Raw genomic sequence first — 57,671 nt, 5'->3', positions numbered from 1 at the left:
AAATCATCCTCAGCTCACGCCAATCTTCTTAAAATACAGCTGATAATGCGTGTTTTTCTGATAGCTAAGGGATTCGTATAAACGTTGCGCCGAGAGGTGCTCCACAGACGTTTCCAGTGCAATGTCTTTTACTTGTGTGGCGGTGGCATGCGCTTCCACAGAGAGCTGGCGGTCAGCGTGAAATAATGTCTGCAATGCGACGACATCCGACAATGTAGCGGCTCTGATTTCCATGAGATGTCTTGCTTCCTGGTTGGGATGTATTCGGAGGTGTCAGTTTTCATCCAGTGGCTCCCTGCTTCATGCAAGGAACCACCGGAATACTGTACTCAGAATAAGTCCACAATATTTTTGATATTCTGGAAAGTATTTTCAGTTGTCGATAAGGTTTCGTAGAATTTCCGGTTGTCATTCAGTTTGACCAGCCGCTCATTCAGCATGGAACGCTGTGCGCTGCTGACATGCTCTGACGCCAGTTGCTGGTTGATCTGGCCAATTTCACGGTCAATTTTATGGACCGCCAGTTCATACTCATAGCGGTTCACTTCAAACTCGGCCCGCTCAAAGTTCGATTTAGCCGATTTCAGTTCTGCGCTGAACATTTTCCGGTCATCGCTCGAGAGCTTGTCATCTTTCAGCTTTTCTTTATAACTGTGGATCGTGCCTTCAATACCACTGGCATGGGACTTGGCTTTCGCAAGGTTGTAATAAGGCCGGTATCCGGTCAAAAATTCCTGAGACAAGTCTGCCGGGCAAACATTCTCATACGCCTTCATGGCCTCACCAACCAGGGTGCCATTTTCATAGGTACAGTAGGATTCCAGCCCGGTACGACGACCGTCCTGATAAGTTTTCAGATCCACTTTGACGCCATATTCCGCGCACTCTTCGCTGTAAATAGCGGCATAGCTCTTTTTCCCGTTCTGACCGTCAGCCAGGCCGATCTGATACCAATCTCCCAGCCTGCAATCTTCCTCACTGATTGAAGAACACCCCGTCAGGGTCAGCAGAATTGCCATTGTGGCAGGCTTCAGATAACGATGGTTCATGAATCTGTACTTCCTCATTAATGATTCTTCTATCCGGCACTTAAATTTGATTGATGATGGGTGTGGCAGCATGGCGTTCCGTGCACCCTGTATGGCACCACTCATCACTGAGTGCGGCGTTTCTCCTTGAATTGTTAATCCTTCACGCTTCAAGTTGTCCGTTTCATGCAATAAAACGCGGCCAAAGATATACTACAACCTGTCTCATATCCATGGTTTTGGTCATCATTCAGAAGATTGATAAGAAAGTATTCTTTCAGGGAATTGACAGAGGTTCTGCAGGAGAGAATGAGAAGCCGTCTAAGCTGGCCCGTTGCACTTTCGCAATCAGGCCAGATTCATCGGTTAGGCAGAGTGCAGATAACGCTGGATCGAGAGACCATCGGTATCGATGTCGGTGTCGCGGCCACTGACGATATCCGCCAAAAGCCGGCCAGAACCGCAGGCCATGGTCCATCCCAATGTGCCGTGACCTGTATTGGTGTACAGATTCTCAAACGGTGTTTTACCAATCACCGGCGTCCCGTCTGGCGTCATCGGGCGCAGACCGGTCCAGTATTCCGCCTGATTGAGGTCCCCCCCTTCGGGAAACAGATCACCGACCACCATGGCAATGGTTTCTTTCCGCTGCTCCGACAGATGCAGGTTAAAACCCGCCAGTTCAGCCGTGCCCGCAACCCGGATACGATTGTCGAAACGCGTCATCGCGACCTTATACGTTTCATCAATCACGGTCGAGACCGGCGCACCGTCGCTGTTTTTCAGCGGCATTGTCAGCGAATAGCCCTTCACCGGATACACAGGTAACTGCATCCCCAAAGTCGCCAGCATGGCTGTCGAGTAACTACCCATGGCAACCACGTAGGCATCGGCTTTGAATTCCCCCCTGTCTGTTTCAACGGCGACAATCCGCTGATTGTCCTGACGTAAGGACTTCACTTGGGTATTGAACTCGAATGTGACACCCGCCTGCTCCGCCAGTGCCGTCAATTGCTGACAGAACTTATAACAATCTCCGGTTTCATCATTCGGTAAACGCAGGCCACCCGCGATTTTTTCCCGCACTTTCGCCAGTGCTGGTTCAGCCTGAATACAACCATTGACGTCCAGTAATTCAAACTGAATTCCGCTTTCTTTCAGAACCTGTATATCTTTCCCGACGGCGTCCAACTGAGCCTGTGTCCGCAGCAGCTGCAATGTGCCTTGCTGACGACCTTCATAGTGCAGGTCGTGTTGCTGACGCAATTCAATCAGAGATGCCCGGCTGTAGTTGGCAACCCGCAGCATCCGGGACTTATTGCGCTGATAGCTTTCATGATTACAGTTGGCCAGCATTTTGCCCATCCAGCTGTACAAATCAGGTGACAGAGATGGTTTGATTTTCAGCGGCGCATGCTTCTGAACCAGCCATTTCATCGCTTTGACCGGGATCCCCGGTGCCGCCCAGGGTGAAGAATAGCCATAGGAAATCTGACCGGCATTGGCGAAGCTGGTTTCTTCAGCACTGCGGGACTGACGATCAATCACGGTCACCTGATGTCCCTGTTGTGCCAGATACCAGGCCGACGTCAGTCCGACCACACCGCTTCCCAAAACAATCACTTCCATCTCACACACTCTCTTTGTCTGAATTGAACAGGTACAGATACGAAATTGCAGATTGAGGCATTTACATCGGGTTAACAATCGATAAATATTACTGGCAGCCTATAGCTGTGCTATAAGCTCGATCTGAACTCATTGAGCAAGAAGACGCCAGATCCGCGCAGCGGTGTCTGCGATCCGTGCTCAGAAAACCGATCTTTGCAACAAGCCTAGCTGACAGGCGCTGCCAGCGCGATGGACTGAGAGAAGAAATGTCTGCTTTGAAAGGAAATATTCTGGCGGCACTGGCTACTTTTGATGTCGCCGCCAAAACACAGAGTTTTACTCAGGCTGCAAGTACCCTGCATGTCACGACGGGGGCTGTCAGCCAGCAAATCCGCTTGCTGGAACAACAGCTCGGATTCGAACTGTTTCAGCGTCATGCCCGCGGTATCACACTGACAGAATCAGGTCGCCGCCTGCATCAGGTCGTCGGGCGCAGCCTGTCTGAAATTGCCGAAGTGATCCGTGCGCTGCAACTGGGACGGCAAGCTGAAGGGGAGATCCGGCTGAAGCTGACGCCTTCCTTCGCCTTTAAATGGCTGGTGCCCAGACTGCACCATTTTTATGCCCAATATCCGGACATCAATGTACAAACCTTTGCGGATGGCGCGCTGGTCGACAGCGAGAATACAGATTGTGATCTGGTGATCGATTACCGCCGGGATGACGATATCCAGCGCAATCGTCAGACCCGTTTACTCATGGCGGAATCCTTACTGCCGGTCATGAGCCCGGATTATCAGGCACGATTCAACTGGCAGGATCCCAAAAGCTGGCAACAAGCCACGCTGCTGCATGATGCGATGCCCTGGCGCAATGCAGAACGTGATACGGAATGGCGCTATTGGTTTGATGCCATGGGGATTGCTGCCGACAGCCGCCGCGGACATTTCTTTAACCGGACCGACATGGCCATGGCTGCGGCTGAAGCCGGACTGGGGGTAGCGATGGCCCGCCAGGCGCTGATTGGTGAAGATGTTCACAACGGCAAACTGATCTCGCCTTTTGCGCCTTTACCGGCCAATGCCGGATACTATCTGATCTGTCACCGGCATTCAGCCGCAATTGACTGCTTTATCCGTTGGCTGGAAGAGCAGCTGGCACAAGTCAGAGTTTGAGTCAAATGCAAAGCCCGGACAGGCAATGCCGGGCTTTCCCTACGGATTCCGCGTCCATCAAGCCGTCTGCGGTGAATCTCAGCATTGTTGCGGCCTGTAAACTCACATCCAGATAACTTTCAGGATGAGACTCCATCCCGGATCGCAGCGATACTATCTGTAGTTGCATTGCTTGCTGTGTCATTTGTTATGCCATTCATTTTGCATTCATCAAATGGGTGCATCATTATTATCAAATTCTGATAAAATATTACGGTTCATTCTGTCACAAAAATATCTCTCACACAGAACACACCATGAGAGCCTGACGGATAATCTTTTGCCTTCGTACGGTTATTCCTATCTGTTACACAAGCAACACCTGTATACATGGAATCAATAATTTATGTTCAAATTTTTTGAAAAACTCACGGCGCCATTCCCGCAAGAAACGCCACAGCAGCCGCCGGACAGCCTGCTGGCGTTTTGCCGCTTTTATACACGAGGTTTCGGTTGGCCATTACTGGCGATGTCTGTTCTGAGCGCCTGTATTGCGATCGTGGAAGTCACCCTTTTAGGCTTTATGGGTCAGTTAGTTGATTTACTGGCCCAGCATTCACCAGACACCTTTCTTGCCGAAGAAAGTGGCAAGCTCTGGATGATGGGTCTGCTGATTGTAGTTGTTATCCCTTTTCTGGCATTCACGCATTCAATGATTATGCACCAGACTCTGCTTGGGAATTATCCCATGTCGATTCGCTGGCTGGCGCACCGCTACCTGCTGCGCCAGAGCGTGTCTTTCTATCAGGATGACTTTGCGGGTCGTTTAGCCACCAAAGTGATGCAGACGTCACTGGCTGTGCGTGAAACCGTGATGAAACTGGTCGATGTATTGGTTTATATCAGTGTTTATTTCACCGCCATGATTGTCATGATGGGAAGTGCCGACTTAATTCTGATGCTGCCGATTCTGGTCTGGCTGATGGCCTATGTCGGCATCCAGTTCTATTTCGTTCCGAAAATGAAAGCCATCGCGACCGAGCAGGCAGATGCACGCTCAATGATGACGGGCCGCATTGTCGACAGCTACACCAACATCACCACGGTGAAGCTCTTTGCACACACCAACCGTGAAACTGAGTACGCTGAAGAGAGCATGCAAGGCTTTCTGGATACGGTGTACCGCCAGATGCGTCTGGCCACGAAATTTATTCTGAGCGTTGATGCAATCAACTACCTGCTGCTGTTTGTGATCGCAACGGTCTCGATTGGTTTGTGGATGAACAGCGCTGTCACGGTCGGTGTTATTGCCGTTGCAATCAGTATCGCGCTGCGCGTTCAGGGCATGTCGAAATGGATCATGTGGGAAATTGGTGCGCTGTTTGAAAATCTGGGGACGGTTGTTGACGGGATGAAGACCCTGTCAAAGCCAGTCTCGATTGAAGATAAAACCAACGCGGCGCCTCTGAATGTCCTTCAGGGTGGCATTGAGTTTGACAACATCAGCTTCCACTACGGCGAAAAAGACAAAGGCGTTATCGAGCAGCTCAATCTGCACATCAAACCGGGTGAAAAGGTCGGTGTTGTCGGTCGTTCCGGTGCGGGTAAATCCACGCTGGTGAACCTGCTGCTGCGTTTCCATGATCTTGAATCCGGTGCCATTCGCATTGACGGCCAGAACATTGCTGATGTCACGCAGGACTCTCTGCGCAGCAATATCGGTATGATCACGCAGGATACCTCACTGCTGCACCGTTCGATCCGTGAAAACATCCTGTACGGAAAACCGGATGCTTCAGAGGAACAACTGCTGGCAGCAACGCGTCAGGCCCATGCACATGAGTTTATCGCAACGCTGACCGACCCGCATGGCAACTCAGGTTACGACGCTCAGGTGGGTGAACGCGGAGTGAAACTTTCCGGAGGTCAGCGTCAGCGCATCGCTATTTCCCGTGTCCTGCTGAAAGACGCGCCGATTCTGGTCATGGACGAAGCCACTTCAGCACTGGATTCTGAAGTTGAAGCCGCGATTCAGGAAAGCCTGTATCAGCTGATGGAAGGCAAAACCGTCATCGCGATTGCGCACCGCCTGTCCACGATTGCCGCAATGGACCGCCTGATCGTGATCGACAACGGTCAGATCGTCGAACAAGGCAGCCATCAGGAACTGCTCGGCCAGAATGGCATTTACGCCCACCTGTGGGCGCATCAGACCGGTGGCTTCATTGGCTGCGATCTGGAAGAGACTCCGCAAGAAGAAGTCATGGCAAAATAATCAGCCAGGACCAAACATCACAGCCAGCCTCCGGGCTGGCTGTTTTATTTCTGAATGATAAATTGTCCGCAACATCACCTTTTCACTTCTGCCATGATGCATGACGAATCCAAATTCGTATCGAAACCATGGAATCTGTGTGATGGAGACTGAATGTTATGTTCATGCGCCTCTTCAACAAGTTATTCAAACCTGCACCTTTCAGGACTGAGACATCATGCTCGCCGCTAACACTGGATTTTGCTTGCAGTTATCCGAAAGTGACATTATCTGAGTCGTTCAACAAGCAGGCTTACAATCTGCTATTTCTGATGGACTGGGCGCAGTTTCCCCATTTCCAAGCAATCCTTCGGACGCATTATCCTCAGATCTCTGTCTGCATCACCGGAGAAGTCCAGAAAGGCCCCAAACATACAATTTTCAGGATGTGTTTACGGGATGACTTCGGGGGATGCTTTGTTCATCTGATCTCTGACGATCATGCTTTCATCGATACCGTCCTGGCCACTGGTTTCACACCGCCAAAACCGATGACTTCATTTCCTGATATCAACCCGGAAGCGTTCGGCAGTTTACAGGGCGACCTTGATTATTGGTTCAGTTGGCTGTGGATGCCTTACTGGACATCACTGACATCAGATGAAAAAGCCAGCCTGAACTTACCCCCTGACTGGCAGGAATTTATTGAATTCAGATCTTGAATCAGCGCGTACACATCGTCAAAACGGCTTACACAAAAAATGACGCTTTTTTTACGCCCTTCCTGCCCGATTTTTCGGTAAAGTGACCCCAGATGATTGATATTAACCTGTATTCTTATGCGTCTTTATCGAAACCAAGATTGTTCCTTTCCTGTCAGACAAACACTGTTGCCGCTTGTCGTCATGGCGGTTGCCGTCAGCACCGCCTACGGCCTGAGCGCCCTTGACATCACACAAGCCGGTATCTTGCTGATCCTGCAACTCGGTGTCGTCATTGTCGCCCTGAGCTCAACCCGGTTCGCATCCCTGCTGGCAGGACTAATTGGTGCTTTGTGCTTTAACTATTTTTTTACGGCGCCCAGATTTTCCCTGCAAATGTTTAACGCTGCCGACATCTTCAACCTGATGGTTTTCCTGATGATCGCCGTACTGACCAGCCATCTGGCCATTCAGTATCGCCAGCAAAAGCAAGCCTTGGCACAGGCGGAAATGCGTAGCCGGATTTTGTTGTCTGTATCACATGATCTGCGCACGCCGCTGGCTGGCATCATCGGCAATCTGAGCACCCTGCAGGAATATCAGTCCCGTCTTCCTGCTGAAGACCAGGATGAGTTACTGCAATCGGCCATGACAGAAAGCCATCGGTTACATCGTTATATTGAAAATCTGCTGCAGGCCACCAAACTCCAGCAAGGCAAGCTTCAACTCAACACCCAATTTCAATCGATCCTGCCTGTGCTGAGATCCCTGATTGATCGCGTGAACCCAGAGCGAATTCAGCTCCGGGCGACAACACCGCTGCCTGAGGTCAGTATTCAGCACGCGCTGATGGAGCAAGCCATTCATAATATTCTCGACAATGCCATGAAATATGCTTGGCCAGATACGCCAATTACCGTCACAGTTAGTCATGACCAGCAAGCTTTACGCATCGAAATTCACAATCAGGGGCCCGTTATATCCAATCAGGATCGCGAACGAGCCTTTGAACTGTTCTTTTCTTCCCGCAAAGGCGATCAGGGCGACGGCGGCACAGGGTTAGGACTGACAGTCAGTCAGGGGATTGTTCAGGCGCATCAGGGGGACATTCAGATGCAGCCCACCGACGCGGGCTGCACCGTGTGTATTTCTCTTCCCGTTTTGCAAGGAAACCCATCATGAGTACACGCATTTTAGTGATTGATGACGAGCCAGAAATTCAGCGCTTTATCCGGATTTCCCTGAATGCTGAAGGGTTTGATTATGCTGGCGCAGGAAACGCGGCAGACGGGCTCAACGCCATTGAAACATTCCAGCCGGCACTCGTCATTCTGGATCTGGGACTCCCGGATCAGGACGGATATACCCTGCTGAAAAAACTGAGAATGTTCAGCAATCTCCCGGTTTTGGTCCTGACGGCCCGTGACGAAGAGGACGAGATGATCAAGCTGCTGGAGGCCGGGGCCAATGATTATCTGAGCAAGCCGTTCAGTATCCGGGCCCTGATGGTTCGAATCAAAGTGCTATTACGAGATTTCAGCACTTTGCAGCCCGCAGCTGTCGGCAGACAGTACAGGTTTCAGGATCTGTGTATTGATACCCAGAGTCATCAGGTCTTGCTGCATGATCAACCTGTCGCGCTGTCCAAAAAAGAGTTTAAGCTGCTCGCTTTACTCGCACAGCAACCGGGACATTTGGTCACTCAAAAAACATTGCTGATCGAAATCTGGGGAAAAACCCATGCAGAAGACACGCATTATTTAAGAAACTTCGTCAGTCATTTACGAAAGAAACTCAATGACAATGCAGACAATCCTCAATATATCCGAACAGAACCCGGCATTGGTTATCGGTTTTTATTACCGCCAGAATAATACCAATCGCAGTAAATCATCTTTTTAATCCACAACCACAATCTGTAAAGAGAAAAACTATGGCACATTTTACCGTGATCGGTCTCGGTCGCTTCGGCGTGGCCGCAAGTTTAGAATTGATTCATTTAGGTCATACCGTCACCGGTATTGATCGCAATGAGAAAATTGCTGAAAAATATGTTTCAGACCTCACGCAAACCGTCATTTGTGACGCCACAGATGAAAATGCGTTAAGAGAGCTGAATTTAGGCAATAGCGACGCTGTTCTCGTCGCGATTGGTCAGGATATGGAAGCCAGCCTGCTCTGCACACTCTGCCTCAAAAAGCTGGGCGTGAATGAGCTCTGGGTGAAAGCCAATACGGCAGCACACCATGCGATTGTGTCCAAACTGGGCGTTTCCCGAATTATTCATCCTGAAGAAGAAATGGGGATTCGGGTTGCACAGGCTTTGCATTATCCGATGATCAACAATTATCTGTCTTTAGGCCACGATCAATATATCGTTGAAGTCCATATTCATCAGAAACACCAGGTCTTCACACTGGGTGAATTAATGCATGGATTCGACCAGAAAATAAGTCCGCTCCTCATTAAGCGAGGAAAAGAAAATATCACCGCCTTTCATGACAATATGACCTTAGTGGAAAAAGATATTCTTTTACTCAGCGGTCACCGGCAAGCATTAGCAGCATTGGCACCCAGACTCTACCCACATCATCTGTAATCTGAATCTGTCGATTCAAATGAAGGCGCTTCTTTAACGCAGTTTCATGTCAAGCCTGTTCTGCAGGCTTCTGTTCAAGGATTAACATTATGATTCAATGGCATCCTGCTGTTTCGCCACTGGAACGAAAACCCAAGGCAGCCCGCAAGATTCAGGCAGCCCCGCCTTTCATTCTTTCAGGCTGTTTTTTATTTCTGATTCTGGCGGGCACACTCCTTTTAAAACTTCCCATCGCCACCACAGCACCAATTGGCTGGCTTCAGAGTTTATTTACCGCAACATCAGCGGTCACCGTCACCGGGCTGATTGTCGTGGACACCGGCAGTGCCTTTACCCTGTTCGGCCAGATCGTGATCGCACTGCTCATTCAGCTCGGCGGATTGGGTATCATGACGTTCGCCGTCGTCACCCTCATGACTCTCGGCGGCAAAATCGGGTTCCTTCAGCAAAACATTGCCAAAGAAGCGTTTAACCAGACGGATACCTCGATGCTGGTGGCAACGGCAAAATCTGTGCTGATGTTTGCGTTCACGGTTGAAGCGATGGGCATGGTGATCCTGGCGTTCCACTGGCAGCCTGAACTGGGCTGGCCGACGGCGCTGTTCCATGGTTTTTTCTACACCATTTCCGCATTCAACAACGCCGGATTTGCGCTGCATCCGGACAGCCTGATGCCTTATGTGGGGGATCGGGTGGTGAATCTGACCATCACCGGGCTTTTTATCACCGGCGGCCTTGGTTTTGCAGTCTGGATGGATCTCTGGCGACAGCGGCGCTGGCACCGTTTGTCGCTGTACAGCCGCTTAATGATCAGCGGGACTGTGATCATCAACTTACTGGCACTGCTGGCAATCTACCTGATCGAGCGGGACAATCCGGCTACCCTGGCGCCCCTTTCTGATTCTGCGCAATGGCTGGCAGCCTGGTTTCAGGCCGTGACGCCAAGAACCGCCGGATTTAATACGCTGCCGATTGATCAGCTCGAAGATGCAACCACAGTGCTGATGCTGCTGCTGATGTTCATTGGCGGCGGCTCGCTGAGCACAGCCAGCGGCATTAAAGTCGTCACTTTTATCGTCCTGCTGGTTGCCACGGTTCAGTTTCTGAAGCGACAGGATGTGATGAGCCTTGGCCAACGCCAGATTCAGCCGAAAACCGTTCAGAAAGCACTGGCGCTGACCCTGATTTCCTGTGCTGCCGTCTGGTTCTCCATCTTTCTGCTGATGCTGACCGAAGACGCGCCTTTTCTGGATGTCGTTTTTGAAGCCGTATCCGCGCTGGGCACCGTCGGGTTATCCAGAGGACTGACCGGGGCACTGTCACCGGCAGGCGAATGCATCATTATTTTCATGATGTTCGCAGGAAGGCTTGGCCCGTTAACCCTCGCCTATCTGCTCGCCAGCCCCAAAAGCAACCACATCCGCTACCCCTCGACCACGCTGGCAATTGGATAATCCATCAGAACAGTCCCCCCTGATTTTCGGAGGACTGTTTTTTACAGCGCAACACCGTTCTTTGTTAAGGCGCTGCTTCCCCAGCTTCAGATTCATCTGGACCGGGCGTCCGTCTCAAAGATCCTGGTTGAGATCTGTGTGGTTATTGAACTCACTGTTATAAAATTCAATCACAGACATCAGGTACGGCAGCACTGACGCTGCTGTGCCTGATCGGCTTCGGTGTATTCCGGTAAAGAGATGGTCGTACTCATGCTGTGGTACTTTTACAATTAATCATCCGAAACTCAATCATCTGTGACATCAACATACTGACGTATCATCTTGTCCAATTCAAAAAACTGTTCTTCCATGCAACTAAATGCAACCTCATAAGCCCCAAAAGCGGATGTCCTCCAAAAGTCCGATACACCGTAGCCATGAGTACTGACTGTATGCTGATATAAAGACTCACATCCCATATATTGGTATGTTTTCTCTCGAAGAAATGGAATGACTTCAATTTCAGTTTTTTTATGAAACCCAGTCATTTTAAATGACAGCAATGCAAAAGCACCTGCGCCCACAAAAGCAAGGGGGCCCATCATCAGCCCGGCAATCAGACAAACAACAATACCGAAATAGGCCATAACCCGAGTGATTTTGTAGAAAATCTCCGGCACTCGCTCAGTTTTCTGAATGATGACCCCTTTCGGCGTAATTTGGCCTTTGTAGTCATAGTCGACATCAAACAGAAAGTAACTCACTGGAGAAAAAATTACGACAGATATTGCCCACATATAAAAAAGAATGACATCAGAACTTAAATAATAGGAAATGCCATAAATCAAGCTGAATATTCCTGCCATAATAAACGGCATCAAATGCTTATCCTTTGAGCGAAGTACACACTCCCACTCATAAATCACTTCCGCATCCAGCACTTGTTGGCGCCGCTGTGCCTGATCGGCTTCGGTGTATTCCGGTAAAGAGATGGTCGTACTCATGCTGTGGTACTTTTACAATCCTTTGCCTAAAGCACAATCGTTTCTAACATGGATACACTGACGCATAAATTTATCTAGTTCAGAAAATTGTTCTTCATAGCAATAAATTTTCACCCAATAATCCAAATTATAATTGCTTTGATCCGAACCAAGCACATCATAATAAAAAGCGAATACAGAATATTGGTAAATTGGGTTTTCTTCTTTCCCTTCATACTCATATTGATGTTCAGGAATAAAAGGTATCACCCAACTTTCGACCTGCTTATGAAACCCAGTCATTTTAAATGACAGCAATGCAAAAGCACCCGCACCCACAAAAGCAATGGGCCCCATCATCAGCCCGGCAATCAGACAAACAACAATACCGAAATAGGCCATAACCCGAGTGATTTTGTAGAAAATATCCGGGACTCGCTCAGTTTTCTGAATGATGATCCCTTTCGGCGTTATTTGGCCTTTGTAGTGATAGTCGACATCAAACAGAAAATAACTCACTGGAGAAAAAATTACGACAGATATTGCCCACATATAAAAAAGAATGACATCAGAACTTAAATAATAGGAAATGCCATAAATCAAGCTGAATATTCCTGCCATAATAAACGGCATCAAATGCTTATCCTTTGAGCGAAGTACACACTCCCACTCATAAATCACTTCCGCATCCAGCACTTGCTGGCGCTGCTGTGCCTGATCGGCTTCGGTGTATTCCGGTAAAGAGATGGTCGTACTCATGATTCCTCAATTTTCACTGAAAACAGTTGATGCCCGATCATATCGCTTGCCTTGCCATCTTTCATCACCTCAATGTCTCTTTTTATTTGAGAATTCAACTGGTACTTATAGTACTGGGCTGTCTTCTCTGTTTCAGAAAAGGGATTATGGTTACTCACCATTGCGAAAATCTGAATCGTGTCGACCGCCTCAATCCAGATAGGGACATCCAGAACCAGAGTCGGGACCTTCTGCACGTCATATTCCCAGTATCCTCTGGCAATATCCAATGCCGTCAACTGATAAGTAAATGCTTCGACTTTAGTTGTTTTACGATAACCCAGATAACCTTCCTGCTCACGCAGCCCCGACACAGTCACTCCCACAGAGACCGACTGTCCGGGGCGTTGCTGCGGAAAGGTTATTTTCAGTTGTTTCAGGGTTGTAAAGGGTGACGGCTCATACGGAGAGGCAAACTTACCCGGTAGTTGTTTGCAACTTTTGACTATTTCCTGAATTTGCGGCTGATTCAGGATTTGCAATAGCGCCTGATATTCCGCTTTTGCCGTCCAGTCTCCTTTTGGTTCTTTCCCCCAAATGCTTTTACGTAGCCAGTTTTCCAGCGGTGACTTTTGCAGCATATTGATGATGATCGAAATTACCAGATAAGCAATCCCTAACCAGAACCAGGCAGCCACCATCCAGCCTTGCAATACAAATCCAATAACAGCTCTATTCGCCAATCCCCTTGCCCCATTTAATGCCAGCACACCCCAGACACCACTTTGAGTGAATAGAACTGCGCTCTTTAAATACAGCAATCCCTTTTCTAATCTAAAGTCAGCTTTGCCTGCATCCAACAAGGTCCGGTACGCTTCCCAACCCGCAGCAATCACACCCAGCATTCCTGACAACATTGAACGCTGTAGATAACCCTTAGCCAATAATCGAATATCTAAGTTGCGGCTTTTTAGAGCCAAATCATTCAGTTTCTTTTCCAACATAACGGGTTTTTGCTTCACACGCTCAAACGCCAGGCCGCGGAAAATCTCACTGGTGGCATGCATCAGCCAGGCCGTACTGAAACCCACCACATGCAGTTGAGTATTGAGATCTACATTCGGATTCGATGAAAGCGCTTCTTCGACAGTATACTGCTGGACAACCACATTCATGCTATTGAGAAATGCAACCACAAAGTCCATTCGGCCAATACGGTTCAATGACTGATTTACACGGTCAAAAAACTGATTGACCGGTTGCAACTTCTCACCATTGAAGCTTTCGAATAACACAGGTGCTTGCCTGACCATCTGGCCAGCCCGAGCCTCCATCTTCTCTTGCTTCATTTTTAACTCTGCACGATTGGGGGAATCTGCAGGCATCCGTTTTAATTGATTCTCCAGCGACTGCCACTCCAATGCGGCTCCCGTTAAACGTTGACGGTACGCGCGGCTGGTACCTTCAAAAGCCGGATTCATGCCGATCTTCCCCTGAGAAATCTGCTCTATACACCAGATCATCGCTGCAACATTGAATCCGGCTCTAAAGCCGCCTTGATTCATCATCATTCCAAAATAAGTGAAATACCCCTTTTGATAACCCATGCCAATGATATTTTTCATCGCTTCAGTAGCACTATCGATTAACCCGCTAATGGGTACCATCATCGACAATGTCTTTTGATAAAGCCCTCCAGCCTCAGCTTGCCCATAGCCGAGCACACTATTCAGACCAGCGACGACCCCCGTAACAGGCACAGACTCCCTTTGCAAATCAATAACATCACTTTCTTTCACAAGCTCATCGGCCTTGGCATAAAACTCTGCTGAAAAAAATGACGTGGCCAGTGCCATTAGATTATCCGGCTTTTCCTGAATCAAAGCATCTGCAAGCTTCTGCTGCATCGCTTCATCGTTCGCACTACAGTTCAGTGCAGGCAAAATTTCCCCGAAGAGCTCCATCAGGTAGCCCATGTGGTCACTGTAAAGAATATCCAGCCCCAAATGCATTGGCTCCGTGCCTAGCTTTGGTATCGCAGTTAATAATCTGTCAAACGCGCCGGGAATTGCAGCATAGGCGTGCGACTGTGAAGCAAGATAATCCTTATAGAAGGCGTCCAGATCGTCCCAGTTCACTTGCGAATGGGCTTTGCGCCTGTCGGTATAATCCTGAACATATTCCTCAACCCCGAAAAAGCCCATCCCTTCCAGGGTTGCCTGAGCCTTGAGGCTGGCCTGCCGGCAAGCTTCAAGATCCTTCAGGCGCTGAGGCATCATGTTATCTGAGCCTAATTGCGGCAGATGGACTTTCTGGTACTCATATTCCAGACAGACATCCAACGCGCTTTCAAACTCAACCCATTGTTCCGGCTGGATTTCCGGCATTTTATCTTTCGGGATTGGTACCCGAACCATCGAGCGAATGGCTTCTGCTACCACCACTTTACGGTGCGTAGACTCATCCGGCGTCGTGATGAGAACTGGCTCTAACAGCGCAAGAAACAAATCACTCAAATCAGCCAGCGGGTCATCAAGTGCTACGATTTGCTGTACATACGCTGAGGGCGCCTGATAGGTGTAACTGGCTAGCGTCTTCTTCGGGGGGATATGAATAAAATCGTTCGGTCGATCAACGTCACCAGACAGCGGCGCACAGGTGCCGGCAAACCGCTCTTGCGCTTGCGCATTCACATCTGCGACATAACATTCCACGTCGGCAACATCAGTCCGGTGAGTTGCTGCGCCCGAAGTGTTCAAATTCACTTGCCGCAGCCAGCCATCGCGGGCTTCGGCATTGCCAAGATAATAATCACAAATTCGATCCGTCCACCGCTTCACGGCATACGCCAGATAGTACGGGCGATCCGACACACAAAGAATATGGGTTTTGGGCCGACCGGGCTCAGCTTTCTGACGTGCTTCAGCCGTTTGACCGATGACCCGGCGGAACTCACCCTGTTCAATTTTGTATTCTTCCAGCGTCCAGCTTTCTGAATCCGGTACCGGCGAAAGCGCATACAGCCAGCCATCCCGCAGCTGTCGCAAGGTATAAGGGGTATCATCCGCCTGAAAAATACCGCCGGAGAAGGTTTCCGTATCCGGAATGGGGTGTAAACCCTGCCCTTGCGCATTACACGCATCCAGGGCATAACGCACCGGAGAAAGCGCGGTAAGCCGGGCACCATCCGACTCGGCCACTTGCACCACCGGGAAATCAGCCCGCTTCTTTGACGGCTCAATCGCGAAAACACCGTCACCCAGCAACGCTGCCGAAACCGGGTAACTCACATCCTGCCCGTGGTTATAAATCCCGACCGGCTCAAGATAAAGCTTGATGCCGTTGGTCAGCCTTGTTTCCTTGCCTCGCCAGTATGGATTCAATGCTAAAAGCGTCTCAAATGTAAGCTGATGCTTCTCTGCAACCTCAGATAACGTCTCTCCCTCAACAACAGTATGCTTTTTGCGCTGCCCGCTATTTTCTGTCAGCGGGATTATCTGATCCATGTCCAGCCTGACGCCATGTGCCTGCAAAAATGCGGTGTCCACACTCTGAATTGCCTTATCAGACAAGGCTTCCCGGCTATAAAGCAGGTACTGATCCTGAATAACCTGACCATTTCTTTGCCACAGTGCCAGAATGTATTCCAGCGGGCGATCAACCGCCGGCTCTGGATACATTGCCTCCGGGCGGCTTTGCGTCACCTGAAAACGGGGATAAGTATCTCCCATGCAGCGGAATTCGCTCACCAATTGGCCTTCCAGAAAATGATAAAGATACCCTTCTGTCGGCAGCCCTAGCTGCTCCCCCATCCGAATGGCAGGACGAACTGGGACGAAGGCTTCTTTCACAACCACTGAACATGCTTCATGGGGTTCGACCGCATCAATCGCAAGCATCGTTGAAGGGTTGCTGTACCAGCGGACAGCCAGCGACTTTTCCTCCGCTGTTCTGACGTCACAGGCAACATACGTGTGCTGACCCTGTGGTTTTTCATCCCATTGGCGGATCGCTGCTTCTTCCTCTGTTTTTTTGAGTTGCAGAGATAAATAGGGGCTGACGTATTGTCGGAAGGTTTCCATTCGACAGGCAAACGCAACGGTATAACCAAAGCTCGGTACAGACTCAACATCCGTTGCGGGCTCTGCCTTCGGGGTACAGAGACGTTCGTCCAGCGGTGGAAAAGCCGCATTGGTATAACGAACAGGAGGCGGATTTTTTTTGAATGACATGGCAGTCTCCGTAAGTCAGAAAGCCCGGCCATTGTAGACATTCTGTCCCTATGAGGCATCTGTCATACCCCCGGAACAGGCAGGCAAAATCACGATTGAAACTGTCATTTTCACTATGAGTGGAATTTTGAGACTTGCTTCGCAGCTTTGGTGACTGGGGACTGTTCGCTTTATCAAGACGACAGTCCGCTCCTGATCTGAATTCAGGAACGGACAATCGGTATGATGGCAGGTCAGGTTAAGGCGCGGCTTCCCCAGCTTCAGATTCATCTGGCGTTGTGGCCGGGAAAGGGTCGCTGAAGATCGGATTACTCAGGAAGCCCTCATCGGTCAGGGTTTCCAGAAACGCGACCAACGCCTCTTTGTCTGCCTGCGTCAGATTCATCCGGACCGGACGGCCGGTACGGTCTCGGAGATCCGGGCTGAGATTATTATGGTTATTCACTCCGCTATTATAAAACTCAATCACAGACATCAGATCCGGCAGATGACCATCGTGAAAGAACGGGGCGCCCACAGCAATATTCCGCAGTGAACCGGTTTTGAAGAAACCAGCCAGATTACCGCCGACCCCCTGATCCGGATTGTTATTGGAGACCGAGCCATTGTTATGATTTCGGTCCATCACAAATGCCATGGTGGTATGACAATTCGTGCAATTCAGGTCTTCAAATAAAACCAGCCCCCGTTGTTCCTGTGCGCTGAGTACAGGGTTAGGATCATTATTCAGTTCAGCCTGAACAGCCAGATCAAACTTGGACTCATAACTGACCATCGATCGCATGAATTGCGCCATTGCCAGCGCCATTCTCTGGCTGGTGATGGCTTCATCGCCGAAGGCGTCAGTAAACAGTTGGCCGTAAAAACTGGTCAGCCCCAGTTTGGTTTCCAGATCAAACAGGTTCATCCCCATCTCAACCGGGTCCTGAATCGGCATCAGCGTTTGATCTTCCAGCGTCGCTGCCCGCTCATCCCAGAAAAAACGCCCTGGATCGTAATATCGGGCATTACTGAGCCCCATGGAGTTCCGGCCCGTATGCCCGCCTTCAAAGCCAACGCTCAATTGTGCCGGGTCGGTAAAGCCATGTTCCTGCTGATGACAAGAAGCGCATGACTTGGTGTTATTGGCTGATAACCGGACATCGTAAAACAGAATGCGGCCCAGTTTTGCCACCGGATTGCGCAGCTCATTGTCACGCGGCGTGTTGTCTTCTGTCGCCACACTACGAAAACGAATATTCTGAAAATCTGTGCTGGAAATCGAAGTGTAATATTCAGGCTGCCCCGCAACATAGCTTTCATAATCCGGACTGGTTTCTGTATCCGGTAAAGGTAAGCCATCAATATCCACTCTGGGCTCCGGAACGGGTTCCGGATCCGGTTCTGGATCGGGGTCCGGTGTTGGCTCTTCACCACCGGGTGGTGGATTTCCCGGGTCATCGCCAACGGGATCACCGGGATTAGAAGATGGCGGTGTATCGCTTCCTGCCACGGGATCGTCATCATTATTACAGCCACCCAGCATTGTCAAAGCCAATGCCAGCAAAAAGACATGTGAGTATTTCATGGTTACACCCCTGCCAACCACTGCGTTCTAATTTTTCGTCGAGGAAATAAGGGCAATACCGCTTGTGCGCCTAATGAAAACAGTAGCAGGGGTTGGTCTCGGGCGTTTTCTGATTATTAAGACAACAAAACCCGACAGGATCGCCGGGTTTTGAAGATTTTTAACAATCAATTGTCAATTTTTTAGGATTAAAAACCCGTCTCCGGTAACGCCGGAAATTCGGATAATCCATAGGCTGACCGCGTGTCATAGAAAGTGTTTTCCGACACATAATCCGATTTATCGACCGGGGCATTGCCCACGATCTCGTTCTGGCTGACACTCAAATCAAACCCACCAGCCGCAGGGAGTGCCAGCAGCTGACTTCCGGCAGGACGGTCTAAAATGATGACATTATTGCTGAGTGTGACGCGATTGGGCTGACTGGTGTCATACGCCGCTTCCAATCCAAAACCAATCAATTGTCGGTTTGCTGAATTCGGCCCCTGCTCCAGCACGCTGCCGCGAATCACAAGTTCGCCACCATTCGGCGTATCGACCAGCCGGCTGTCATCACCGCTCAGCGACGCAATTTCACTGTATTCAATCAGCGTATTTTTCGCGCGGCTCTTGATTTCATGCCCTTGATCTTTCGAACTGTAAAACCGGCTGTAGCGAATCGTCAGGCTGTCATTATTACTGTATACCGCATGAGCACGGCCCGCTTTCCCTAAACGCTCAAAAACACTGTGTTCGATGGTCAGGCTACCGGTGCCTGAAGCCGACAAAACGCCTTGTTCGCTGTCATGAAAATACACCTGTGACAACACCAGATCCCGACCTTGTTGCCGGACACAGGCACCGTTTTGATCGGGCACACTCACCTGGCTGCATTCGATATTTTCAATTCTGACGCCTTGTCCGTTCACGATAAAAGTCGCTTTGCCCATCAATTGGGCCCCTTTAAAATGGGTCTCGCCACTACCGCTGACGGTCACGTTATCCGGTTGTATTTTTAAACCACGACTGTAAACACCATTGCCGATCACCACTTGGCTGCCAGCCAGAATGGCCGCCTCGGCAGATGCCAGATCGGTGTATACCTGACCATCCACTTCAATCGTATTGTCGCTGACCGAATTCTCAACCGGGACCGGCCCCGTGCCGTCTCCCGTTGATGGAAATGCGCTTTCATTCCCTGAATCATTCCCTTGGGCCGCAGAATCCCGTTCCTGTACCTGTTTTTTGTCTGAGGCTTCACTGCCTCCGCCACAGCCAGACAGCCCAAAAACCACAAGGAGGGCCGCAGCTGATTTCCAGCGTGATCCTTGATGACTCATCTTCACACCCTTGTTCAGCAGCAAAAAAGAGCATGCATTGTCAAAAATTGACAACCAAATTTTGTCAATATCAGGTCAAAACTCTTCAATCTTTCCGAAATTAGAAACAAAGTTTGTGATTTTTAAGGACTTTTCAGCAATGAGAATTCGCTTAAAAACGCGAAAGATTTGACCGCAAAACGAATTTTGTTTTCATTCATATTTTGAAATCATGAGCCACATGAATAACACATATAAATCAATACTTTAAAATGGCGACCCCAGCAAACTCATTACACGACCAAACATTACAACCCTAAACATTTTTTGACTTTGATCAATTCCTATGCCATCTTGTTTTTAATTAAACGTTCAATCAAAAAAGAATTGGTGACTGTTCATGCCCAAAGTCGGAATGCCGGAAATCCGGAAACCACAGCTTGTGGAAGCCACCATGGCCGCCATTGATGAGGTGGGTCTGGCGGGTGCAAGTGTGGCGCTGATCAGCAGAAAAGCCGGGGTATCCCCTGGCATCATCAACCATTACTTTGGCGGTAAACACGGCTTGCTGGAAGAAACCATGCGGTCCGTCTTGCGTCAGTTATCCCACACCGTGATGGAACATTTGTCTCAGGTGGATCAATCCGATGTTCAGGGACGAATCAAAGCCATTGTCGCCGGAAACTTCGACGGCTATCAGGTGGACAGCAAAGTGGTCAAAACCTGGTTGTCTTTCTGGGCGCAAGCGATGCACGACCCGCAATTGCACCGCCTGCAACGCGTGAATGAAAAACGCTTGCTCTCACATTTAAGACGTGAGCTCAAGCAGGTCCTGCCCGTTGAAAAAGCACTGTTTGTCGCGCAGGGAACCGCAGCACTCATTGATGGCATCTGGCTTCGGGGCGCACTCACGCCGGGTGGCATCAGCGCAGAGCAGGCTCAGGCCATTATTACCGATTATCTGGAAAAGCAGCTGGCGCCCTATTTGTAAGACCCGCGTTTTTCCACCCACACAATTTCATTCTTGGGGGCTGATGAAACCCTATCAGCCACGACACAGGAGCACAGTAGCAGTATGACGATGACATCCCTGTACATTCACGGACAAGCCACGCAAGCCACTTCAGGCGAGCAGTTCGAAACCCGCAACCCAGCAACCGGCGAAGTGATCGCTCAGATGGGTCAGGCATCTGAGGCCGACATGGCCCGTGCCATTGCCTCGGCCAAAGAAGGCTTCGCGATCTGGTCTGCCATGAGTGGTGCGGAACGTGGCCGGATCCTGATGAAAGCGGTGGCTTTGCTGCGGGAACGGAACGATGAATTAGCAGCGCTTGAAGTGCAGGACACAGGCAAGCCACTACAGGAAGCGCTGGAAGTCGACATTGTTACCGGTGCGGATGTGATTGAATATTATGCCGGCCTGGCAGCCAGTCTTTCGGGTCAGCAACAGGATCTCGGCCACGGTCAGTTTTTCTATACCCGTCGTGAACCGCTGGGCATTTGTGCTGGTATCGGTGCCTGGAACTACCCGATTCAAATCGCGATGTGGAAATCTGCCCCTGCGCTGGCAGCCGGGAATGCCATGATTTTCAAACCGTCTGAAGAAACCCCGCTGACTGCCCTGAAACTGGCAGAAATCTACACCGAGGCCGGCGTGCCGGATGGTGTGTTTAACGTGGTACAGGGCGATTACCGTGTCGGTCAGATGCTGTCCCGTCATCCTGAAATCGCCAAAGTTTCCTTTACCGGCGAATGCGGCACCGGCAAAAAGGTTATGGCTGATGCCGCCGGTTCTCTGAAAGATGTCACCATGGAACTGGGCGGGAAATCGCCGCTGATCGTCTTTGACGATGCACAGCTGGATAACGCAGTTTCCGCAGCCATGATGGCCAATTTCTACACTCAGGGCGAAGTGTGTACGCACGGCACCCGAGTTTTCGTCCACGATGCCGTTTACGACGAGTTTCTCAATCGTCTGACAGCGCGAACGGCCAAGCTGAAAGTCGGCGACCCAAGCGACATCAACACCCAAATTGGCGCACTGATCTCTTCCGAGCATCTGGAAAAAGTGCTGGGCTTTATTGAAGCCGGAAAACAGTCGGGAGCTCGTTTGCTCGCTGGTGGCCACCGCGTGACAGAAAACGGTCTGGACAAAGGCAACTTCGTTGCGCCGACCATTTTTGCGGACTGCACCGATGACATGCCGCAAGTCAGAGAAGAAATCTTTGGCCCGGTGATGTCCGTGCTGCGTTTCAGTGAGGAAGACGAAGTGATTCGTCGTGCCAACGACACCGATTACGGACTGGCAGCGGGTATCTTTACCCAGAATCTGTCACGCGCCCACCGCCTGATTGCTCAGATTGAAGCCGGGATTTGCTGGATCAATACCTGGGGCGGCTCTCCTGCTGAAATGCCGGTCGGTGGATACAAGCACTCAGGCGTCGGTCGCGAAAACGGTCTGGAAACCCTGAATCATTACACCCAGACCAAGAGCGTGCTGATCGAACTGGGTGATCTTGAATGCCCTTACCTGTAACCACTTATCTGGACAAAGCACGCCAAGCCAAAGAAAACAGACGTAAAGGGAACGCCATGAAGCAAGAATTTGATTACATCATTGTCGGTGCCGGTTCAGCAGGTTGTGTGCTGGCCGACCGCCTGACCGAAAGCGGCGCGCATCAGGTGCTGTTGCTGGAAGCCGGTGGCAGCGACAAGAGTATTTTCATTCAGATGCCAACGGCACTGTCGTACCCGATGAACAGCGATAAGTATGCCTGGCAGTTTGAAACCCAGCCGGAAAACGGCCTCGACGGACGCCAGCTGCATTGTCCGCGCGGAAAAGTGCTGGGCGGCAGCTCGTCCATCAACGGTATGGTGTACGTTCGTGGCCACGCCTGCGACTTTGATGAATGGGAAGCCCACGGCGCGTCTGGCTGGAGCTACCGCGACTGCCTGCCTTACTTTCGCAGGGCTGAAAACTGGAAAGGCGGTGAAGATGCCTACCGGGGCAACCGGGGCCCGGTTGCCACCTGCAACGGAAACGATATGGCACTGAACCCGCTGTATCAGGCTTTCATTGATGCAGGCCAGCAGGCAGGTTACCCGGCAACGGACGATTACAACGGCTATCAGCAGGAAGGTTTCGGCCCGATGCACATGACCGTCGACAACGGTGTCCGGGCTTCGACCTCCAATGCTTATCTGCGCCGTGCCATGAAGCGCAGCAACTTAATGGTACTGACCGGCGTCCTGAGCCGGAAAGTCCTGCTGGACGGCAAACAGGCCACCGGAATCGAATTTGAACGTGGCGGAAAAGTCCAGTCCGCGACAGCACGCAAAGAAGTCATTTTATCTGCCGGTTCTGTCGGCTCACCACAATTGTTGCAGCTGTCCGGCATTGGGCCGAAAACGGTACTCGAAGAGGCCGGTATCCCGGTTCAGCATGAGCTGCCGGGCGTGGGCGAAAACCTTCAGGATCACCTGGAAGTCTATTTCCAGTATGAATGTAAAGAACCGGTCACGTTGAACAGCAAGCTGGGCCTGATCAGCAAAGGCTTGATCGGCACCCGCTGGATTCTGTTCAAAGACGGCCTGGGCGCAACCAACCACTTTGAATCCTGTGCCTTTATTCGCTCCCGCGCAGGTCTGAAGTGGCCGAATGTGCAGTATCACTTCCTGCCTGCTGCGATGCGCTACGACGGTCAGGCCGCGTTCGACGGCCATGGATTTCAGGTCCATGTCGGCCCGAACAAGCCAGAGAGCCGCGGCCGGATCTGGGTGACGTCTGCCGATCCGAAAGCCAAACCGGGCATTGAATTCAACTACATCAGCACCGAACAGGACAAGCAGGACTGGCGCGATACCATCCGCCTAACCCGTGAGATTCTGACCCAGCCAGCCATGTCTGCCTATCGCGGACAAGAGATCCAGCCGGGTGAAGCGGTTCAGAGTGATGAAGCCATTGACGCCTGGGTTCGCGAGAACGTCGAGAGTGCCTACCACCCGTCCTGCACCTGCAAAATGGGCAGCGACGACGATGTCATGGCTGTGCTGAACAGTGACTGTCAGGTCCGCGGTATCGACAGCCTGCGCGTGGTGGACTCATCCGTATTCCCCACAATCCCGAACGGCAACCTGAACGCACCCACGATCATGGTGGCCGAAAAGGCCGCCGATAAAATTCTGGGCAAACCCGCCCTGCCTGCAGCCCATGTCCCTGTCTGGATCGCAGACAACTGGCAGGAAGCACAGCGCAGCACCGTGCCTGAAACTGCCGACGCAAACTAAGGCGTCAGTCACCGGAAACACCCTAATTCGTGGTGGTGAATTTCACCACCACCGGGCTGGCTCACCCTGATTTCAGGAACAGGCAGCCCTGTTGATGCACGCCTCACCCGAACACGAGGCTGAACCACAAACGAAATGGATAAAGGACAAGTCATGACGACAATGAAGAAGACCCTCAAATACACTGCAATCGCAACACTGATGGCCGCTGGCGCTCAGCCAGTGATGGCAGCACAGTGCGACACGGTACGTTTCTCTGATGTTGGCTGGACCGACATTACCGCCACCACAGCCGTGACCAGCGAAGTCCTGAAAGGTCTGGGCTACACAACCAAAACACAGCTGCTGTCTGTCCCGGTCACTTACTCTTCCATGGCCAATGGCGACATCGACGTCTTCCTCGGCAACTGGATGCCAACCATGGAAGGCGATATCGCGAAGTACCGTGACAACGGTACGGTTGAAACCATCCGTGCCAACCTTGAGGGTGCAAAATATACCCTGGCCGTGCCGAAATATGTGTACGACGCAGGGGTCCGCAGCTTTGCCGATCTGGCGAAATTCGAAGATAAATTCCGTGGCCGTATCTACGGCATTGAGCCGGGGAATGACGGCAACCGTCTGATTCAGGACATGATCGACCAGAATGCTTTCAGTCTGGAAGAATTCCGTCTGGTGGAATCCAGTGAAGCTGGCATGGTTTCTCAGGTCAAACGTGCCGTGAACCGCGAGCAGTGGGTGGTTTTCCTGGGCTGGGCGCCGCACCCGATGAACAACAACTTTGATCTGGAATACCTGTCCGGCGGTGACGACTTCTTCGGCCCGAACTACGGCGGTGCCAGTGTTTACACCAATGTCCGCAAAGACTACATGGAAACCTGTCCGAACGTCGGCCAGTTGCTGCAAAACCTCACCTTCAGCCTGGAGATGGAAAACGAGCTGATGGGTGACATTCTCAACGAACAGAAAAAACCGGCCGCTGCGGCAAAAGCCTGGTTGCAAGCGCATCCGGAAGTGCTGGACCAGTGGCTGAAAAACGTGAAGTCCGTTGATGGCAGCAACGGCACTGAATCCGTGAAGCAATACCTGAATATTTAATCCTAATTTTGCAGGCGTCAGTCAGTCTGATGGCGCCTGCAACTGCTTTTGTTGTACCCCTTTTAAGGAGTTAATGTGAATTTTATTACCGATCATAAGATCCCACTGGGTGAATGGATGGCAAACCTTGTCGACTGGCTGACTTACAATGCGGCCGGCTTCTTCGACGCCATCTCCTACAGCCTGGAATCTCTGATCATGATGCTGGTCGATGTCTTCAAGTGGATGCCACCTGCAGTACCAATTCTGATGACCGCGGCACTGGCCTGGGCGCTGCATCGCAGCTTCTCTCTGGTCGCTTTTGTGGTCGCCGCCCTGCTGCTGATTCTGAATCTGGGTTACTGGCCGGAAATGCTGGAAACCTTCGTGCTCGTGCTCACTGCCACCTCAATTTCGGTGCTGGTTGGCGTGCCGATTGGGATCATGGCTGCTCACCGCCCCTGGCTGTACACCCTGATGCGCCCGATTCTGGATCTGATGCAGACGATTCCGACCTTTGTGTATCTGATCCCAACTCTGGTGCTGTTTGGTCTGGGCGTGGTCCCCGGGCTCATTTCCACCATTATTTTTGCCATTGCTGCTCCGATTCGACTGACCTATCTGGGGATCAGCCGCGTGCCGGAAGAACTGCTGGAAGCAGGTCAGGCCTTCGGTGCAACCCGCTCCAAATTGCTGTTCAAAGTAGAACTGCCGGCGGCAATGCCAAACATCATGGCAGGGATAACCCAATGTATCATGCTGTCTCTGTCGATGGTGGTCATCGCTGCACTGGTTGGTGCTGATGGTCTGGGTAAGCCTGTCATTCGGGCGCTGAATACCGTGAACATCTCGCAAGGCTTTGAGGCCGGTCTGGCCATTGTTCTGGTCGCGATTATTCTCGACCGCCTGTGTAAAACCCCAGCCAGCAAAAACCAGGAGGGCTAATCATGACTGCCATTCGAATTGAAAATTTAGACGTGATCTTCGGTAAAAATACCGAGCAGTCACTGGCATTGCTGGATCAGGGCAAAAGCCGTCAGGAAATTATTGATGAAACCGGCGATGTCGTTGGCGTGAATAAAGTCAGCCTGGATGTAGCCCAGGGTGAAATCTGTGTGCTGATGGGCTTATCAGGTTCCGGTAAATCCAGCCTGCTGCGCGCCATCAACGGCCTGAACCCGGTATCGCGCGGTAAACTGGAAGTACAGGATGGCGACAGCATGGTGGATCTGGCTTCCTGTGATGCCAACACCCTGCGCCATATGCGCACCGAACGCATTTCTATGGTGTTCCAGAAATTTGCCCTGATGCCCTGGCTGACCGTGCTCGACAATGCTGCTTTTGGTCTGGAAATGCAGGGAATCAGCAAATCAGAACGCCGTCGCCGGGCCATGGAAAAGCTGGAGATGGTCGGTCTGGCTGAATGGAAAGACAAATTCCCGCACGAACTGTCTGGCGGAATGCAGCAGCGTGTTGGTCTGGCCCGTGCGTTTACAATGGACAGCGACATTCTACTGATGGATGAACCGTTTTCGGCACTGGATCCATTGATCCGCAGTCAGCTTCAGGATGAGTTGCTGGAACTTCAGCGCAAACTCAACAAGACCATTGTCTTTGTCAGCCACGATCTCGACGAAGCGCTGAAAATCGGGAACAACATCGCGATCATGGAATCCGGTGAACTGATCCAGCACGGGAAGCCGGAAGACATCGTCCTCAAGCCCAATACGCAGTATGTGAAAGACTTTGTCGCCCATACCAATCCACTGAACGTGCTCCGTGGCCGCTCACTGATGACACCGACCAGCGAGCTGGAAAGCCTGGAAGACATGCTGATTCTGAATCGCCATGAAGGCACACGCCTGAACACCAATGATGCGGGAGAAGTGTTAGCGGCTCGCCGTCAGGAGCAGGATCTGGCCCTGCAACTCTGGCAGCAGGGCGATGATCTCGACCGTCTGTCTCAGACAGATATCGTGACAGCCAGCCCGGATATCTCGATGCGCGATGCGCTGGAAATCCGCTATCGCACGGGTCAGCCCGTGCTGCTGACTGAACGTAACGGCAGCGATAAACACACCTTGGTTGGCATCCTGTCTGATCAGGACTTTTACCACGCATTGCTCGGGAAGCACTTTGAGGCAAAAGTGGCTTAACCCACTGAATCTCGACACCCCACAGAAATGAAAAAACGCCCGGTGATTAACTAGGCGTTTTATTTTCGTGGCAGTAAGCGGTTATATTCTATTGATCCGATTCACCAAACCACCAACGTTTTTCACCATCTAACCAAGCGTTAATTGTAAAATGTGTACTCAACTCTGAGTAGAACTTTGATTTAACTGAAATAGATTCCGGCTTCCATCCCTGTGTACCGGGTTTATTGATCATCAACCTTGTAATTGGACCAGATAAATAAATAGGCAGCCTGATTTCAACTGTATCTGTTTTTCCTGTTTGCCAATCATTGAAAGGTTGATCAATATGAGTCAGTGTCGATGCATTTCCGTAAGAATCAAATAGCTTAATATAGACGGCGTTATTTGTTCCTGCATGGTCATCATTTGCAGTTTTGATTGTTAAGATGAAACTTGAATCCTTTTTATCCCGATGTGTCGAGTCTCCACCATTATATTGTGAAAGCCCAACAGATTTAGATGCATGATTATCCAACCATGCCCCGCCACCGGCAAAACATTGACCATCGTTGATACGCGTAACCCAAGTATTATTTAATGACCATGCATCTTTGCCGTCAAGCCGAAAAACTTCAGTTGTTAATGGCGCATCCCCTTCGGTTAAGCCATTCAGAACAGAAGAAAAAAGCTCCCCTTGATTGAAATTATCACTGGATAGCTTTTTCTCCGGCCCTGTTTCTGTCTCGGATTGAAGTTTCACATAAACAGGATTTTTAGTATTATCGCCACTATCCGTATCCGTAATTGTGATGATTTCATAATCGTATGACATGGTTTACCCTTTCATAAATAATAATTAATTCAATATTTTCTAAACACTGCAGTAACAGTATGAGAAGCATTTTATTTATCGGCAACCAGAAGAACTTAAAAACTTATTTATTGCGACTCATCACAAAAAACACGAGACAGAGCTTTCGATAAAAAATATTTTTTAGATTTAACCTGTCATTAAAAAACACGGTATAACTCATACACTGAGACCAAACCATCAACCGGAATGAAATCCATCTGTCATATAGCGAATCACAGATTGCTCACCAATTGATAAAAGCCTGTTATCGCTATCCCGGATATATTTTATGCCATCACCGATGAGATATCATAAACTGTAACTTGCAATCAGCGTGACATGACGGACTGACGGCGAAAAAAATTTCGCTTTCACCTTCTGGTACGCCGGGTCATTGAAAAAGGCGGTTTTCTGATCTTCATCCGGGAACCGAATGGTAAATACGCGATTGATTGGCTCAGGCGTTTGGGCGATCAGCACTTCTGAAACCTGAAAATCATATCCAAAGCTACCACCGTAGGAAGTCAAAATCGGAAGCATTTCCTGACGATATTGCTTGTACCCATCCTCATCCGAGATATCCATACCCAATAACAATTCGTACATCAGCACATTCCCCTTGATCGCGGATCGCCTTTCTATTGGCAGATCCATAAAAAGCATTTGTCTACAACAACGATAATGGCATCAGCAACAATCGGGAAGGTGTGTGATTCAAGCCTGTGAAAGCATGGGCAAAAAGAAATCATTCAGTAGGGGTTGACGGAAATGACCCTGCGCAATGCAGACAGCGGCCAGATCTGGATCAGGGAGCATTCCCTTTCAGTTGAATGAATTAATAACGATCGAGTTCTGGATTAGCAACCAACTTACCCCAGAATGTAAACAGTCCGACCCCCGCACGAATCCGTTCCGCGATAATGGTCCCAACCACAAGCCCGATGGCAGAAAAAGACAGCACAATCTGTAAATTCAGATCATCCAGTAACAGACAAACCGGACCTGCCAGTAATACACCAAACAAAGCAGGAAAAAACGCGATCATGAGCCAGAGCGTACAGGCAACAAAACCAGACACAATTTTCAACACAGTGACATCCTTATTCACGTGATGTTCAAATAACAACAAGAACGATCCTAATCCTCAATGCATGATGTTGCACTGAAGAAGGAGAATAAGTGTTAAGAATTGTGATCCGGTGCAAAAGCAAGCGTTTACGTGTAAATAAATGATTTTGAATGGGTTATTTGTCATCTCCATGAAATATTCTGCAAAACATTTGTGAAGGCACTATTTTGTTGCGCCCTGTCATCCATAATGCAAAGACTTTGTTAAATTTGGACGTTCATACAAGGAGGCAACATTGAATCCGCATTATGACTTTATCATCATTGGCGCTGGATCCGCGGGCTGCGTGCTTGCCAACCGCTTATCTGAAAGTGGCCAATATTCCGTATTGGTGCTTGAAGCTGGTCCATCGGATCGGACGCCACTGGTCAGTACGCCCGCCGCATTTGCCTGCTTTATGTTCTCGAAAAAATATAACTGGGCTTACAACGCAACCTCAGACCCTGCGCTTCGCCATGGGCAGCCGGTCTTTGTGCCTCGGGGGAAAGTGCTGGGCGGCAGCTCATCCGTGAATGCCATGCTCTATGTCCGGGGACAGAAAGAAGATTATGATCATTGGGCATCGCTGGGAAATCAGGGTTGGGGATATCAGGACATGCTGCCCTACTTCAAGAAAGCAGAAAGCAATGAACGCGGCGGCTGTGACTATCATGGCGACAGCGGCCCTTTGCACGTGAGTGATCCCCAACCGCAATTTCCTGTGATGAGTACCTTCATTCAGGCCAGTCTGGAAGCAGGTTTCCCCTTCAACCCGGATTTTAACGGCGAAACTCAGGAAGGCGTCGGATTTTATCAATGCACCATCAAGGCGGGTCAACGATGTGGTGCAGCCCGCGCCTATTTACATCCGGCCATGACCCGCAAAAACCTGAAGGTGCTGACAGGTGCGCTGGTAAAGAAGATCATCATTCAGGATCATCAGGCCGTCGCTGTCACCTTCCTGCATCAACGTCAAACGCATACCATTCATGCCAACCGGGAAATACTTCTCAGTGGTGGCGCAATCAACTCCCCGCAATTGCTCATGCTCTCCGGCATTGGCGATCAGGCGCATCTGGCTCAGCATGGCATTCCCTGTCAGCAACACCTGCCGGGCGTCGGACAAAATTTGCAGGAGCATGTTGATGCCTGCGTGCTGGTGAAAAGCCGGAAAAAAGATGGCGTGACCACATCGTTCAGCGGCGTGATGAAGATGGTGCCTGAAGTCGTGAAATATATCCGGCGAAAAGAAGGGAAACTCTCTAGTCCCGTGTCGGAAGCGGGTGGCTTTCTGAAATCACGCGACGACCTGGACCGCCCGGATATCCAATTACATATGCTGCCTGCCCTGTTCGACGACAGCGGTCGCGACCTCAAGCTCATGTCACAGCATGGTTACGCCTGTCATGTCTGTGTTCTGCGCCCGAAAAGCAGCGGTTCAGTGACGCTCCATTCCACCGATCCCAAGGCCGCGCCTGTGATTGATTTTAATTTCTTCTCGCACGATGAAGACAAACAGGTCTTAATTGACGGAATCCGACAGCTTCGCAAAATTCTGGCGGCGCCAGCGTTTGATGACTACCGGGCAGAAGAGCTGAGCCCGGGCACAGGCGCCGAATCCGACGAGGCCATCTTCGAGCAAATCAAGCAACGGATCGGCCTGGTCTTTCACCCGGTGGGCACCTGTAAAATGGGGCACGACGACATGGCCGTGGTTGACTCGGAACTGAAAGTTCACGGTATCAGGAACTTACGGGTTGTGGACGCATCAATCATGCCGACACTCATCAGCGGCAATACCAACGCGCCAACCATTGCAATTGCCGAAAAAGCTGCGGACCTGATCTGCAATCCCGTCCGCATACGCGACACTACCCCTGAAATCGCGACGGTTTAGGCGCCACCCAATCGGCCAGTTGCGTCTGGCCGATTCACCTCACGGCAGATTAATTTGCCAGGACACGCCAAACCGATCATTCACCCAACCAAAACGCTGGCTGAAACCATAATTTTCAGCAGGCATCAGCGCATTGCCACCTTCAGATAAAGCGGCGTAAACGCGCTCAAATTCCTCAATGGACTCGCAATCCACAAACACCGACATGGCTGGTGTAAACGTGAACTGATGCGATACAAAGGAGTCAATGGCCATAAACTCCCGGCCTGCAAGGGTGAACACAGCCACCCGGATTTTTCCCGCAGCATCGCCGTCTTCATAACGATCAATCGATTTGATCTCAGAAAACTCGAATAAGCGGGTATAAAGATTGATCGCCTCTTCGGCATCACCTTCAAACATCAGATGTGTTCGGACCGCTGTAACCATCGCTATGGCTCCTCTTCAGATCAATCAGTCCGCAGAAACAGCAACGGATTCAGAGGGTGTAATGCTTCGTAAAACCCGGCACGGGTTTCCGGCAGCAACACTGTTGTCCGGGATATCTTTCGTGACCACACTGCCCGCACCAATCACGCAGTTATTACCGATACGAATGCCCGGCAAGACACTGACATTGCCACCCAGCCATACGTTGTCGCCAATTGAAATGGGCGCACCATCTTCTGTTTGCAAGCGTTCCACAGGATCAATCGGATGTGTCGCCGCAGAAATCATCACATTCGGGCCGATGAACGCATTCTTGCCAATGCGTACCGGGCAAACATCCAGAATCGTCAGATTGTGGTTGGCATAGAAATTTTCTCCCAGCGTAATGTTGTAACCATAGTCGCAGTAGAAAGAGGGTTCCATGTGCGCATTGCCCTGGAATTGAACCTGCGCTGCTAAAATCGCCATCCGCGCTTCCGTATCCCCGGGATCCGCCAGATTAAAACGGTGACACATCAATTTAGCGGCCTTGCGATCCGCAATCAAGGCTCCATCCCGAGCGTTATAAGGCAGCCCAGCCATCATTTTTTCTTTTTCTGTCATCGATTCTGACACGGTCTTCCTCCTGAGTTCACTCACAACGCAACGCCATATAATGCCAGTTGACCACCCTGCGGCAAATCTTCCTGAATGCGCTCAAATTGAAATCCTAATCGCGCCAGCAGTTGAATACAGCGCGTATTCTGAGCATCGGTGATCGCGACCAAGCGTTTCAGGTTCATGTGTTGTTTTGCAAAGTCCCGAAGACACCCGGCCGCTTCAAACGCATACCCCAGCCCTTCATATTCAGGCAGATAGCCGTACCCCAAATCGATATCCTGCAGGGAGTCCCGCTTGATCAGGCCGCATATCCCAATGGGTGTATCATCCGATTTCAGGCTCACCCGCAGTAAGCCCATGCCCGGGACGTCGTATAGCCGGATTAAGTTCTGGATCAGATACCGTTGTGCATCTTGCCGGCTATGCAGTTGCTTATCGCCGACGAAACGCAAAAATCCTGCGGTGTTGTATAAGGCATAAATAAAATCAACGTCTGACTCTGTCAGCGGCCTGATATTCAAACGCTCAGTCGATAAAATAGTCACGGCTGGCCCTCTGCCAATGATTTCACCAGATAATGTCTGTCCGCATTCTGCGGGAAATCCTCGAGCGTCATCACGCAGCGGTATCCTTGCTTTTCATAGAAGGGCCGGGCCTGAAAACTGAACGTATCGAGCAGCACAGAATGACATCCACACGCTTTGGCATGGTGTTCAATCTGCGTCAGTAGCTGGCGGCCAATGCCCTGATGCTGAAGAGACGGATCAACCCAGAGGAAATCAATTTGGAGCCATTTTCCCCACACCATTCCACTGACACCACCCAGTCTTTTCCCTTGCGGATCATGATAAAAGCAAGCGACAGGTTGCCTGTCGATGGTCCCGAGATGCGGCAGATTATGCGCACGTAACCCCGTGCGAATGACTTCAATGTCCTCTTCGGTCGGTGCCGTCGTCAATGTAATACCAGCGCTCATGTCCTTCCTTGCAGCTTTTTTCGATGATGAATGCACTTGTGCTTCAAATCGGTACAAATGCAGACAATGCTGCGTTTAGCGAGGAAAAGCAACAGGAGCATTTTTATGAAGGGGAATCAACGCGGATCAAATCAGTTCATACAGATGACCGATCCAAGCGGATGAACTCAGGCCGCCACTTCTTCCGGTCGCAACGTCAGGACTTCATAGCCGGTTTCCGTCACCAGAACCGTATGTTCCCATTGCGCCGAGAGCTTTTTATCTTTGGTGACGACCGTCCAGCCATCTTTTTTAGTTTTGGTTTTGAACGTGCCTTCATTGATCATGGGTTCAATCGTAAAGGTCATCCCGGGCTGTAACTTTAAGCCACGTCCTTTCAAGCCGACATGCAGCACTTGCGGGTCTTCATGCATCTCCCGGCCGATGCCATGACCACAATATTCACGGACCACAGAATACCCACGACTCTCAGCATGCTTTTGAATAGCATACCCGATGTCACCCAGCGTCGCCCCCGGTCTGACCTGCTTAATCCCTTCCCACATCGCTTCATAGGTAATTTTCACCAAACGCATGGCATGCGGCTGAACCTCACCAATGCAGTACATTTTACTGGAGTCTGCAATAAAACCGTTTTTCTCTAACGTGATATCCACGTTAATGATATCTCCCGATTTCAGCAGCCGATGCTCATCCGGCATGCCATGACAAACCACTTCATTAATTGACGTGTTCAGGACATAGGGATAATCATACTGACCTTTACTGGCCGGGCGGGCTGACAGCTCACCGGTAATCAATGCTTCCACCCGATCGTTAATGGCCATGGTCGACACACCAGCAGCGACAAAATCATCCAACATGGTGAAGACCGAAGCCAGTAAACGCCCCGATTCCCGCATCAGTTCAATTTCTTCCGCAGTTTTCAGCTTAATTTTGTTCATGCATCAATTCCTGAACCGAGACCGCATCACTCAGTAGCAGCTTACGAATCAGTTCGTTATAAGTGAGTGTCGGATTCATTTCTGCCAGCAGCCCGATTTTGATCCAAAACTCAGCCTGAGCATTAATGGAGCGTGACATCGACTGACTGGCTTTTCGGATCTCTTCGTGAAGTTCTTCCGAGATTTTAACAATTCCCATTTTGCGACTCGCATCTTATACGTTTGATATACGAATTGTATACGTTATATATATTCCTTTCAACAGAATGGGATCAGGATCCAAGTCGGTCTTTTCCGACACAACCGGACTTTGCTTTCTGAACGCAGGCGCACAATAATATCGCCCAGTTATTCATATTCGAGCAGTATCATGATTCAGGTACCCATTACGCCCCGTCCCAACTGGAAAACCCTTGCCGATGAGTTTGGATTTCGCTTCCATACACTGGATGGCGAACCTTACTGGATGGAAGATCGCTACTATCAGTTCTCGCTGAAGCAAATTGAAGAAGATCTGGAAGCGCCAACCGCGGAACTTCATGAAATGAGTCTGGAAGCGACAGAACGCGTGATCCGGGATGAACAATTACTGCGTAAATTTCAGATCCCGGAGAACATGTGGGATCTAATTGCGAGCTCCTGGAAACAGAAAGCACCCAGTTTATACGGGCGACTGGATTTTTCTTATGATGGAAAGCAGCCTGCCAAACTTCTCGAATTTAACAGCGATACGCCCACCTCACTGTATGAAGCCAGCTTCTGGCAGTGGTTGTGGCTGGAAGATCAGGTCAATGCCGGCAAACTGCCGCGACGGGCGGATCAGTTTAACCTGATTCAGGAACTCATGATTCAGCGGATGGCCGCATTGGGGAACTATCAGCCCGGCCAGACACTGCACTTTGCCTGCTGCCGGGACAGCATTGAAGACAGAGACACGGTGCAATATCTGGAAGATTGTGCAAAAGAAGCCGGCCTGAACATTGCGTTTGTTTACGTGGAAGATATTGGCGTGAACGAAGACGGCGAATTTACCGATCTGGATGATCACCCGATCCGATGGATGTTCAAGCTGTATCCCTGGGAATTTATGTTTCGTGAGGAGTACGCCGTTCATCTGAAAACAGCCAATGTGAACTGGCTGGAGCCAATGTGGAAGAGCATCAGCTCCAATAAAGCCATTCTGCCACTGCTGTGGGAGATGTTTCCGAATCACCCGAACTTACTGCCAACATACTTTGCCGATGATCCCAAAGCAGCCAGCCTGACTGATTTTGTGAAAAAGCCAATTTTCAGCCGGGAAGGCTCTAATATCAGTGTTCACCGCGCGGGCCAGATCCTGCAACATGAGCCCGGCCCATATGGAGAAGAAGGCTATATTGTGCAGCAATACACGCAGTTGCCTCGCTTTGGTCACAACCATATGCTGATCGGCAGTTGGCTCATCAATGACGAGCCCGCCGGATTAACCATCCGGGAAGATGTCGGATACATCACCAAAGATACCTCAATGTTTATTCCGCATATTATTCTGGATTAATATTTCCCGACGGTAAGCGGCGGAGGTCTCCGACTCTTTCAGTACGGCGATTCCCTCCCCTTGGCAAGGGGAGGACCAGGGTGGGGTTGGAACTGCGCGCACGGATTTGGCATTTTCACCATCGAAACCGCATCAATCTGGAAGCACAATAACACCGAGTGGTTCCAGCAATTGCGCTTGTTGCCAGTCGCAGATTTTCACTCCTGTTAAATCGACTTTTCGCGGATCAAGCCCATCAAGTTCAGAATGGCTGAGATCTGCCCCCTGGACAGAAAACTGTCCCCAGCAGTCTTCAGAGAAAACACTTCTGCATAAATCCGCCCCTTTCAAAGATGCTCCCCGTAAGTTCGCCCCATACCATTTGTTTTCAAATAATTCACATTTTTCAAGACACTGGCGTTCAAAATTGGCATAGCTTAAATTGCAGCCAGTAATAAAAGCAGCGCAAAAATACATTTGATGACTGACCTGATTCACAAAACTCGCCTGAATAAAATTGGCGCCTTTCAGGTCGCTGTCTCTGAATTCGATGCCGAAACAATTAGCACCTTTAAAATTTGCCAACGCTAACTGACAATCTTTAAAACTCGCATCACGTAAGTCGCAATAAGCAAAATCACAGCCTTCAAGAGCACCCGGCTCAATCAACTTACAGTTTTCAAAGACAGCATCCCTCAAATTAGCCCGACTAAAGTCACAACGATAAAACTGACAGTGCTTGAAGACAGCCTCTGATAAATCCTGACGGGAAAAACTAACCTGATTAAATAATTCATTTTCTTTGTGCATCATCGTCTCCTTCAATTTGAATCAGAGACTAACACTGCGGATGTACGGAAGAAAGAAAAACAACCCCTTGAAAAACAAATATTTAAAACACCCTTATTTCGCCATTTTAAGGCACCAAATCGACGCGTAGAGACACGAAACTCGAATATTCCGACGCCGTAGACGAAGAAAAAATTTTATACCCGCAGGAGGCGGCGGAGGGCGATTCCATTAAATGAGCAGATGCTCGGCTGCGCTGCAAACATCATGCGCAGCACGGCTGGATTTATCCTAAGGAAATGAAAAATGAAAGTTCTATTGATACTTGATTTCCCAAGTCAATACCGCCTTATTTTTATGCTGACTTGGAAAAGCAACTCAGGTCATATTTATCGCTGAATCAATAAAAGTTGATTTGCCTGCAGCGCCACATCTGCCACTTTGTCGATGAGATCCGCTTGTTTGCTAACAATTTCCCCGACAGACATCCAGCGGCAATCACTGGCATCATCCCCCGCTTGTAAATCTCCGGCCACATACCGGCAGAGCACGGGCACCAGAATAAAATGATGATGCCGGTTGTCTGCATCGAATTCGTTCACTTCAACGACTTCCAGCAGTTGCTCAGCGATAGCCTGCACGCTGGTTTCTTCTTTCAGTTCGCGCACGGCGGCATCACGCAGGCTTTCTCCCGGCCAGACGGATCCACCGGGAAAGCCCCAGCCGCCTTTTTGTGGTTCATTTTTACGCTGAACGAGGATGAGCTGATCATCTTGATAGGTGATGGCAAGTACAGCCACTTTGGGCGAGGAGAGTGATGATTGAGAATGAGTCATGCTAGGCTTCCGAAAAAGTTAACGGCCGCCATGATATCGCAGGTTACTTGGGGATCAAACCGGAGACCCCGCTTGTAAAAATCGGTAAAGCGAAGGATTGTCCCTCCCCCCTGTATCAAGGGAGGGAAATCAGCGACACTGCATCAGTTCAGTGGTTTGATCGGCGCTGTTTTATATTCCTGATCCAGTTGATCATTGATTTTGATGTAGTCTTCACCTTTTGCATCGTAAATCGATGGTTTTTGTGTCACCACATTTTCACCGGTCCAGAATTCAATCGGGTTCAGCACCATGTAATCTGCCACTGTGGTGACGGCATAAACCGGAGACATCAAAATTGTCAGGCCACCTCGTGCATACCGGTTATCCACCGCATCCATATTAAGTTTCATCGTCGCCTGTGTGGCAGCCATCTGCCCCGCACATCCAGTCAGCAAAGACGCCAGAGAAACCGCCACAAAGATCATTTTTTTCATCTTCAATACCCCTGTCAAAAGAAGGGCTGAAGTGTACCAACCGGCTTATTTTTTGGAATCCGGGATGTGTCAAACCTCGTCAAAATTCAGCATGGGTTCAGAAATAAAACAACGTTCTATTGATATGGAGAATCGTTCATGCTTCTGGCTTTGATAGCGGGAATACCAGTGACAAAAAAGTAACTATTCTTTATCAAAACTATCTACGATGATCGCGCCCATCGACGCAGGCATGGCAATGACGAATGCACGCTTCACCGCAACAATCCAGTTTTCCAGAATTGGAAACTGATCAAGCGAAAACAGGATCAGGCAAACCACTAAATAAGTGATCAGATAAGCACCAAAGACACGCGCCAGAAAAACAGGAACCCGACGCCGGATATTCTGGCCAAACATGGACTGGTAGGCATAGAGACCAATGAATGCCAGCGTTAAGGCAACAAGCACGATCAGGTTCAGCAGCGGCAGGGTTTCGCTCAGTTGCCAGGCTTCTTCAGAGAACGAGATGGGTACGCCCAGCGCAAAAGCGCCGATCACAATCTGGCCTAAATCTTCTGCATTGAATTTCCAATCCATTGATTGCCCCGGTTCTGTTGATGTGGATCTGTGCTGACTACAAACTCGGACTGTTCCTCCCCCTTTTCAAGGGGGAGGCTAGGTGGGGGTGACTGTGCACAAATGTCAAATCCATGCGCGCTGTTCGAACCCCACCCTGGCCCTCCCCTTGCCAAGGGGAGGCAATTGCCGTGCTGACAACAAACTCTGACTGTCCCTCCCCCTTTTCAAGGGGAGGAACATCCGGGGTTAACCCAGCAAAAACATGCTGCCCAAGCCTAAGAAGGTAAAGAAGCCCACGACATCGGTGACTGTGGTCAGAATCACGGATCCGGACAATGCCGGATCGATTTCGTATTTATCCAAAATCACCGGAATCACAACTCCGGAAACCGCGGCGACGATAATATTAATCGTAATGGCTGCAGCAATCACACCACCAATCGGAATACTGCTGAACCAAAATGCTGCAATGATCGCAATCACAATGGCCCAAAGCACCCCATTCAGACAAGCCACCAGCAGCTCTTTTTTCGCCAGCGTCCACACGTTACCAAACGTGATCTGGCCCATGGCTAAACCACGAATGATCAAGGTCAGCGTCTGGCTGCCGGCAATTCCCCCCATGGAAGCAACAATGGGCATCAAGACTGCCAGTGCAACCACCTGACTCAGGGTGGCTTCAAACAACCCGATAGTCCAGGATGCCAGAAAAGCGGTCAGCAGATTAATACCCAGCCACAAAGCACGCCGTTTCGCACTGAGCCAGACAGGGGAAAACAGATCCGTGTCTTCATCCAGACCTGCTCGTGCCATCAGTTTGGCTTCATAGTTTTCACGCGTGATTTCCATCGCCAGACGCAGGGTCGCCCGCCCGACGAAACGGCCATGCTCATCCACCACTGCCATGGCCGCCTGATCGGAGTGCTCCAAACGTTCCGAGGCATCATCCACATCCATGTCCGCCTTCAAAGGTGATGCAATATCATCTTCAAGGCTATCGACTCGCGCCTGACCATCCGCTGCCAACAGCACGGATAAGGTCACTTCGCCTTTGTACATGCCTTTTTTGTCGACGATGTAAACCCGGTCCAGCATCGGATATTCTGCACGACGTACGGCACGAAGCGCCTCAGCAACCCGGGTATTTGGTGTCAGCATGACCAGACTGTGATCCACAAAACGGCCAATCTGCTCTTCATCATATTGCTGGCTTTGTTCATACCAGGTTTTCTGATCCTGACTCATTTTCGCCAGTGCAAAATCGACCAGTTTGTCGGACAGACTCTGCGACAGCTCGATCAGATCTTCTGCATCCAGGCCATGCAACATGGCCCGAAGATCGGGCATGCTCAGGTTGTCGATCAGCACACTTCGGGCATCTCCGCGCATCGCTACCAGCACGTCGACCCGTTCTTCTGGTGCAACGGTTTGCCACAAGGCCAAACGTTCATCAATCGGGAGGGTTTCTAACAACAAGCCAATTTCTGAAGTTTCCAGCACTTCAGTGGCTTCATTAAACACGCGCTCCTGCTCTTCATCATGAGCACGGTTCAGATCCTCAACCCACTGACTCAATTCCTGCTGCGGTAAAAGGTCTTTGACGGCTGTTTTGTTCTCTTCTTCAGTCATACTTCTGTCTTTTAATCGTTTTTATGGGGTGACCTGCGGCGCTGCAGACGGCTGTGGTGGCTCCGGTACTGGCTTTGGCAACTCGGGCAGTTTGGTCAGTTTAATGACTGCTTTTTGCAAAATAATGTTATTGGGATAAGTCACCAGACTGCCATCGACCCGCTCGATCAGGACATGGAACATGGTGATATCTTGAATCACACCACTGATGTCTTCATCTTTATCGACCACTTTCACCATATCGCCAATGCGGTACGGAAAGGCAAAAAAGATCAGCACACTGGCCGTCACATTACTGAGCATGGACCACTGGGCGAACAATGCGACACCCAAAACCGCAAATGCAGACGAGAAAAACAGCGAAATATCGCTATACCCCAGCCCCAGACTAATCACGGTAATGCTGAAGAGTACGAAAAACACCACGGAAGACAGCACCCGCGAAATAAACCGGACTCTGGCTTCACTGACCATTTTGGTCGTACCCAGTTTGGTGAGCCAAAGATTCAGTACGCGCTTGGCAATCATGTAAACAATCAGGAAAGTCAGAATCACCAGCAGGTTATAGCTCAACCGACTTTGTAGAACAGCCTCGAACATTAAATAAATTTCATCCTTCTTAACAAAATGATTTCGAATAAAGTGATTGCAGTGAGTGCAATACAAAACGCCCAGAAAGCCACCGAGGAGTCAACTCCTGGCATGCCGCCGATATTAACCCCCAGCAGGCCGGTAAGAAAACTGATGGGTAGGAAAATAATCGAGATCAATGAAATTAAATAGGTATTTCGGTTCACTTTTTCCGATTGAATTTGCCCCAGATGCTGATTGATGACCTGAATCTGATCAATGTAAAAGTGAATCGATTCGTTAATGCGGATCACCAGATCCCGGCAGTTCAAGAGCTGCATCCGAAACACTTCCAGCGCTGGCATGTCTGCCTGCAGCATATCGTCCAGTGCGTATCGTTGCGGTGTCAGGAAACGACGGATCTTCAGCAACCGCTTATTCAGATTGGCCAGTGACTGGCTGTCGGCCTCATCCTGATGTTCGGCGAAATATTCAATATCTTCTTCAATCGGGTCGAGAAAGCTTTCGATGTTCCGGTTCAGTTTATCAATGATAGTTACCATCATTGCCAGCAAGCTGGCCGGGCTTTTCCCTTCTTCACATTGCTTTCGTGCTTCGGCAATCGCACGGGACGGATACTTTCGGGTCGAGATCAGACTGCCCCGGTAATACAGGAACCGGATACTCAACATATCGTCGGGATTCGTGCCTTCATTCAAATTGATCCCCCGAAGAATCAAAAGAAAAATATCATCGTCCAGTTGCTCAAATCGCGGCCGGGTATCGTCGGCAAGCAAGACAGATATCAACGAGCCGGGAATATCGACAGAAGTCAGCCACTCTTTTAATCCTTTGGCATCACGCTGACAGTGATACCAGCAATCTTCCTCGAGCTGGTTGCAATCTGCCAGTGTAAGCTGACGTGGCTGACCGCCCAATTGCCATCCATCGATAAACCAATCGGTCTCCATTGCCGTATTGACCATAAAAACGCGCCTCCTGTGCGCGAAAATTAAAAGGGTATCGCGAGACACTGTATTTCCCCCGAAGGGGAATACATCAGGTCACATCAACCTCATCACTGACTTCATCCAAAAAGTTTTCGATGTATTGTTCGACTTCTGAACTCGCGCCTTTGCTGAAATAGGCCAGATGGAAAATGGCATCCCCTTCATTGACCAGCGGCATCATCTGCTGACCAATCACAATGCCATCACGGGGTGCAACCAGCGTTTCTTCTCCGTGTCCCAGCGGGGCACTGATATAGGCGAGAACCTGACCTTTCGTCACGCGTTCACCTAAAGCGGCCACACTGCGAAATATGCCGTTTTGTTCGGCTCTGACCCAACTGCTGGAGCGCGCGATAAAAGGCGATGCGCGTTCCTTCTTGCGGCTGACACGCCGAATCATCCCCAGCATTCGCATCACACCAATCACCCCTTTCACCGCCGCAGCAATGATCAGCGGTTCAAAACGTAACGCTTCTCCGCCCTCATAGGTAATCACAGGAATATTGGACGCATCGGCCACAGCGCGCAAAGAGCCTTCACGAATCGCGGCATCCAGAATCACTGGAGTGCCGAAGGCATGTGCCATCTCTGCACTGGCTTCATTGTCAAGATTCGCACGAACCTGCGGCAGATTTGCCCGGTGAATCGCTCCGGTATGCAGATCAATAATATGGGTACATTTTTTGACGACATGTTCACTGAACTGGAAAGCCAGTCTGGCTGCTGTCGACCCCCGTTCAGAACCGGGGAAGCATCGGTTCAGATCGCGACGGTCCGGTAAATAACGGGATTTATGAATAAAACCAAAGACATTCACGACCGGAACAGCCACGAGTGTGCCGTGCAGTTTGTCCGGATTCACTTTGTTCAGTAATTGCCTCACGGCTTCCACGCCGTTCAGTTCATCGCCATGAATGGCGGCACTGACCAGCAGTACCGGGCCCTGATATTTGCCATTCACCACATGGACAGGGATATGCAAGGGTGAATGAGTATAGAGTTGTGCCGCTTCCAGATCGATCGTTGCTGAATGTCCGGGGGGCACTTCCGTGCCCATAAATTCAATAACCTGATTGAGTTTAGCCTTTGCCACTGGTGCGCGTCCTCTGCGGTTTCGCCGTTGATTCTATGTACTTGATTATCATACCGGCAATGTCCTTGCCAGTGGCTTGTTCAATGCCTTCCAAACCTGGTGAAGAATTCACCTCCATGACCAATGGACCCCGTTGTGAGCGAAGCAGATCCACACCGGCAACTCGCAGGCCCATCACTTTTGCCGCCTGAACCGCCGTTTTACGCTCTTCGGGCGTGATCCGAATCAGAGAGGCAGACCCACCCCGATGCAGATTGGAGCGGAACTCTCCTTCAGCCCCCTGACGCTTCATCGCAGCGATCACTTTATCGCCAATCACAAAACAGCGGATATCCGCACCGCCGGCTTCTTTGATGTATTCCTGCACCATGATGTTGGCTTTCAGGCCGAGAAACGCTTCAATCACGCTTTCGGCGGCTTTTCGGGTTTCCGCCAGCACAACCCCAATCCCTTGCGTCCCTTCCAGCAGCTTGATCACTACAGGTGCACCGCCGACCATTTCCAGCAAGTCGCCAATATCATCCGGCTTGCTTGCAAAACCAGTGATCGGCATCCCCACCCCTTTTCGGGAGAGTAGCTGTAAGGAACGCAACTTATCGCGGGAACGCGTGATTGCCACCGACTCATTCACCGGAAACACACCCATCATTTCAAACTGCCGCAGGACGGCACAGCCATAAAATGTGACAGAAGCGCCGATGCGCGGGATGATGGCATCAAATCCCGACAAATCCTGGCCTTTGGAATGGATGGAAGGTTTGTCTGAATTGATGTTCATGTAACACCGCAGCGCATCGATGACTTCAACCTCATGCCCGCGTTCACGGCAGGCCTCGATCAAACGTCGGGTTGAATACAGCTTTGAGTTGCGGGAAAGAATGCCGATTTTCATTGTTACTCCAGATAAGCAATTTCAGGTAAAGCAAAACATGGAACAACCGGTGAGATGTCATGCCTCTTCCGGTAAGGCGGTATCTCCGTTCAGTCTGCAGGAACAACATTCCATCCGGGCCTTCAGTCTTTTGAGTGTAGTGAAAACACACCGGACGCAACTCTGGACACCCCCAAAGATTGCAAAGCTGAGGCAACGGAACGCGCCGTCTGTTTCTATACTTTCTGAGGACTGAGAAAAATTTTGCCTTAAGTCCAACAATATAGCGTCAAAAATGGTATCTCGCCTATCAGAATCATCAAGACCCGAAGGAATCAGTTACAGGTTCTCTATCAAACACAGCATGAGCATTCTCCGCAACGCGAGACAAACAGGAAGTCTGTTCATTGCAGGGATCACGATCTGCACGGCCAGTGCGTCTGCGGCAAGCAGCACGCAGGATTTCGGGCCGCTGAAAACCTATGCACAATCACCGATTCAGTCCACCAGTCTAAGTCCGCAGCTCAGAAGCGGATTCGCGCTGCCTGTACATGGCAGAGAGTTTTATCTCAATACGACGGCTGCCAGCATCTGGGCCGAAACCGACGAATACAGAGCAGATTATTACCAGTCCACTTTCAGTACAGGTTTGATGTGGCAGGTCACACCGGGCTGGCAGCTGGAACTGGATGCCAGCTGGCGGGTAGCACTCGAGACACATTTAGATCATCTGACCTTCGGTTTTCACCGCATGTTCGGGATTGATCTGAACGGCAGAGAGGATGTCCCCAGACACAGTTTCGACATCTCCATTCCTGAATACGGCGTTGAGTATTCAGATTTCAAGGGGGAAACACTCACGCGGACCGTCACTCTATACAGTGGCTGGCAGCTATGGGAGCAGCCCGACGAAGCTTTGTCGCTGGGCGCTTCACTCTATTACAACTATGTCGGATCCGGCCCCTTTCATAACCACAACTTCGAACAGGCCCTGCAACTCAATTACAGCTATCATCGGGATCGCCACCGATTTCATACCCTGCTCGCCGGCGTTTACCGCCATCATCCGGCGGCACTGATTCCATACAACAAACTCACTTATGCTGCCGCGGCTGGCTGGCAGTACCAGTTCAACGGCCCGCACCGGTTCCTGCTGGAATACCACTTCTATGAAGGCGCGACCGACGCCACATCCGCTTTATCTCAGCCTTCCAATGAGGTCTTGATCGGGTATCGTTATCACTTCACCACCAGCGTGCTTGAACTCATCCTGATTGAAAACGTCTTTAACATGGATAACAGTCCAGATGTAGCGATTACCTTGGGCTACCGTCAACGCTGGTAAGCACTTCGAATCTTTCCAGCAGAAAATCAATGAACAGGCGGAGTCGATTGGGGATTAACTCCCGTTGCGGATAAACGAAACTGATGGGCACCACAGGCGATTTCCACTCCGGCAGAATCTGGACCAACTCCCCTTTTTCCAGATGCTCCCGACAGATAAACTCCGGTAACATCGCGATGCCCAACCCATCCAGACAAGCACTGACTGCCGAGGTGATGGTGTTCACCCGAAAACGATACGGCAGATCGATGTGAACCCGTTCATCGCCTTGCTCCAATTCCCAGTACGCCAGTTTCACCGCGTTAAAGATCTTGACCTGATGATGAGGGGCCACCAGATCCGCCGGTGTATGAATCTCGCCCTGTGCCGTTAAATAGTCCGGGCTGGCAACCAAAATCCGGCGCGATGAATGAAAGGGCCGGGCAACCATGCCGGAATCATTCATATCACCAACCTGAACATATAAATCGATCCCTTCGGCAACCAAATCCACCTCGCGGTTGCTCAATTCCAGATGAAGGCTGACCAGCGGATACGTTTTCAAGAACTCATTGATATGTTTGCCAAACACTTTTTGACCGATTTCTACCGGCATCACAACGTTCAGGCGCCCGCGAACCAGATCCTGATTTGCAGACACTTCCAGCTCAGCCTGACTGGCAATTTCAACCAACTGTCGGCAGGACTGATAAAAGGTTTCACCTTCATGGGTCAGCACCAGATTCCGGGTGCTCCGGGTCAGCAACCTGACACCCAAGTCCTTTTCCAGGTCAGCAATTTTTCTACTAATGGTCGATTTCGTAATATCCAATGCTTCTGCAGCCTGCGTAAAGCTGCCGCATTCCACCACCTGAGCAAACATTGCCAGCGCATTTAAATCCATGCCTTCACCCATTTAACTAAATTCTGCAACAGTGTTTTCGTTTTTTCCTAACTAATAAACTAATTCATATTTTTTTACAATCACCATCCAAATGATAAATCACAACAATATGAGCACACATGGCTGATCAGTCTTCCCCAAAAAAATCACGTTTTCCCCTGATTGCAGCACTGACTCTGGGCGTTGCTGCCGCTTCTGTCGCCGTTTACTGGTCCAGTTACGGCCGCTATTTTCAATCGACCGATAATGCTTATCTGCAAGGTGAAATCACCAATATCAGTCCGAAAGTGTCCGGTTACATTCAGCAGACCTTTGTCAGTGACAATGATCAGGTTCAGGCCGGTCAGTTACTGGCAATTCTGGATGACCGTGATTATCAGGCCGCCTTCGAAAAAGCCAGCGCCAATCTTGCCGTTGCTGAAGCGGCGATCACCAGCCTTCAGGCTCAATCGATCCTTCAGAAAACGGTGATCCGCCAGTCGGCCAGCCAGGTTGCTTCGGCACAGGCCGATCTCGAACGCGCGGCACAACAGGACCAGCGGGCACGTTCACTGTTGGCGAAAAGCTACTCCTCTCAAGATGAAGTCGATGATGCCCGCTCACATCTGAAAGTCAGCCAGGCCAATATGGATGCTGCCCATGCCAGTCTACAGGCGGCAAAAGATCAGCTCTTAGTCCTGAACAGCCAGAAAGTTCAGGCAGAAGCTGCTGTTCGTGAGGCGAAAGCGCAGGTGAAACAGGCGGAACTGGATCTCAGCTATACCCGCATCACTGCCCCCGTCGACGGTATTGTCGGCAAGCGCAGCCTGCGGATTGGCTTATATGTTCAGCCGGGCATGCCACTCCTGAGTCTGGTTCCTACCAAAACGGTATGGATTGAAGCCAATTTCAAAGAAACTCAGTTGGCCGACATCCAGCAAGGGCAACCGGTCGACATCGCGCTGGATGCTTATCCGGACCAGACGATCACGGGGATGGTTGACAGCTTCTCCCCGGCGACCGGCGCAAAATTCGCCTTACTCCCCCCGGAAAATGCAACTGGCAATTTCACCAAAATTGTCCAGCGTGTGCCGGTGAAAATCGTGATTCCGCATCCGGAGCAATTCAAGGGCCAGCTCTTACCAGGCTTGTCTGTGGTGGCCACCATTGACACCCATCCGGCGTCTGACAAAGCGACGGAAACGCTGGCAAAAGCAGAGGTCAGCCATGAGTGAACAGGCAATGCCCCAAGCGGCCTCTCTGCCTGCACAACCCGCTGAGCATGAGGTGCCACGACGCCACTGGATTGCACTGCTCGGCGGGATGCTGGGCGCTTTTATGGCTATCCTCGACATTCAGATCACCAACTCATCCTTAAAAGATATTCAGGGCGCACTCTCGGCAACACTGGATGAAAGCTCCTGGATTTCGACCTCTTATCTGGTGGCCGAAATGATCGCCATTCCGCTGAGCGGCTGGCTTTCCAGAGCACTGGGCACCCGGCGCTATCTGATTGGCACCACGGTGATTTTCACGATCGCGTCTTTGCTGTGCTCCATCGCCTGGAATATGGAGTCGATGATCCTCTTCCGAGCCATTCAGGGTTTCAGCGGCGGAGCTTTGATCCCACTGGCGTTTTCATTAGTCGTGCAACTGCTCCCGGTCCATAAACGCGCCATTGGCATGGCACTCTTCGGAGTCACCGCGACTTTTGCGCCTTCCATTGGCCCAACGCTGGGCGGATGGCTGACGGAAAACTTCACATGGCATTACATTTTTTATATCAATTTGCCCCCGGCTATCCTGATGGTTGCCATGATCCGTTACGGTCTGGATGATCAGCCCGCGAACCCTGATGCGCTGTGGCAGGCCGACTGGGTTGGTATTGCAACCATGGCAATTGGCCTGGGGTGTCTGGAAGTGATGCTCGAAGAAGGGAATCGGGAAGAATGGTTCAGTTCCCGGTTCATTATCGGACTCACCGTTGTCGCCTGCGTAAGTTTGATTGGATTTGTCATCACCGAGCTGCGGCATCCCAAACCACTGGTGAATCTCCGGTTGCTTAAAAATCCGCATTTTGCCATGTCCGGACTGGCCTACCTGATTCTGGGCATGGCTTTGCTGGGCTCTATCTATGTGCTGCCTTTATATCTGGCTCAGATTCAGCACTACAATGCGTTAGAAATTGGCAAAGTGCTGATGTGGATGGGATTTCCACAACTCTTGCTGTTCCCGTTCATTCCAAAGCTCACCCGGGTGATACAACCCAAATATCTGGTCGCGTTCGGATTTACCATGTTTGGGATCAGTTGCTACGTGAATACCCATATGACAGCCGACTTCGGGGGCCAGCAATTGATTCTGTCCATGTTACTTCGGGCATTGGGCGGACCTTTCATCATCGTGCCGCTGTCCTTGGTCGCGATGCAAACGATCCGCAAGCCAGACACGCCGGATGCATCCACAATCACCAATGTGCTGCGGAATCTGGGCGGTGCATTCAGCATCGCATTGATCGCCACTCTGCTCGACAACAAAGCGCGAGAGCATCTGGCCCGGATCAAAGCCAGTTTACCCAGCGTCAGCAATGATGCCTGGCACCAACTCGCGCAACAGGCAGGGAACTACCTACAGCAAGGCAGCGATCCCAACACCGCCATGCTGAAAGCCAAAGCCAGCCTGGCACAAAGCATGCAAACCGACGCTTACATCATGGCCTACAACGACGTGTTCATGATGATGACCGGCTTTCTCGCCTTTGCCGCCATTCTGATCCTGTCACTGCCCAATGCTGCTCCCGCCAAAGATTAGCGCATTCGGCTGACTTGATACACAAAGCGCCTTGCCTATCAGTTCTGGCAAGGCGCTTACTTTTAGGAACACATCGGAATCAACTTCAGACTGTGAGATGCGAATACCTGCGTTCAGCCATAACGTACGCACCAACATTGTATAGCAGGCATCAGCAGGCTCTAAGATAACGAAAAACGATAAAGCACACGGTTCCAGTCCTATGAATGCCAAAGTAAATCGAGGCAAGAAATCCATCATCAAAGGAACAGCAATCAATCAAAATTTACTCACTGGAAAAGTCATGTTCTTTTGACTCATTCTGTGGATCCTCGTCGTCTTCCGTATGCCAGTACACATAGACGGTTCCCAAAAAAATCAGGCTACAAAATACAATCCAGAAACGATGCATACTCAGATTCACTTTGATATAACTGAATTCGGGCGGAATTTTTTCCAGATGATAAATGAACACAACCAGGGTTTTCTCATCGGTAAGGAAAAAACTGACCGATGCCTGCATCGTCTGTTTGGAACCGTACAAATACTGAGTGACCAACTGCCGGATTCTCGTGTACAGCGCATTCGAGTGAACCAGTTGATTTTCTGAGAAATGGAACGCATTGGCCTGAAGTGCTTTCAGCGACAAGGGTTTTATATCAAATTTTCGTTCGCCAATATCAATGTTGATATAAGGCTGGGATAACACTTTTTCTTTTGCTGCAATCAGTTCAGATTCAAGGTCCACTTTCTGTTTTTCAACCTTGTCCTTCCCTCTCAACAGAGATTTGATCGTTCTGAAATCAAAACTTTCCCGACGCAGGTGCGCTGGAATGGTCTGCCAAACTTCGCTGAAGAGGTTCTCCGACAGTTGCTCAACCAAAAGCATATCAATTTCACTGGTGGCCCGTAACATGCCGGGACGATTTCCGGGAGAAAAATAAACCCCTTCAAATTGAATCGTATCTCCTGAATCAAAAGTGGATAACTGCTGAGGGTCAATCGTATTCAGGATCTGGTAATTTTCATGGAAATTAACAATGCGTGCATAATCCCGATAAACCGCAGACTGATAAAACCGATCTGTCATCAGAACCAAGACATAGCCCAACACAAACCAGATCAACATTCCCCAGCGCAGGTTTTTCTTGGTTTCTGCTGAAGACACATGAAGGGGCTGATGATTAACCGATTGAACTTGAATATGATATTCTGGCTGAAACACCACATGACCATGGACGGTATAATTCTGATCTTTTTTAAATTCAAAGTTCTTAGCGGTTATCGGAAAGCCATTGATTTCACCAGGGCTTGAAAATAAATAGCCATCCGTTCTTCCAACAGGACAAAACTTCCCATTCAACTCATAAATAACGTGCTGCGTGGTTATTTTTTTCGACACCCACAATAAAAAAATGATGCCAATTGCATTACACAAAAATAAGAAGTCCGGTGAGTCGTAGTATGTCATGACAGCGAATACAAGAATATTGAATAATACGACAACGCCTGAAAATAGAATCATCTCCAACAACCAAGGATGATTGTTCTTGATTTCTGGCAGAGAAAAATAGGCAAACAATGACTCGAGAATATCGAAATCATCTATTCGAGTCACGTAGAATTCATTTTTAAAAAATACACCTTCGATGTGAAACGGTTGCTTTTCAGCATAATCAAACGCTTCCGTTTCTTCGGCGGAAACAACGGTCGGAATTCCCGATTCAGGCCAGTACACAGAGTTCAACTTCAAATCATCCATATACACAGTTGAATACGTTTTGTGCAATGGTCCTTCAAGCGCAATCACTCGATTGTCCCTGAATTTTTGTTGATAAATTTTCTTCAACAGTTTCATCTGCTGAGTAGACAAATGAACTTTGTGCCTTTTTCTTGCGAGTTTTGAAATCCTTTTCTGCTTTTCACATCCATCCATGACCAACCCAGCGATCATGGCCACAAACAGGTACACAGACCCAATAATGAATAAAATCAGTAATATCATAGCAACGGAGGGATCATCCGAACACAGAGAGACGCCTTTCTAAAGCGACTATCAGAACCAAAAAATGAAATCAGTTGTCTATTTATTTCTCCTTTTATTGCGGTATTTTTTCCATCTCATCACAATACGGCGATGTTTGGGCTGCCAAAGCTTGAATATCATCTGGCACTGTATATTCGTTCAAATCATCAAAAATATCTTTCTTACCGCTCGAAATAAATCCATATGGAAAGAATATATTCAATTTTTCAATGATATCCTTTTTCTTTCTTTTCGGACAAAATATATTTATTGAAAAAAATTTATATTTTTTAATTCTATTTCATCTTCATCAACTTCTTGAAAACTGGAGTAGCGGTGAAATAAAACAAACCAGTCTCTGGGTTCATCAGAGTCATCATGCTCCCTCAAAAAGAAAATATCATGAATATGACTGATTCGCTGTGACAGCAGGTACTTATCTAAATTTGTTTGGCTTAATAACAGCCAAGTCACCCCAAGGCCACCAAATCCGACTAATGCAGAAGCACCAATGATAAAAACGGCAGGAATCATGAAGATCGCGGTAGTAATCAGCATGATTTTTAATATTTTATTGCCAATTTTAGATGCGTAAACATGATCTTCAGAAATCAACCGTCTGCTTTCTCAAAAGTTAGAAAATTTTCTCATTTTTTGAAGCGGGGAATCAGAACCTTGGGAGTAAGGTGGGGATGTTTCTGTGGTTCGGAAAGCCAAACAGGGCGCGCTGCGCCCTATTTACATTGTAAATTTGCTTACTTTTTCACAGTCAGTCCTTCATGTGCCAGCAACCATTGTTTTTTATCCAGCCCCCCGGCATAGCCGGTCAGTGTGCCTGAACTGCCGATGATCCGGTGGCAAGGCACCACAATTGGAATCGGGTTTCTGCCATTCGCTGCGCCCACAGCCCGGACGGCTTTCGGACGCGCAATGCGTGAGGCAATGTCGGCGTAAGAGCAAGTCACCCCAAATGGCACGGCAGTCAGGGTTTGCCAAACTTCCTGCTGAAAATCAGTGCCAGGCATGTTCAACGGCAAGTCGAACGTTGTTCGCTGACCTGCAAAGTATTCTGTGAGCTGCTGAACCCCGGCTTGGGTGATTGCATTATCCATATCCTCTGGCTTTTCTGTGGCATCAAATTCAATGGTGAGAATTGCCGATTCATCCGCAACAACCGCCAGCCAGCCGATCGGGGTATCAACCAACTGCCGGAATCGCGGGGATGCAATTGACGTTTGAGACTTCATAACATGCTCCATAAATACAAAGTGAGATAACTGCGCCAAGGGGCGGCGGCTGTTTCTTCGACCGGATGTTCCCATTGTGCCAGCGCTTTTTTCACCCCCAAATCTCCCGACAGAAAAATATCCGGGTCGCTCAAGCCACGCATCCGCATATAGTGAAGTGTCCAGGGGCCAATACCCGGCAGGGCCAACACTTCTTTTTCCGGCGCGTCCAAACCTGCAGGATGCGACTGCGCAAAGCGGGCAAAGTGCTGTAAGGTTTCACGCCGCTTCTGTGGCATGCCGAGTTGCTGCAAATCTGCCGCCAGCACCTGCTGTGGCGAGGGGAAAAACAATTGCGTTTCACCACTGTCCGGGTTCAGTTTCACCAGTTTTTCGACCAGGTTTCGGGCCGCTTTGACAGAAACCTGCTGACCCAGAATCGCACGAATCCCGGCTTCAAACGGGCTCCAGATCCCGGGCAACCGGATGCCAGACTGAACCTCTGATGTGCCGGTTGATGCCATCGCCCGCCGAATTGCATCTGCGATCCGATCGCTGTCTGCATCCAGATCCAGACAACGCCGGATGTTTTGAATCACCGGGATCAGACCACTCAACTGATCCATCTGAATCGTCACGTCGAAACAACATTTTTCCGGGCGGTGCGTAGCCGTAAATTCCCCCTGATAATGTTGTTCCGGCGTCCCGGCGCGCGAAGAAAATGTCCGGCCATAGCTATTTTCCTGCTGCCATTCCAGACCGGGAATTAATCTGGCGGCATAAAAGCCATGCACCTGTTTCCAGTCATAAGGGGGGCGATACGCAAGCTGAAGCTGAATCCCCTGCCCCAGTGGCTGATCAGCTTTTCCTTGCTTACGCAGTTGCGAGGGCGACAGATTGAACTGTTTCTGAAAACAGTCATTGAACCGACGGACGCTGTGAAAGCCACTCGCATAAGCGATTTGCGTGATCGGCAGTTGAGTTTCATGAAGGAGTTTTTTCGCCATCAGGCATTGCTGATACAGGCTGTATGCTTTCGGCGAAAGGCCCGTGGCATCGGTGACTAACTGACGCAGGTAACGATCCGTGACGCCCAGACGTTCCGCCAGATTTTCCAGAGACTGATGCATGAGCGTGCCCTCATCCAGCAATCTCAGGGCACGTTTCACTGTCGCCCCTGTGCCCATCCAGGCCGGGGAACCCGGCGCACTGTCCGGACGACACCGCAGGCAAGGACGATAACCGGCCTGAGCGGCTTCAATGGCGGTTGGAAAATATTCCACATTGGTTTCTTTCGGCGCGGGTGCAGGGCAAATCGACCGGCAATAAATCCCGGTGGTTTTCACTGCCGTAAAGAATAATCCATCGTAACGCGGGTCTTTTGCCAGCCTTGCCTGCTGACACTGGGTGGGTGATAAATCCATACACTGAGCCTGTCAAAGTCCATCTGCACGCCATTGCTTGTTGGCGTGACTTCATTCATGTGCTCAGTGTACGCTGCTGACCAGTGAAAACTAGCCAGAATCGGAACTCAATCCAAGGAAAACAGTCAGCTTAGTTTTACCGCTGTTCCATACACCAGAATTTCAGAAGCACCCTGCATGATGGTGCTGGTGGTAAAACGCAGATTCACAATCGCATCCGCTCCCATATGCTCTGCTTCCGCAATGGCCCGGTGCATGGCTTCTTCTCTGGCTTCCACCAGCATTTGGGTGTAACCGCGGATCTCTCCGCCAAAGATGGACTTGAATCCAGCCATGATATCGCGGCCAACATGTTTGGATTGCACGACGCTGCCGCTCACAGTCCCCAGCACTTCCCGAATCGGACGATGCGCGACGTCCGGTGTCGTTACACAAAGCATAAACAGTCCCCTAATCTCTCAAGCGCGGCACCTGTGTGCCGCCCTGAATGTTTATGATTATCAGTCTGTTGAATTATAGTTCTTCATCCAGATATTCAAGAAACCGCTGCCAGGATTTACGGTCAGCATCTTCACGATACCGGTCGGAGCCAAACACAGTGAATGCATGGGGTGCACCACTGTAGACAATCATTTCATTTTCAATCCCGGCTTGTTCAAGAGACTGGTTCAGACTGACAAAATCCGACATCGGCACTGCGGTATCAGCAGCCCCGTGAAAGACCAGCACATTCCCTTGCGTCTTGCTGTAGTTTTGCCCGGCCGGTGTATCCAACCCACCGTGGAAAGACACAAAGCCTTTCATGTCCGCCCCGGATCGGGCAAGCTCCAGCACGGCAGCTCCGCCAAAGCAATACCCCATGGCAACGGCATCGGACACATTCCCGCCCAGACGCTTCGCCTCCGCGATGGCCCCTTGCATCAGCTTGCGCATCTTCTCCCGGTTCTGATAGAGCTCACCCGTCAGTTTTTTTCTGTCTTCAACTTTGTCCGGCCTGATGCCTTTGCCAAACAGGTCCACCGCAAAAACCGAGAAGCCCTTATCCGCCAGCATCTGAGCCCTTTTGACCTCGTAGTCAGTCAAGCCATCCCAGTCGTGAATCATCAGCACCAGCGGTGCATTATTTTTCGGTGAGATAAAGTACCCTTCATAAGCCGCACCATCGACCTGATACTGAACAGCTTTTCCTTCAGCCGCCATGCCCGGTATTGAAATCATCCCGGCCAGCACTGTCATCGCAAATCCCGTTTTTGCCATTTTCATGAATATTTCCCCATCTGATTGAAAAACGACAGATCTCAAGTGTAGGACAGCCATCAAAACCGGTGTTTTTTTAACCACTGAAGAAATCGACGCCCTTAAAGTTACCCACCGTTTTTGTGGATAAACTTATTTACTCTTTCCAAAACAGTCGTTTAAAAAATGCAAACAGCATTAAGACCAATTTCGCATTTCAGTTTTCGATTGTCGAAATCTTCACCACATCGATTTTTCATCAAACGTCGTCTAAAATAAAAATTCATAAGTAATTGATTTATAAAGATTTAAAGTGGCTTTGTGTAGCGCGCCGCACACAGCAGTCTGTGAAAACGACTCCGCCTGTTTTGAAAAAACCATGGTTCAGGTTCAGCAATTTCAGGCTTTTCTGTCATCCAGCGCGATTGGAAAGGTGCCGGAAGGATTCATCACACTTCACGCAAACACCCGTTCTGCTTCAACTGAAGCCGGAAACAACAATGCTGTCTGTGACAACAGACAAGATCATGTCTTCAGACAAATCTCACACTCTTTTGTAAAAACAAGACTAATCTTGATCTAAATTCACGACACAACAAGGAGTTGGACATGGGCAGTTTTGAGCTGAAAAAAGCAAAAAATGATCAGATTTACTTTGTTCTGAAAGCCGCAAATGGCGAGGTTATCCTTAAAAGTGAGATGTATACCACCAAGGCTGCCGCACAAAACGGAATCAAGTCCGTTCAGACCAATTCCCCGGATGCCGGACTGTACGACCTGAAAGAAGCCGCAAACGGCCAATTCCACTTCAATCTGAAAGCCAAAAACCACCAAATCATTGGCAGCAGTGAAATGTATCAATCGAAATCAGGAGCAGAAAATGGGATCAAGTCGGTGCAGAAAAACGGGCCGACCGACAAGATTAAAGATCTGACTGTCTGAGCGCACATAACCAATCCGGTGCATTTTCCCTGACTGACTCGTCAGGGAAAATGTCTATTCCTGCAAATTTGGAATCAATCTTTTTCATTCATTCTCTATTTGCCATGCCAACGAAGCGTTAACATCATTCCAACAATTCACAATCGAGTCAGTCATGTGACCGCATGTTGTTCAGGGAGCGCCCATCGTGCAGATTCATCGCCTTTATCCTGCAAAACCACAAAAAGTCTACCTTTATGCGACCTGCCTGGTGGATCTGTTTGACCCGCAAGCCGGGCTGGATGCCATCACTCTGATTGAACGTGAAGGCATTGAAGTCATATATGTCCCCAAACAAACCTGTTGCGGACAGCCCGCCTACAGCAGTGGCTACAATGACGAAGCGCGTCAGGTTGCTTTGAGTCAGATGAATTTATTTCCGGAGCCCTGGCCGGTGATCGTCCTGTCCGGTTCCTGCGGTGGCATGATGCACCACCATTACCGGCGTCTGTTTCAAAACACGGCACGGGAGAAAGAGGTCGCGCAATTTTGTGACCGGGTGTTTGAACTGACCGAGTTTTTGGTCAAGGTGTGCCGGGTCCAGTGGCAGGACAGCGGGACATCGGCTTCCGTGGTGATGCATACCTCCTGCGCCGCGCGGCGTGAAATGCAGGTTCACCTCACTGCGGGCGCGTTGCTGGCACAATTGCAACAAATCGAAGTCCGTCAACAGGCTTACGAAAGTGAGTGCTGCGGCTTCGGCGGGACTTTTTCCGTTCGTCATCCCCAAATCAGTCAGGCCATGGTAGAAGATAAGACCCGACATCTGAGCGACACGCATGCGGATCATCTTGTCAGTGCAGACTGGGGATGTCTGCTGAATATCAACGGCGCACTGTCCTATCAGGACAATCCGTTACAAGGGCAGCATCTGGCCAGTTTCCTGCTCAGCCGGACCGGTGGTGCCCATGAGTAAATATCAGCCGGAAAAGTTTCATCAACAGGCTGCTGATGCCTTAGCCGATCCGCAACTGCGTCAGAATTTTCGCGGCGCCATGGACTATCTGCAGGAGAAAAGACGCACTGCCTTTGCCGACCCGAAAGAAGAAGCTGACATCCGTGATTGTGCACAAGCCATTCGACAGCGCTGTTTAAGCCATCTGCCTGATTTGCTCGAAGAACTGGAAACGAACTGTACCGCCAATGGCATTCAGGTCCACTGGGCCGAAAATGCTGCCGATGCGAATGCGATTTTTCTCGCCATTGCTCAGGCCGCAGCTTCGCCTTCCGATCATCCGCTGCTGATGATCAAAGGCAAGTCCATGGTCAGTGAGGAAATCAATCTGAACCATGAAATGGCGAATCATGGGATCACCTGTCTGGAAAGTGACATGGGCGAATACATTATCCAACTGGATGGCGACACGCCCTCTCACATCATCATGCCGGCCATTCACAAAAATAAGCAGCAGGTCAGTGACACTTTCTCTGAGCATCTGCCCCACTTCACACCGACCACAGATGTCGACACGCTGATTCAGACCGGTCGCCAGCAACTGCGGGAAAAGTTTCGGACCGCGCAGATTGGTGTCTCCGGCGTCAATTTTGCCGTCGCCGAAACCGGCACGCTCTGTCTGGTAGAAAACGAAGGCAACGGCCGCATGTGTACAACCGTGCCTGACATTCACATCGCCATTACCGGCATCGAAAAAGTGGTGGCGTATCTCAGCGATGTCCCGCCGCTTTACAGTGCGCTGACCCGTTCGGCGACCGGGCAAGCAATTACAACGTATTTCAATATGATTTCCTCGCCAAGAAAACCGGGCGAGCTGGATGGCCCGAAAGCGGTGCACCTGATCTTGCTGGACAACGGACGGACTCAGGCCTATCAGGATGAAGAAACCCGGCAGACGCTGCAATGTATTCGCTGCGGCGCATGCATGAATCACTGCCCGGTGTATACCCGGATTGGCGGACATGCCTACGGAACCGTCTATCCCGGCCCCATCGGCAAAATTATCTCCCCTCATTTGCTCGGCCTCGCAGCAACGCAGGATTTAGTCACTGCGTCCACTTTATGTGGTGCCTGCGGCGAAGTATGTCCGGTGCGGATCCCGATCCCATCTCTGCTGCAGCGACTCCGGCACGAAGCAAAACAACCACCAGATTCTGGCCATGACCCCCTGAAAGGTCAGCAGGCGGCCGCCAGTACCTCAGAAGCCCTGATGATGAAAAGCTTTGCGCTGGCGGCCACCCATCCTGCTTTATATCACGCAGGCACCTGGGCTGCGGGGAAGGTCAATCAATGGATTCCGGACAAACTGGGCCACTGGACCCAATGCCGCACAGCGCCAAAACCCGCGACCAAGAGCTTACACCATCTAATGAAACGAAAACGCAAGGGAGCGTCATCATGAGTCAGGCCAGACATGCCATTCTGGCAAAACTGCGGGCAGGAAAAAAATCGGGGGAAACGGACAAGCCCACTCCCCTTTATTCCCCCTGGCTGGCACCTGACGAATCCACGCGTCTGGCGCGGTTTTGTACACAGCTCACCGCCAGCCACGCGCAGGTTCACCG

General features: G+C 50.1%; 54 protein-coding genes and 1 pseudogene (1 of these 55 only partly in view). 22 read left to right on the top strand and 33 right to left on the bottom strand.

Annotated elements, in window-relative coordinates:
- Window positions 1-9: 9 nt before the first annotated feature.
- The 3 genes from Q4579_RS13775 to Q4579_RS13765 form a co-directional block, all read right to left on the bottom strand.
- Complete coding sequence (locus Q4579_RS13775; RefSeq protein ID WP_303565021.1) at window positions 10-234, bottom strand: hypothetical protein; 225 nt, start codon at window positions 232-234, stop codon at window positions 10-12.
- 95 nt (window positions 235-329) lie between these two features.
- On the bottom strand, window positions 330-1,049 hold the full coding sequence (locus Q4579_RS13770) for a DUF2799 domain-containing protein (protein ID WP_303565020.1): 720 nt from the start codon (window positions 1,047-1,049) through the stop codon (window positions 330-332).
- A 345-nt stretch (window positions 1,050-1,394) separates the two neighbouring features.
- Entirely contained in the window at window positions 1,395-2,657 is a 1,263-nt protein-coding gene (locus Q4579_RS13765) for a D-amino acid dehydrogenase (protein ID WP_303565019.1), read from the bottom strand.
- 248 nt (window positions 2,658-2,905) lie between these two features.
- Between Q4579_RS13765 and Q4579_RS13760 the strand changes: the two genes are divergently transcribed.
- From Q4579_RS13760 to Q4579_RS13730, 7 genes are all read left to right on the top strand, one after another.
- Window positions 2,906-3,814 carry a LysR substrate-binding domain-containing protein gene (locus Q4579_RS13760; protein WP_303565018.1) on the top strand — a complete coding sequence of 303 codons (909 nt, stop codon included), beginning with the start codon at window positions 2,906-2,908 and terminating at the stop codon, window positions 3,812-3,814.
- A gap of 385 nt (window positions 3,815-4,199) precedes the next feature.
- On the top strand, window positions 4,200-6,068 hold the full coding sequence (locus Q4579_RS13755) for an ABC transporter ATP-binding protein (protein WP_303565017.1): 1,869 nt from the start codon (window positions 4,200-4,202) through the stop codon (window positions 6,066-6,068).
- A 260-nt stretch (window positions 6,069-6,328) separates the two neighbouring features.
- Complete coding sequence (locus Q4579_RS13750; RefSeq protein ID WP_303565016.1) at window positions 6,329-6,769, top strand: hypothetical protein; 441 nt, start codon at window positions 6,329-6,331, stop codon at window positions 6,767-6,769.
- A 117-nt stretch (window positions 6,770-6,886) separates the two neighbouring features.
- On the top strand, window positions 6,887-7,930 hold the full coding sequence (locus tag Q4579_RS13745; protein ID WP_303565015.1) for an ATP-binding protein: 1,044 nt from the start codon (window positions 6,887-6,889) through the stop codon (window positions 7,928-7,930).
- Window positions 7,927-8,622 carry a response regulator transcription factor gene (locus Q4579_RS13740; RefSeq protein WP_303565013.1) on the top strand — a complete coding sequence of 232 codons (696 nt, stop codon included), beginning with the start codon at window positions 7,927-7,929 and terminating at the stop codon, window positions 8,620-8,622. Before Q4579_RS13745 ends, Q4579_RS13740 begins: the two co-directional genes overlap by 4 nt.
- 59 nt (window positions 8,623-8,681) lie before the next feature.
- On the top strand, window positions 8,682-9,347 hold the full coding sequence (locus Q4579_RS13735) for a TrkA family potassium uptake protein (RefSeq protein WP_303565012.1): 666 nt from the start codon (window positions 8,682-8,684) through the stop codon (window positions 9,345-9,347).
- An 89-nt stretch (window positions 9,348-9,436) separates the two neighbouring features.
- The gene (locus Q4579_RS13730) at window positions 9,437-10,801 is read left to right on the top strand and encodes a TrkH family potassium uptake protein (RefSeq protein ID WP_303565011.1); all 1,365 of its coding nucleotides are present in this window, start codon (window positions 9,437-9,439) and stop codon (window positions 10,799-10,801) included.
- 287 nt (window positions 10,802-11,088) lie between these two features.
- On the opposite strand, the gene Q4579_RS13725 is transcribed toward Q4579_RS13730, so the two are convergent.
- The 5 genes from Q4579_RS13725 to Q4579_RS13705 form a co-directional block, all read right to left on the bottom strand.
- Window positions 11,089-11,787, bottom strand: coding sequence for a hypothetical protein (locus Q4579_RS13725; RefSeq protein ID WP_303565009.1), 699 nt, complete (start codon window positions 11,785-11,787; stop codon window positions 11,089-11,091).
- Window positions 11,788-11,799: 12 nt separating this feature from the next.
- Entirely contained in the window at window positions 11,800-12,525 is a 726-nt protein-coding gene (locus Q4579_RS13720) for a hypothetical protein (protein ID WP_303565008.1), read from the bottom strand.
- Window positions 12,522-16,736, bottom strand: coding sequence for a LysM peptidoglycan-binding domain-containing protein (locus Q4579_RS13715; RefSeq protein ID WP_303565006.1), 4,215 nt, complete (start codon window positions 16,734-16,736; stop codon window positions 12,522-12,524). The genes Q4579_RS13720 and Q4579_RS13715 overlap by 4 nt, the downstream gene beginning before the upstream one ends.
- Window positions 16,737-16,974: 238 nt before the next feature.
- Entirely contained in the window at window positions 16,975-18,303 is a 1,329-nt protein-coding gene (locus tag Q4579_RS13710) for a cytochrome-c peroxidase (RefSeq protein WP_303565004.1), read from the bottom strand.
- A gap of 188 nt (window positions 18,304-18,491) precedes the next feature.
- Window positions 18,492-19,622, bottom strand: coding sequence for a right-handed parallel beta-helix repeat-containing protein (locus Q4579_RS13705; protein WP_303565002.1), 1,131 nt, complete (start codon window positions 19,620-19,622; stop codon window positions 18,492-18,494).
- Between the two features lie 379 nt (window positions 19,623-20,001).
- Here Q4579_RS13705 and betI point away from each other — a divergent pair, with 379 nt between their 5' ends.
- From betI to choV, 6 genes are all read left to right on the top strand, one after another.
- The gene (gene betI, locus Q4579_RS13700) at window positions 20,002-20,592 is read left to right on the top strand and encodes a transcriptional regulator BetI (protein ID WP_303565001.1); all 591 of its coding nucleotides are present in this window, start codon (window positions 20,002-20,004) and stop codon (window positions 20,590-20,592) included.
- 84 nt (window positions 20,593-20,676) lie between these two features.
- Window positions 20,677-22,137: a betaine-aldehyde dehydrogenase gene (betB, locus tag Q4579_RS13695; protein WP_303565000.1), complete on the top strand. Its 1,461-nt coding sequence runs from the start codon at window positions 20,677-20,679 to the stop codon at window positions 22,135-22,137.
- Between the two features lie 56 nt (window positions 22,138-22,193).
- Window positions 22,194-23,888 (top strand): choline dehydrogenase, encoded by a 1,695-nt coding sequence (gene betA, locus Q4579_RS13690; RefSeq protein WP_303565054.1) that lies wholly within the window; start codon window positions 22,194-22,196, stop codon window positions 23,886-23,888.
- Window positions 23,889-24,041: 153 nt separating this feature from the next.
- Window positions 24,042-24,986 carry a choline ABC transporter substrate-binding protein gene (locus Q4579_RS13685; protein ID WP_303564998.1) on the top strand — a complete coding sequence of 315 codons (945 nt, stop codon included), beginning with the start codon at window positions 24,042-24,044 and terminating at the stop codon, window positions 24,984-24,986.
- A 75-nt stretch (window positions 24,987-25,061) separates the two neighbouring features.
- The gene (gene choW, locus Q4579_RS13680) at window positions 25,062-25,910 is read left to right on the top strand and encodes a choline ABC transporter permease subunit (protein WP_046221776.1); all 849 of its coding nucleotides are present in this window, start codon (window positions 25,062-25,064) and stop codon (window positions 25,908-25,910) included.
- 2 nt (window positions 25,911-25,912) lie between these two features.
- Window positions 25,913-27,121 (top strand): choline ABC transporter ATP-binding protein, encoded by a 1,209-nt coding sequence (choV, locus tag Q4579_RS13675; protein WP_303564995.1) that lies wholly within the window; start codon window positions 25,913-25,915, stop codon window positions 27,119-27,121.
- Window positions 27,122-27,209: 88 nt separating this feature from the next.
- Here choV and Q4579_RS13670 read toward each other — a convergent pair whose 3' ends face one another.
- The 3 genes from Q4579_RS13670 to Q4579_RS13660 form a co-directional block, all read right to left on the bottom strand.
- Window positions 27,210-27,935 (bottom strand): PLAT/LH2 domain-containing protein, encoded by a 726-nt coding sequence (locus tag Q4579_RS13670; protein WP_303564993.1) that lies wholly within the window; start codon window positions 27,933-27,935, stop codon window positions 27,210-27,212.
- Between the two features lie 330 nt (window positions 27,936-28,265).
- Entirely contained in the window at window positions 28,266-28,562 is a 297-nt protein-coding gene (locus tag Q4579_RS13665) for a DUF1330 domain-containing protein (RefSeq protein ID WP_303564992.1), read from the bottom strand.
- A 229-nt stretch (window positions 28,563-28,791) separates the two neighbouring features.
- Window positions 28,792-29,046, bottom strand: a complete 255-nt coding sequence (locus Q4579_RS13660; RefSeq protein ID WP_303564991.1) for a hypothetical protein — start codon at window positions 29,044-29,046, stop codon at window positions 28,792-28,794.
- 274 nt (window positions 29,047-29,320) lie between these two features.
- Between Q4579_RS13660 and Q4579_RS13655 the strand changes: the two genes are divergently transcribed.
- Window positions 29,321-30,961 carry a GMC family oxidoreductase gene (locus Q4579_RS13655; protein ID WP_303564990.1) on the top strand — a complete coding sequence of 547 codons (1,641 nt, stop codon included), beginning with the start codon at window positions 29,321-29,323 and terminating at the stop codon, window positions 30,959-30,961.
- 39 nt (window positions 30,962-31,000) lie between these two features.
- On the opposite strand, the gene Q4579_RS13650 is transcribed toward Q4579_RS13655, so the two are convergent.
- The 6 genes from Q4579_RS13650 to Q4579_RS13625 form a co-directional block, all read right to left on the bottom strand.
- Window positions 31,001-31,390, bottom strand: coding sequence for a VOC family protein (locus tag Q4579_RS13650; protein WP_303564989.1), 390 nt, complete (start codon window positions 31,388-31,390; stop codon window positions 31,001-31,003).
- Between the two features lie 24 nt (window positions 31,391-31,414).
- The gene (locus Q4579_RS13645) at window positions 31,415-31,993 is read right to left on the bottom strand and encodes a sugar O-acetyltransferase (RefSeq protein WP_303565053.1); all 579 of its coding nucleotides are present in this window, start codon (window positions 31,991-31,993) and stop codon (window positions 31,415-31,417) included.
- 32 nt (window positions 31,994-32,025) lie between these two features.
- Window positions 32,026-32,535, bottom strand: coding sequence for a GNAT family N-acetyltransferase (locus Q4579_RS13640; RefSeq protein ID WP_303564988.1), 510 nt, complete (start codon window positions 32,533-32,535; stop codon window positions 32,026-32,028).
- A complete protein-coding gene (locus Q4579_RS13635) occupies window positions 32,532-32,966 on the bottom strand; it encodes an N-acetyltransferase (protein WP_303564987.1) in 435 nt (144 codons plus the stop codon). The genes Q4579_RS13640 and Q4579_RS13635 overlap by 4 nt, the downstream gene beginning before the upstream one ends.
- Before the next feature lie 167 nt (window positions 32,967-33,133).
- Window positions 33,134-33,910: a type I methionyl aminopeptidase gene (map, locus tag Q4579_RS13630; RefSeq protein WP_303564986.1), complete on the bottom strand. Its 777-nt coding sequence runs from the start codon at window positions 33,908-33,910 to the stop codon at window positions 33,134-33,136.
- On the bottom strand, window positions 33,897-34,109 hold the full coding sequence (locus tag Q4579_RS13625; protein WP_303564985.1) for a ParD-like family protein: 213 nt from the start codon (window positions 34,107-34,109) through the stop codon (window positions 33,897-33,899). Before Q4579_RS13625 ends, map begins: the two co-directional genes overlap by 14 nt.
- Window positions 34,110-34,280: 171 nt before the next feature.
- Here Q4579_RS13625 and Q4579_RS13620 point away from each other — a divergent pair, with 171 nt between their 5' ends.
- Window positions 34,281-35,447 carry a glutathionylspermidine synthase family protein gene (locus Q4579_RS13620; protein WP_303564984.1) on the top strand — a complete coding sequence of 389 codons (1,167 nt, stop codon included), beginning with the start codon at window positions 34,281-34,283 and terminating at the stop codon, window positions 35,445-35,447.
- A gap of 132 nt (window positions 35,448-35,579) precedes the next feature.
- Here Q4579_RS13620 and Q4579_RS13615 read toward each other — a convergent pair whose 3' ends face one another.
- The 9 genes and pseudogenes from Q4579_RS13615 to rimK form a co-directional block, all read right to left on the bottom strand.
- On the bottom strand, window positions 35,580-36,236 hold the full coding sequence (locus Q4579_RS13615; protein WP_303564983.1) for a Qnr family pentapeptide repeat protein: 657 nt from the start codon (window positions 36,234-36,236) through the stop codon (window positions 35,580-35,582).
- Window positions 36,237-36,604: 368 nt separating this feature from the next.
- Entirely contained in the window at window positions 36,605-37,051 is a 447-nt protein-coding gene (locus tag Q4579_RS13610; RefSeq protein WP_303564981.1) for an NUDIX hydrolase, read from the bottom strand.
- 143 nt (window positions 37,052-37,194) lie between these two features.
- Window positions 37,195-37,527: a DUF3332 family protein gene (locus Q4579_RS13605; protein ID WP_211651242.1), complete on the bottom strand. Its 333-nt coding sequence runs from the start codon at window positions 37,525-37,527 to the stop codon at window positions 37,195-37,197.
- Between the two features lie 183 nt (window positions 37,528-37,710).
- A pseudogene (locus tag Q4579_RS13600) lies at window positions 37,711-38,115 on the bottom strand (DUF2391 family protein); the annotation flags it as partial.
- Window positions 38,116-38,334: 219 nt separating this feature from the next.
- Window positions 38,335-39,717 carry a magnesium transporter gene (locus Q4579_RS13595; RefSeq protein ID WP_303564978.1) on the bottom strand — a complete coding sequence of 461 codons (1,383 nt, stop codon included), beginning with the start codon at window positions 39,715-39,717 and terminating at the stop codon, window positions 38,335-38,337.
- Between the two features lie 21 nt (window positions 39,718-39,738).
- The gene (locus Q4579_RS13590; protein WP_303564977.1) at window positions 39,739-40,317 is read right to left on the bottom strand and encodes a mechanosensitive ion channel family protein; all 579 of its coding nucleotides are present in this window, start codon (window positions 40,315-40,317) and stop codon (window positions 39,739-39,741) included.
- Window positions 40,317-41,273: a CorA family divalent cation transporter gene (locus Q4579_RS13585; protein WP_303564976.1), complete on the bottom strand. Its 957-nt coding sequence runs from the start codon at window positions 41,271-41,273 to the stop codon at window positions 40,317-40,319. Before Q4579_RS13585 ends, Q4579_RS13590 begins: the two co-directional genes overlap by 1 nt.
- A gap of 73 nt (window positions 41,274-41,346) precedes the next feature.
- On the bottom strand, window positions 41,347-42,354 hold the full coding sequence (locus tag Q4579_RS13580) for a succinylglutamate desuccinylase/aspartoacylase family protein (protein ID WP_303565052.1): 1,008 nt from the start codon (window positions 42,352-42,354) through the stop codon (window positions 41,347-41,349).
- Between the two features lie 22 nt (window positions 42,355-42,376).
- Window positions 42,377-43,282 (bottom strand): 30S ribosomal protein S6--L-glutamate ligase, encoded by a 906-nt coding sequence (rimK, locus tag Q4579_RS13575; RefSeq protein WP_303564974.1) that lies wholly within the window; start codon window positions 43,280-43,282, stop codon window positions 42,377-42,379.
- Between the two features lie 343 nt (window positions 43,283-43,625).
- Between rimK and Q4579_RS13570 the strand changes: the two genes are divergently transcribed.
- A complete protein-coding gene (locus Q4579_RS13570; RefSeq protein WP_303564973.1) occupies window positions 43,626-44,606 on the top strand; it encodes a DUF3187 family protein in 981 nt (326 codons plus the stop codon).
- On the opposite strand, the gene Q4579_RS13565 is transcribed toward Q4579_RS13570, so the two are convergent.
- Window positions 44,578-45,489 (bottom strand): LysR family transcriptional regulator, encoded by a 912-nt coding sequence (locus Q4579_RS13565; protein ID WP_303565051.1) that lies wholly within the window; start codon window positions 45,487-45,489, stop codon window positions 44,578-44,580. The two genes, Q4579_RS13570 and Q4579_RS13565, sit on opposite strands and share 29 nt — an antisense overlap.
- Before the next feature lie 119 nt (window positions 45,490-45,608).
- Here Q4579_RS13565 and Q4579_RS13560 point away from each other — a divergent pair, with 119 nt between their 5' ends.
- Window positions 45,609-46,703 carry an HlyD family secretion protein gene (locus tag Q4579_RS13560; RefSeq protein ID WP_303564972.1) on the top strand — a complete coding sequence of 365 codons (1,095 nt, stop codon included), beginning with the start codon at window positions 45,609-45,611 and terminating at the stop codon, window positions 46,701-46,703.
- A gap of 7 nt (window positions 46,704-46,710) precedes the next feature.
- A complete protein-coding gene (locus tag Q4579_RS13555) occupies window positions 46,711-48,279 on the top strand; it encodes a DHA2 family efflux MFS transporter permease subunit (RefSeq protein ID WP_303565049.1) in 1,569 nt (522 codons plus the stop codon).
- Window positions 48,280-48,544: 265 nt separating this feature from the next.
- On the opposite strand, the gene Q4579_RS13550 is transcribed toward Q4579_RS13555, so the two are convergent.
- The 6 genes from Q4579_RS13550 to Q4579_RS13525 all read right to left on the bottom strand — a co-directional run bounded on the left by Q4579_RS13550 (window position 48,545) and on the right by Q4579_RS13525 (window position 54,152).
- Window positions 48,545-50,263, bottom strand: coding sequence for a hypothetical protein (locus Q4579_RS13550; protein WP_303564971.1), 1,719 nt, complete (start codon window positions 50,261-50,263; stop codon window positions 48,545-48,547).
- 288 nt (window positions 50,264-50,551) lie between these two features.
- A complete protein-coding gene (locus tag Q4579_RS13545; protein ID WP_303564970.1) occupies window positions 50,552-50,899 on the bottom strand; it encodes a hypothetical protein in 348 nt (115 codons plus the stop codon).
- A gap of 140 nt (window positions 50,900-51,039) precedes the next feature.
- Window positions 51,040-51,531 (bottom strand): methylated-DNA--[protein]-cysteine S-methyltransferase, encoded by a 492-nt coding sequence (locus Q4579_RS13540; RefSeq protein WP_303564969.1) that lies wholly within the window; start codon window positions 51,529-51,531, stop codon window positions 51,040-51,042.
- On the bottom strand, window positions 51,528-52,934 hold the full coding sequence (locus Q4579_RS13535) for a DNA-3-methyladenine glycosylase 2 family protein (protein ID WP_303564968.1): 1,407 nt from the start codon (window positions 52,932-52,934) through the stop codon (window positions 51,528-51,530). Before Q4579_RS13535 ends, Q4579_RS13540 begins: the two co-directional genes overlap by 4 nt.
- 125 nt (window positions 52,935-53,059) lie before the next feature.
- Window positions 53,060-53,374: a YbjQ family protein gene (locus tag Q4579_RS13530; protein WP_211651228.1), complete on the bottom strand. Its 315-nt coding sequence runs from the start codon at window positions 53,372-53,374 to the stop codon at window positions 53,060-53,062.
- 73 nt (window positions 53,375-53,447) lie between these two features.
- On the bottom strand, window positions 53,448-54,152 hold the full coding sequence (locus Q4579_RS13525) for a dienelactone hydrolase family protein (protein WP_303565048.1): 705 nt from the start codon (window positions 54,150-54,152) through the stop codon (window positions 53,448-53,450).
- Between the two features lie 627 nt (window positions 54,153-54,779).
- On the opposite strand from Q4579_RS13525, the gene Q4579_RS13520 reads away from it, so the two are divergent.
- The 4 genes from Q4579_RS13520 to Q4579_RS13505 all read left to right on the top strand — a co-directional run.
- Window positions 54,780-55,112, top strand: coding sequence for a YegP family protein (locus Q4579_RS13520; protein ID WP_303564966.1), 333 nt, complete (start codon window positions 54,780-54,782; stop codon window positions 55,110-55,112).
- 187 nt (window positions 55,113-55,299) lie between these two features.
- On the top strand, window positions 55,300-56,067 hold the full coding sequence (locus tag Q4579_RS13515) for a (Fe-S)-binding protein (RefSeq protein WP_303564964.1): 768 nt from the start codon (window positions 55,300-55,302) through the stop codon (window positions 56,065-56,067).
- Window positions 56,060-57,508 carry a LutB/LldF family L-lactate oxidation iron-sulfur protein gene (locus tag Q4579_RS13510; protein ID WP_303564963.1) on the top strand — a complete coding sequence of 483 codons (1,449 nt, stop codon included), beginning with the start codon at window positions 56,060-56,062 and terminating at the stop codon, window positions 57,506-57,508. The genes Q4579_RS13515 and Q4579_RS13510 overlap by 8 nt, the downstream gene beginning before the upstream one ends.
- Window positions 57,505-57,671, top strand: partial view of a lactate utilization protein gene (locus Q4579_RS13505; protein ID WP_303564962.1) — the beginning only. It continues 487 nt past the right edge of the window; only the first 167 of its 654 coding nucleotides appear in the window; it begins with the start codon at window positions 57,505-57,507; the stop codon falls past the right edge of the window. Before Q4579_RS13510 ends, Q4579_RS13505 begins: the two co-directional genes overlap by 4 nt.

This window comes from Photobacterium sp. 1_MG-2023 (assembly GCF_030547945.1).
GTDB lineage: Bacteria > Pseudomonadota > Gammaproteobacteria > Enterobacterales > Vibrionaceae > Photobacterium.
The sequence above is the reverse complement of the archived record's forward strand: the minus strand, read 5'-3'. Positions and strand labels throughout refer to the sequence as shown.

Bases quoted from the DNA above. Each gene is read 5' to 3' on its own strand.
- Q4579_RS13580 (WP_303565052.1), bottom strand. From the start codon at position 42,354: ATGGGCACGGAAGTGCCCCCCGGACATTCAGCAACGATCGATCTGGAA.
- Q4579_RS13770 (WP_303565020.1), bottom strand. From the start codon at position 1,049: ATGAACCATCGTTATCTGAAGCCTGCCACAATGGCAATTCTGCTGACC.
- Q4579_RS13705 (WP_303565002.1), bottom strand. From the start codon at position 19,622: ATGAGTCATCAAGGATCACGCTGGAAATCAGCTGCGGCCCTCCTTGTG.
- betI (WP_303565001.1), top strand. From the start codon at position 20,002: ATGCCCAAAGTCGGAATGCCGGAAATCCGGAAACCACAGCTTGTGGAA.
- Q4579_RS13625 (WP_303564985.1), bottom strand. From the start codon at position 34,109: ATGGGAATTGTTAAAATCTCGGAAGAACTTCACGAAGAGATCCGAAAA.
- Q4579_RS13755 (WP_303565017.1), top strand. From the start codon at position 4,200: ATGTTCAAATTTTTTGAAAAACTCACGGCGCCATTCCCGCAAGAAACG.
- choV (WP_303564995.1), top strand. From the start codon at position 25,913: ATGACTGCCATTCGAATTGAAAATTTAGACGTGATCTTCGGTAAAAAT.
- Q4579_RS13650 (WP_303564989.1), bottom strand. From the start codon at position 31,390: ATGGTTACAGCGGTCCGAACACATCTGATGTTTGAAGGTGATGCCGAA.
- Q4579_RS13735 (WP_303565012.1), top strand. From the start codon at position 8,682: ATGGCACATTTTACCGTGATCGGTCTCGGTCGCTTCGGCGTGGCCGCA.
- Q4579_RS13550 (WP_303564971.1), bottom strand. From the start codon at position 50,263: ATGATATTACTGATTTTATTCATTATTGGGTCTGTGTACCTGTTTGTG.
- Q4579_RS13635 (WP_303564987.1), bottom strand. From the start codon at position 32,966: ATGAGCGCTGGTATTACATTGACGACGGCACCGACCGAAGAGGACATT.
- Q4579_RS13585 (WP_303564976.1), bottom strand. From the start codon at position 41,273: ATGGTCAATACGGCAATGGAGACCGATTGGTTTATCGATGGATGGCAA.
- Q4579_RS13535 (WP_303564968.1), bottom strand. From the start codon at position 52,934: ATGGATTTATCACCCACCCAGTGTCAGCAGGCAAGGCTGGCAAAAGAC.
- Q4579_RS13730 (WP_303565011.1), top strand. From the start codon at position 9,437: ATGATTCAATGGCATCCTGCTGTTTCGCCACTGGAACGAAAACCCAAG.
- Q4579_RS13620 (WP_303564984.1), top strand. From the start codon at position 34,281: ATGATTCAGGTACCCATTACGCCCCGTCCCAACTGGAAAACCCTTGCC.
- Q4579_RS13740 (WP_303565013.1), top strand. From the start codon at position 7,927: ATGAGTACACGCATTTTAGTGATTGATGACGAGCCAGAAATTCAGCGC.
- Q4579_RS13725 (WP_303565009.1), bottom strand. From the start codon at position 11,787: ATGAGTACGACCATCTCTTTACCGGAATACACCGAAGCCGATCAGGCA.
- rimK (WP_303564974.1), bottom strand. From the start codon at position 43,282: ATGAAAATCGGCATTCTTTCCCGCAACTCAAAGCTGTATTCAACCCGA.
- Q4579_RS13570 (WP_303564973.1), top strand. From the start codon at position 43,626: ATGAGCATTCTCCGCAACGCGAGACAAACAGGAAGTCTGTTCATTGCA.
- Q4579_RS13605 (WP_211651242.1), bottom strand. From the start codon at position 37,527: ATGAAAAAAATGATCTTTGTGGCGGTTTCTCTGGCGTCTTTGCTGACT.
- Q4579_RS13765 (WP_303565019.1), bottom strand. From the start codon at position 2,657: ATGGAAGTGATTGTTTTGGGAAGCGGTGTGGTCGGACTGACGTCGGCC.
- Q4579_RS13720 (WP_303565008.1), bottom strand. From the start codon at position 12,525: ATGAGTACGACCATCTCTTTACCGGAATACACCGAAGCCGATCAGGCA.
- betA (WP_303565054.1), top strand. From the start codon at position 22,194: ATGAAGCAAGAATTTGATTACATCATTGTCGGTGCCGGTTCAGCAGGT.
- Q4579_RS13525 (WP_303565048.1), bottom strand. From the start codon at position 54,152: ATGATTTCAATACCGGGCATGGCGGCTGAAGGAAAAGCTGTTCAGTAT.
- Q4579_RS13670 (WP_303564993.1), bottom strand. From the start codon at position 27,935: ATGTCATACGATTATGAAATCATCACAATTACGGATACGGATAGTGGC.
- Q4579_RS13610 (WP_303564981.1), bottom strand. From the start codon at position 37,051: ATGACTCATTCTCAATCATCACTCTCCTCGCCCAAAGTGGCTGTACTT.
- Q4579_RS13645 (WP_303565053.1), bottom strand. From the start codon at position 31,993: ATGACAGAAAAAGAAAAAATGATGGCTGGGCTGCCTTATAACGCTCGG.
- Q4579_RS13595 (WP_303564978.1), bottom strand. From the start codon at position 39,717: ATGACTGAAGAAGAGAACAAAACAGCCGTCAAAGACCTTTTACCGCAG.
- Q4579_RS13520 (WP_303564966.1), top strand. From the start codon at position 54,780: ATGGGCAGTTTTGAGCTGAAAAAAGCAAAAAATGATCAGATTTACTTT.
- Q4579_RS13710 (WP_303565004.1), bottom strand. From the start codon at position 18,303: ATGAAATACTCACATGTCTTTTTGCTGGCATTGGCTTTGACAATGCTG.
- Q4579_RS13775 (WP_303565021.1), bottom strand. From the start codon at position 234: ATGGAAATCAGAGCCGCTACATTGTCGGATGTCGTCGCATTGCAGACA.
- Q4579_RS13555 (WP_303565049.1), top strand. From the start codon at position 46,711: ATGCCCCAAGCGGCCTCTCTGCCTGCACAACCCGCTGAGCATGAGGTG.
- Q4579_RS13565 (WP_303565051.1), bottom strand. From the start codon at position 45,489: ATGGATTTAAATGCGCTGGCAATGTTTGCTCAGGTGGTGGAATGCGGC.
- Q4579_RS13685 (WP_303564998.1), top strand. From the start codon at position 24,042: ATGACGACAATGAAGAAGACCCTCAAATACACTGCAATCGCAACACTG.
- Q4579_RS13715 (WP_303565006.1), bottom strand. From the start codon at position 16,736: ATGTCATTCAAAAAAAATCCGCCTCCTGTTCGTTATACCAATGCGGCT.
- Q4579_RS13760 (WP_303565018.1), top strand. From the start codon at position 2,906: ATGTCTGCTTTGAAAGGAAATATTCTGGCGGCACTGGCTACTTTTGAT.
- Q4579_RS13540 (WP_303564969.1), bottom strand. From the start codon at position 51,531: ATGAAGTCTCAAACGTCAATTGCATCCCCGCGATTCCGGCAGTTGGTT.
- map (WP_303564986.1), bottom strand. From the start codon at position 33,910: ATGAACAAAATTAAGCTGAAAACTGCGGAAGAAATTGAACTGATGCGG.
- Q4579_RS13745 (WP_303565015.1), top strand. From the start codon at position 6,887: ATGCGTCTTTATCGAAACCAAGATTGTTCCTTTCCTGTCAGACAAACA.
- betB (WP_303565000.1), top strand. From the start codon at position 20,677: ATGACGATGACATCCCTGTACATTCACGGACAAGCCACGCAAGCCACT.
- Q4579_RS13530 (WP_211651228.1), bottom strand. From the start codon at position 53,374: ATGCTTTGTGTAACGACACCGGACGTCGCGCATCGTCCGATTCGGGAA.
- Q4579_RS13560 (WP_303564972.1), top strand. From the start codon at position 45,609: ATGGCTGATCAGTCTTCCCCAAAAAAATCACGTTTTCCCCTGATTGCA.
- Q4579_RS13665 (WP_303564992.1), bottom strand. From the start codon at position 28,562: ATGTACGAATTGTTATTGGGTATGGATATCTCGGATGAGGATGGGTAC.
- Q4579_RS13510 (WP_303564963.1), top strand. From the start codon at position 56,060: ATGAGTAAATATCAGCCGGAAAAGTTTCATCAACAGGCTGCTGATGCC.
- Q4579_RS13590 (WP_303564977.1), bottom strand. From the start codon at position 40,317: ATGTTCGAGGCTGTTCTACAAAGTCGGTTGAGCTATAACCTGCTGGTG.
- Q4579_RS13615 (WP_303564983.1), bottom strand. From the start codon at position 36,236: ATGCACAAAGAAAATGAATTATTTAATCAGGTTAGTTTTTCCCGTCAG.